This window comes from Vibrio sp. 10N.261.52.A1, from assembly GCF_002876325.1.
In the GTDB taxonomy this organism is placed as follows: Bacteria; Pseudomonadota; Gammaproteobacteria; order Enterobacterales; family Vibrionaceae; genus Vibrio; species Vibrio chagasii.
Window position 1 is genome coordinate 1 of sequence record NZ_MCYD01000547.1, and the last position, 57,671, is coordinate 57,671.

The 57,671-nt window shown below is 43.2% G+C and carries 54 protein-coding genes (1 of these 54 running past the window's edge); 15 read left to right on the forward strand and 39 right to left on the reverse strand.

The annotated features are described in order from the left end of the window. The 6 genes from BCT81_RS08050 to BCT81_RS08075 form a co-directional block, all read right to left on the reverse strand. Nucleotides 1-711 (reverse strand): hypothetical protein (locus BCT81_RS08050; RefSeq protein ID WP_198596856.1); only part of this gene is annotated, 711 nt, incomplete at its 3' end. A gap of 65 nt (nucleotides 712-776) precedes the next feature. Continuing rightward, complete coding sequence (locus tag BCT81_RS08055; protein WP_081230317.1) at nucleotides 777-1,811, reverse strand: DUF3150 domain-containing protein; 1,035 nt, start codon at nucleotides 1,809-1,811, stop codon at nucleotides 777-779. A gap of 78 nt (nucleotides 1,812-1,889) precedes the next feature. After that, the gene (locus BCT81_RS08060) at nucleotides 1,890-2,183 is read right to left on the reverse strand and encodes a hypothetical protein (RefSeq protein WP_086714903.1); all 294 of its coding nucleotides are present in this window, start codon (nucleotides 2,181-2,183) and stop codon (nucleotides 1,890-1,892) included. 32 nt (nucleotides 2,184-2,215) lie between these two features. Beyond that, a complete protein-coding gene (locus BCT81_RS08065; protein WP_081230315.1) occupies nucleotides 2,216-3,301 on the reverse strand; it encodes an AAA family ATPase in 1,086 nt (361 codons plus the stop codon). A gap of 235 nt (nucleotides 3,302-3,536) precedes the next feature. After that, complete coding sequence (locus tag BCT81_RS08070) at nucleotides 3,537-4,484, reverse strand: single-stranded DNA-binding protein (RefSeq protein ID WP_102423779.1); 948 nt, start codon at nucleotides 4,482-4,484, stop codon at nucleotides 3,537-3,539. Nucleotides 4,485-4,767: 283 nt separating this feature from the next. Further along, nucleotides 4,768-6,615, reverse strand: a complete 1,848-nt coding sequence (locus BCT81_RS08075) for an ATP-dependent helicase (RefSeq protein WP_102423780.1) — start codon at nucleotides 6,613-6,615, stop codon at nucleotides 4,768-4,770. A gap of 266 nt (nucleotides 6,616-6,881) precedes the next feature. Between BCT81_RS08075 and BCT81_RS08080 the strand changes: the two genes are divergently transcribed. Both BCT81_RS08080 and BCT81_RS29165 read left to right on the forward strand, forming a co-directional pair. Further along, a complete protein-coding gene (locus tag BCT81_RS08080; RefSeq protein WP_102423781.1) occupies nucleotides 6,882-7,886 on the forward strand; it encodes a hypothetical protein in 1,005 nt (334 codons plus the stop codon). A gap of 11 nt (nucleotides 7,887-7,897) precedes the next feature. Further along, the gene (locus BCT81_RS29165) at nucleotides 7,898-8,065 is read left to right on the forward strand and encodes a hypothetical protein (RefSeq protein ID WP_154723762.1); all 168 of its coding nucleotides are present in this window, start codon (nucleotides 7,898-7,900) and stop codon (nucleotides 8,063-8,065) included. Nucleotides 8,066-8,125: 60 nt separating this feature from the next. Here BCT81_RS29165 and BCT81_RS08085 read toward each other — a convergent pair whose 3' ends face one another. The 6 genes from BCT81_RS08085 to BCT81_RS08110 all read right to left on the reverse strand — a co-directional run bounded on the left by BCT81_RS08085 (nucleotide 8,126) and on the right by BCT81_RS08110 (nucleotide 14,933). Then, complete coding sequence (locus BCT81_RS08085; RefSeq protein WP_102423782.1) at nucleotides 8,126-8,395, reverse strand: hypothetical protein; 270 nt, start codon at nucleotides 8,393-8,395, stop codon at nucleotides 8,126-8,128. A gap of 24 nt (nucleotides 8,396-8,419) precedes the next feature. Beyond that, a complete protein-coding gene (gene traN / locus BCT81_RS08090; protein ID WP_102423783.1) occupies nucleotides 8,420-11,401 on the reverse strand; it encodes a conjugal transfer protein TraN in 2,982 nt (993 codons plus the stop codon). A 131-nt stretch (nucleotides 11,402-11,532) separates the two neighbouring features. Beyond that, nucleotides 11,533-12,600, reverse strand: a complete 1,068-nt coding sequence (locus tag BCT81_RS08095; protein ID WP_086714933.1) for a TraU family protein — start codon at nucleotides 12,598-12,600, stop codon at nucleotides 11,533-11,535. Nucleotides 12,601-12,612: 12 nt separating this feature from the next. Further along, nucleotides 12,613-12,840: a hypothetical protein gene (locus tag BCT81_RS08100; RefSeq protein WP_081230308.1), complete on the reverse strand. Its 228-nt coding sequence runs from the start codon at nucleotides 12,838-12,840 to the stop codon at nucleotides 12,613-12,615. A 16-nt stretch (nucleotides 12,841-12,856) separates the two neighbouring features. Further along, nucleotides 12,857-14,437, reverse strand: coding sequence for a TrbC family F-type conjugative pilus assembly protein (locus BCT81_RS08105; RefSeq protein ID WP_102367684.1), 1,581 nt, complete (start codon nucleotides 14,435-14,437; stop codon nucleotides 12,857-12,859). Beyond that, on the reverse strand, nucleotides 14,424-14,933 hold the full coding sequence (locus BCT81_RS08110) for a S26 family signal peptidase (protein ID WP_086714935.1): 510 nt from the start codon (nucleotides 14,931-14,933) through the stop codon (nucleotides 14,424-14,426). The genes BCT81_RS08105 and BCT81_RS08110 overlap by 14 nt, the downstream gene beginning before the upstream one ends. A 198-nt stretch (nucleotides 14,934-15,131) precedes the next feature. Here BCT81_RS08110 and BCT81_RS08115 point away from each other — a divergent pair, with 198 nt between their 5' ends. Beyond that, on the forward strand, nucleotides 15,132-15,482 hold the full coding sequence (locus BCT81_RS08115; protein WP_133152231.1) for a hypothetical protein: 351 nt from the start codon (nucleotides 15,132-15,134) through the stop codon (nucleotides 15,480-15,482). A gap of 50 nt (nucleotides 15,483-15,532) precedes the next feature. Beyond that, nucleotides 15,533-16,321 carry a hypothetical protein gene (locus BCT81_RS08120; RefSeq protein WP_102423784.1) on the forward strand — a complete coding sequence of 263 codons (789 nt, stop codon included), beginning with the start codon at nucleotides 15,533-15,535 and terminating at the stop codon, nucleotides 16,319-16,321. Nucleotides 16,322-16,398: 77 nt separating this feature from the next. On the opposite strand, the gene BCT81_RS08125 is transcribed toward BCT81_RS08120, so the two are convergent. Next, nucleotides 16,399-17,205 carry a hypothetical protein gene (locus tag BCT81_RS08125; RefSeq protein ID WP_102423785.1) on the reverse strand — a complete coding sequence of 269 codons (807 nt, stop codon included), beginning with the start codon at nucleotides 17,203-17,205 and terminating at the stop codon, nucleotides 16,399-16,401. 422 nt (nucleotides 17,206-17,627) lie between these two features. Here BCT81_RS08125 and BCT81_RS08130 point away from each other — a divergent pair, with 422 nt between their 5' ends. Next, entirely contained in the window at nucleotides 17,628-20,114 is a 2,487-nt protein-coding gene (locus tag BCT81_RS08130) for an Ig-like domain-containing protein (protein WP_102423786.1), read from the forward strand. A gap of 64 nt (nucleotides 20,115-20,178) precedes the next feature. Here BCT81_RS08130 and BCT81_RS08135 read toward each other — a convergent pair whose 3' ends face one another. From BCT81_RS08135 to BCT81_RS08160, 6 genes are all read right to left on the reverse strand, one after another. Then, entirely contained in the window at nucleotides 20,179-20,919 is a 741-nt protein-coding gene (locus tag BCT81_RS08135; protein ID WP_102423787.1) for a protein phosphatase 2C domain-containing protein, read from the reverse strand. Continuing rightward, nucleotides 20,919-21,707 carry a serine/threonine-protein kinase gene (locus BCT81_RS08140; protein ID WP_102423788.1) on the reverse strand — a complete coding sequence of 263 codons (789 nt, stop codon included), beginning with the start codon at nucleotides 21,705-21,707 and terminating at the stop codon, nucleotides 20,919-20,921. The genes BCT81_RS08135 and BCT81_RS08140 overlap by 1 nt, the downstream gene beginning before the upstream one ends. A gap of 311 nt (nucleotides 21,708-22,018) precedes the next feature. Then, on the reverse strand, nucleotides 22,019-24,427 hold the full coding sequence (locus BCT81_RS08145) for an Ig-like domain-containing protein (protein WP_102423789.1): 2,409 nt from the start codon (nucleotides 24,425-24,427) through the stop codon (nucleotides 22,019-22,021). 279 nt (nucleotides 24,428-24,706) lie between these two features. Continuing rightward, nucleotides 24,707-24,964, reverse strand: coding sequence for a hypothetical protein (locus tag BCT81_RS08150; protein ID WP_102423790.1), 258 nt, complete (start codon nucleotides 24,962-24,964; stop codon nucleotides 24,707-24,709). 9 nt (nucleotides 24,965-24,973) lie between these two features. Then, nucleotides 24,974-25,270 (reverse strand): hypothetical protein, encoded by a 297-nt coding sequence (locus tag BCT81_RS08155; RefSeq protein ID WP_102423791.1) that lies wholly within the window; start codon nucleotides 25,268-25,270, stop codon nucleotides 24,974-24,976. 18 nt (nucleotides 25,271-25,288) lie between these two features. After that, nucleotides 25,289-28,114, reverse strand: coding sequence for a S8 family serine peptidase (locus BCT81_RS08160; RefSeq protein WP_133152587.1), 2,826 nt, complete (start codon nucleotides 28,112-28,114; stop codon nucleotides 25,289-25,291). Between the two features lie 340 nt (nucleotides 28,115-28,454). Between BCT81_RS08160 and BCT81_RS08165 the strand changes: the two genes are divergently transcribed. The 5 genes from BCT81_RS08165 (at nucleotide 28,455) to BCT81_RS08190 (ending at nucleotide 30,620) form a co-directional block, all read left to right on the forward strand. Then, a complete protein-coding gene (locus BCT81_RS08165) occupies nucleotides 28,455-28,811 on the forward strand; it encodes a hypothetical protein (protein WP_102423793.1) in 357 nt (118 codons plus the stop codon). Nucleotides 28,812-28,822: 11 nt separating this feature from the next. After that, a complete protein-coding gene (locus BCT81_RS08170) occupies nucleotides 28,823-29,122 on the forward strand; it encodes a hypothetical protein (protein ID WP_102423794.1) in 300 nt (99 codons plus the stop codon). 144 nt (nucleotides 29,123-29,266) lie between these two features. Further along, nucleotides 29,267-29,590 (forward strand): hypothetical protein, encoded by a 324-nt coding sequence (locus tag BCT81_RS08175; protein WP_102423795.1) that lies wholly within the window; start codon nucleotides 29,267-29,269, stop codon nucleotides 29,588-29,590. Continuing rightward, nucleotides 29,587-29,877 carry a hypothetical protein gene (locus tag BCT81_RS08180; protein WP_102423796.1) on the forward strand — a complete coding sequence of 97 codons (291 nt, stop codon included), beginning with the start codon at nucleotides 29,587-29,589 and terminating at the stop codon, nucleotides 29,875-29,877. The genes BCT81_RS08175 and BCT81_RS08180 overlap by 4 nt, the downstream gene beginning before the upstream one ends. A gap of 395 nt (nucleotides 29,878-30,272) precedes the next feature. After that, nucleotides 30,273-30,620: a hypothetical protein gene (locus BCT81_RS08190; RefSeq protein WP_102423798.1), complete on the forward strand. Its 348-nt coding sequence runs from the start codon at nucleotides 30,273-30,275 to the stop codon at nucleotides 30,618-30,620. Nucleotides 30,621-30,715: 95 nt separating this feature from the next. Here the strand turns inward: BCT81_RS08190 and BCT81_RS08195 are convergent, their stop codons facing one another. The 4 genes from BCT81_RS08195 to BCT81_RS08210 form a co-directional block, all read right to left on the reverse strand. Further along, the gene (locus tag BCT81_RS08195) at nucleotides 30,716-31,165 is read right to left on the reverse strand and encodes a type II toxin-antitoxin system YafO family toxin (RefSeq protein WP_102423799.1); all 450 of its coding nucleotides are present in this window, start codon (nucleotides 31,163-31,165) and stop codon (nucleotides 30,716-30,718) included. A gap of 8 nt (nucleotides 31,166-31,173) precedes the next feature. Further along, a complete protein-coding gene (locus BCT81_RS08200) occupies nucleotides 31,174-31,722 on the reverse strand; it encodes a hypothetical protein (protein WP_102423800.1) in 549 nt (182 codons plus the stop codon). 500 nt (nucleotides 31,723-32,222) lie between these two features. After that, entirely contained in the window at nucleotides 32,223-32,702 is a 480-nt protein-coding gene (locus tag BCT81_RS08205; protein WP_102423801.1) for a hypothetical protein, read from the reverse strand. Beyond that, a complete protein-coding gene (locus tag BCT81_RS08210; protein ID WP_102423802.1) occupies nucleotides 32,695-36,354 on the reverse strand; it encodes a hypothetical protein in 3,660 nt (1,219 codons plus the stop codon). Before BCT81_RS08210 ends, BCT81_RS08205 begins: the two co-directional genes overlap by 8 nt. Nucleotides 36,355-36,511: 157 nt before the next feature. Between BCT81_RS08210 and BCT81_RS08215 the strand changes: the two genes are divergently transcribed. Together BCT81_RS08215 and BCT81_RS08220 are read left to right on the forward strand one after the other, a co-directional pair. Further along, the gene (locus BCT81_RS08215; protein WP_102423803.1) at nucleotides 36,512-37,681 is read left to right on the forward strand and encodes a DNA sulfur modification protein DndB; all 1,170 of its coding nucleotides are present in this window, start codon (nucleotides 36,512-36,514) and stop codon (nucleotides 37,679-37,681) included. A gap of 30 nt (nucleotides 37,682-37,711) precedes the next feature. After that, nucleotides 37,712-38,044 (forward strand): hypothetical protein, encoded by a 333-nt coding sequence (locus BCT81_RS08220; RefSeq protein ID WP_086714963.1) that lies wholly within the window; start codon nucleotides 37,712-37,714, stop codon nucleotides 38,042-38,044. 76 nt (nucleotides 38,045-38,120) lie between these two features. Here the strand turns inward: BCT81_RS08220 and BCT81_RS08225 are convergent, their stop codons facing one another. The 15 genes from BCT81_RS08225 to BCT81_RS08300 all read right to left on the reverse strand — a co-directional run bounded on the left by BCT81_RS08225 (nucleotide 38,121) and on the right by BCT81_RS08300 (nucleotide 54,081). Further along, complete coding sequence (locus BCT81_RS08225; RefSeq protein WP_102423804.1) at nucleotides 38,121-42,314, reverse strand: hypothetical protein; 4,194 nt, start codon at nucleotides 42,312-42,314, stop codon at nucleotides 38,121-38,123. Between the two features lie 180 nt (nucleotides 42,315-42,494). Beyond that, nucleotides 42,495-42,809 (reverse strand): hypothetical protein, encoded by a 315-nt coding sequence (locus BCT81_RS08230; protein ID WP_133152588.1) that lies wholly within the window; start codon nucleotides 42,807-42,809, stop codon nucleotides 42,495-42,497. Nucleotides 42,810-42,886: 77 nt separating this feature from the next. Then, nucleotides 42,887-43,381 (reverse strand): hypothetical protein, encoded by a 495-nt coding sequence (locus tag BCT81_RS08235; RefSeq protein WP_086714966.1) that lies wholly within the window; start codon nucleotides 43,379-43,381, stop codon nucleotides 42,887-42,889. A 17-nt stretch (nucleotides 43,382-43,398) separates the two neighbouring features. After that, complete coding sequence (locus BCT81_RS08240) at nucleotides 43,399-43,734, reverse strand: hypothetical protein (RefSeq protein WP_133152589.1); 336 nt, start codon at nucleotides 43,732-43,734, stop codon at nucleotides 43,399-43,401. A gap of 222 nt (nucleotides 43,735-43,956) precedes the next feature. After that, on the reverse strand, nucleotides 43,957-46,614 hold the full coding sequence (locus tag BCT81_RS08245) for a TraC family protein (protein WP_081230272.1): 2,658 nt from the start codon (nucleotides 46,612-46,614) through the stop codon (nucleotides 43,957-43,959). 13 nt (nucleotides 46,615-46,627) lie between these two features. Next, entirely contained in the window at nucleotides 46,628-47,329 is a 702-nt protein-coding gene (locus tag BCT81_RS08250; protein WP_086714968.1) for a TraV family lipoprotein, read from the reverse strand. Beyond that, on the reverse strand, nucleotides 47,326-48,093 hold the full coding sequence (locus BCT81_RS08255) for a hypothetical protein (protein WP_102423806.1): 768 nt from the start codon (nucleotides 48,091-48,093) through the stop codon (nucleotides 47,326-47,328). The genes BCT81_RS08250 and BCT81_RS08255 overlap by 4 nt, the downstream gene beginning before the upstream one ends. 242 nt (nucleotides 48,094-48,335) lie before the next feature. Continuing rightward, on the reverse strand, nucleotides 48,336-49,037 hold the full coding sequence (locus tag BCT81_RS08260; RefSeq protein WP_102423807.1) for a hypothetical protein: 702 nt from the start codon (nucleotides 49,035-49,037) through the stop codon (nucleotides 48,336-48,338). Nucleotides 49,038-49,106: 69 nt separating this feature from the next. Then, entirely contained in the window at nucleotides 49,107-51,059 is a 1,953-nt protein-coding gene (locus tag BCT81_RS08265; protein WP_102423808.1) for a helicase-related protein, read from the reverse strand. A gap of 114 nt (nucleotides 51,060-51,173) precedes the next feature. After that, complete coding sequence (locus BCT81_RS08270; RefSeq protein WP_102423809.1) at nucleotides 51,174-51,533, reverse strand: hypothetical protein; 360 nt, start codon at nucleotides 51,531-51,533, stop codon at nucleotides 51,174-51,176. Nucleotides 51,534-51,646: 113 nt separating this feature from the next. Further along, a complete protein-coding gene (locus BCT81_RS08275) occupies nucleotides 51,647-52,126 on the reverse strand; it encodes a lytic transglycosylase domain-containing protein (RefSeq protein WP_102423810.1) in 480 nt (159 codons plus the stop codon). A 376-nt stretch (nucleotides 52,127-52,502) separates the two neighbouring features. Continuing rightward, a complete protein-coding gene (locus BCT81_RS08280; protein ID WP_102423811.1) occupies nucleotides 52,503-52,784 on the reverse strand; it encodes a hypothetical protein in 282 nt (93 codons plus the stop codon). 281 nt (nucleotides 52,785-53,065) lie between these two features. Next, nucleotides 53,066-53,362, reverse strand: coding sequence for a hypothetical protein (locus BCT81_RS08290; protein WP_133152590.1), 297 nt, complete (start codon nucleotides 53,360-53,362; stop codon nucleotides 53,066-53,068). A gap of 49 nt (nucleotides 53,363-53,411) precedes the next feature. Next, nucleotides 53,412-53,591: a hypothetical protein gene (locus BCT81_RS08295; protein ID WP_102423814.1), complete on the reverse strand. Its 180-nt coding sequence runs from the start codon at nucleotides 53,589-53,591 to the stop codon at nucleotides 53,412-53,414. A gap of 37 nt (nucleotides 53,592-53,628) precedes the next feature. Further along, nucleotides 53,629-54,081, reverse strand: coding sequence for a hypothetical protein (locus tag BCT81_RS08300; protein WP_133152591.1), 453 nt, complete (start codon nucleotides 54,079-54,081; stop codon nucleotides 53,629-53,631). Between the two features lie 331 nt (nucleotides 54,082-54,412). Between BCT81_RS08300 and BCT81_RS08305 the strand changes: the two genes are divergently transcribed. Further along, entirely contained in the window at nucleotides 54,413-54,784 is a 372-nt protein-coding gene (locus BCT81_RS08305; protein WP_198596857.1) for a hypothetical protein, read from the forward strand. A 158-nt stretch (nucleotides 54,785-54,942) separates the two neighbouring features. Next, on the forward strand, nucleotides 54,943-56,373 hold the full coding sequence (locus tag BCT81_RS08310) for a DnaB-like helicase C-terminal domain-containing protein (protein ID WP_157938863.1): 1,431 nt from the start codon (nucleotides 54,943-54,945) through the stop codon (nucleotides 56,371-56,373). Here BCT81_RS08310 and BCT81_RS08315 read toward each other — a convergent pair. Continuing rightward, complete coding sequence (locus BCT81_RS08315; protein ID WP_102423818.1) at nucleotides 56,370-57,380, reverse strand: hypothetical protein; 1,011 nt, start codon at nucleotides 57,378-57,380, stop codon at nucleotides 56,370-56,372. The two genes, BCT81_RS08310 and BCT81_RS08315, sit on opposite strands and share 4 nt — an antisense overlap. 178 nt (nucleotides 57,381-57,558) lie before the next feature. On the opposite strand from BCT81_RS08315, the gene BCT81_RS08320 reads away from it, so the two are divergent. Beyond that, on the forward strand, nucleotides 57,559-57,671 hold the beginning of the coding sequence (locus BCT81_RS08320; protein ID WP_157938864.1) for a DsbA family protein. The gene runs 649 nt beyond the window's last position; the window shows 113 of its 762 coding nt (coding positions 1-113); its start codon is at nucleotides 57,559-57,561; its stop codon lies off the right edge, out of view.

Here is a 57,671-nt window from a genome sequence, read left to right on the forward strand (position 1 = left end):
TGAATCATCGTCTGAATCTGAATTCTGATTAGCCGATTGTTGTTGCTGTGGTGGTTGCGGTTGCTCTTTAGAAAGACGCTTTAATAAAAGCATAACCTCGATGGTTTCATCTATAGCAGCCACTGTTGAAGGTAATTTACCCCAATTAATCATCCGCTTTTCAATTTCATCAAAAATTGGAGAGTTTGGAGTACCTAATTTCATCAGTAGATGTCGAGCATCATCACCAAGTTTCTTTAGGTGAGATTGGCCCTCAATTGCAATACCACGACCAGAATACAATAACCAAGCAAATAACAACCCAGCGGGGCCGTCACTTATTATTGGTTCCTGAAAATAACCCTCTTCGAGCAAGTCATAAGTCATTTTCTGAAATACCCAGTAGGCACCAGAAAACTCCTTCATACAAGCAGTCTCTACGCGACAATCTTCAATGATATTGTTGATTGATAAGAACGTGCTTGATTTACCCTTGAGGTGTTTCTCGAAGACTGAGAAGTCACTGAATCGTAAATGACCACCAGCTTCATGAGTAATTTTTGCTTCAACGAGTCGTGACCAAACTTCATCAGAGGGGTCACCAGCATTGATGTAAATATCTCTGCCATTCGTGTAGCAAGTTCGACGGTCAAAATAGATATTTACGTCAAATCGTGCATGAATATCTGTAATAACTCGCATTGTGTTTTGAACTTCTTGAATTGAAGCCATAAGGTGTTCCTCCAAAAAATAGGATAGAGCTCCCAAAGGGAGCTCATTAGGTTAGGTAGGTGGGGTTAGCCGAACCAGAAGCCGGTTGTTGACGTTTCGCCAGTGACTTCTTCATAGGTAGGAGTACTATTGCCGCTGTCAGTATCAGTAGAAACTACTGAGTCCTTAATCGCGTCAATAATTCTCGGTTCAGATTCATCTGCGACTTCCATCACCGGCACAATGCCATTTAAGATGGAGCCACGTTCTGTAAGGTTATGTACCAATTTAACCGCGTAGGTCATATCTGAGCCTTCGATGTTCCCAGTTTTGGGTAAGGTATCGAACGCTTCATCAAGTTCATCAACCAATCGGTCAAACACAGTGTGTTGGAATGACATTGAGTAAACGTAATCACGAATAGCTCTTATTGGCTTGAAAGTTCGCTGAATCATTGAACTTTTACCAATAATTTTTTCATAAACAACAACAGCTTGCTCCGCGACATTATCCAAAATCCCTTCCACGATGTAATCAACAGCTTCCTGTTGGTCATCATTGAAATAAGGTTTGAAGGCCATCGGCGGCAACACGTTGAATTGAAAACGTCTAAAGAAATCATCTTTAGGGGTCTTCAAAGACTCAATAATTTCAGCCATATCAGGGTTAGCTTTCTTGTGTTCTTCAACTATGGTGTCATAGCGATTATCACGGTCAGCGACTTCTGAATAAAACTCAGCTTGAATTGCCTTGAGTTCAACGAGTAGAGAGTCAAGTTCATCAACTGGAATCGCGGTAACGCGTCCATATCGGACACCTCGGGCTGCAATAGCGCGGCGTGCCTTAGTCTCCAATGTGTTCTTAAACTGCAACTCAGAACGAGGAAACCACTCAATACGGGCTTTACGAGCAATCTTTGAATTCACTTCCTTTTCGTCTAAGAGAGTTTTAGCATTCGCTAACGTTTTCTCTCCATCACGGCCAGAAGTAGTTACATCGATAATCACAAGCCCATTTTCGAGTCGATTAGCAAATTCGCCATCTTGTTGAGCCACTTGGTCAAGTTGATTTTGAGCTACTGTATCGATATCGAGAGTTTGGGTATCGTTGATGTCTTTCATAATTCCTCCAAGGAATAAAAATTGGAGGGACTGATCCCGGTCAGGGAATCTAGTCCCTGAAGGGGTTAGGTAGGCTTGTTAAGGAGTAGCGAACCTAAGTTCGTTTTTGCTGAAACAATTAATCTGTGTAAACTGATATTGCTTCTTCATTTTCTCTTTAACTTTTTTGTCGATGTAGTTACGCGCTAGTAACTCAGACTGATGGGTTTTACGATAGAAGTTAAGCTTTTGGCCTTTGGCTCCGTAAACAACCAGTGTGTCGGCACCAAGGCACGTATATCCCCAAAGCTTATTACTTCCATTGTCATTGCAATGATACATTTTGAACTTGATTGTACTGATATCTAGACCGTCTAAATCCGATCTTGGCAAATCAGCCTCATCACACTCTGAATCATTGCTTGTTACTTTTTTGATTGCTCTTTCAACCAGGTATACGGTTGATCGAGAATATGACCATTCTTATCTTTGAACACTTGATCAATAATCTTTTCGATATCAGCTTTGTCACGAGTGTCGCAGCCATTCCAAAATACATTATTAAACGAAGCACGCAGTGGAGCTCTATCACCATTAATTTGAATGTAGTAGCACCAAGATAAAACCACACGAGTTGAAAAAGCCGTTCCAATACCAGATTTGGTTGTTCGATCTCGATTAGGACCTAACATTGCATCACGCATAGCATTAGCAAACTGGATTAACTTCTTAAGTAACTTCTTGTGGTCGCGTAAGAACGGAAATTTACCAATTACCACTTTCTCTTCTACTTCCGTGCGTAAATACGGAAAAGGCACAACGAATGAACGATTTCGAAAAGCCGTATCCCAACGTCGAGACGATGGATACAAACCAGAAATGTCCCCTTCTCCAGAAGTATTACCTAACGTTACAAAACGATAGTTCTGGTGTGGATAGATGATTTCTCCTGTGTCTTCAATAGACCAAGGTTTCGTCATCTCAGAAGGAAGGTGAAGTTTGGCAATAAAATCTAAAGACCCTTTATCACATTCATCAAGCAAAACACATTTTCCGTGTTTCATAGCGTCAGCGATAGGTCCATAAACATATTCCGTTTGACCGTTTGACAACACCCAGCGGCCTTGCATCTTCTCAGGGCGTAATGTCGGGTTAACAGACACCAGCACAGTTGGCCAATTAAGGCGAGCACAAAGCCAAAGCATGAAATCAGTTTTACCAGAGCCCGTAGGACCAACCATATGCATGAAGTTAGGTCGTTGAGGTGAGCAAAACCAAGATATAACTTGGGAAAGTTGTTTTTCATCTGGAATATAACCTGCGATTTCGCGAGGTACATCTGGATGACGGTGTTTAGGGATCTGAATAACTGCCGTTACTGCTGCTGGGACAAACGGTTTGAACACGTCGGCCATACGAACAGTAATCATCTCTGAGTAATCAATTTCTTCAACAGTAGAAGTTGGTTGGTTATTCGTGTCTACAGTAGTCACAGGGTTAGCATTAGACATAGTTAATTCCTCCAGGAATGAAGTGTGGGGTTAAATTAATATGGGTAGTTAATTAAGGGGTTAAGCTGTCTTGAGAAAGAAAGCTTTATTAGCATCTTCAAGTAGCATTTCTGCTTTATGAAGAAGTTTGGGGTTATTCAGTATCTGAGCCTTTCGAAGAAGGCGCAGAGCGCGCCTTTTTCGTGCTGCAGATACATTTTTCTGGTGAGAAAAATTCATATCCGCGTACCTCGAATTATTGCTGATTATAAGCACGCTGACGGAAATTTCCGTTGCCTGCTTGTGGGCGGAATTGACGCTGTGTAGAGTCAGGTTGTTGTGCATTATTGGCATTCTGCTGTGGAGCATTCTGCTGTGGTGCATTATACGCTGGACCATTCTGTGGAGCGTTATTGTACGCAGGAGCATTTTGCTGTGGAGCATTTTGCTGCGGTGCGTTGTTATACGCAGGAGCATTTTGCTGTGGTGCGTTGTTGTACGCAGATCCATTGTTTTGTGGGGCTTGATTCGCAGCTTTTAAGCTTTGAAGTTCGAACTTCTTAACCATACCAAGAACACGACTAACGCGGAATTCATGTCCAGTGACATTATTGCCGTTTTTGTCGGTGTAATCGTTAGTAGAGAGTTCAGTTTCGACCATTAAAGAATCACCTTTGTCTAAACCTTGTTTGAAGTTCTGATCAAAAGTTTTTTGTGAAATTGACAGGCGAGCCCAGTGGGTTTCATCTTGCCAATTTTGTTGCTCATCTTTAAATGAACGAGTCAATGCAATTGAAACATTGTACCAAGTACTGCCATTTGCATTTTTCTGTTCAATCGAACCAACATTGCCGCCAAGCGTAAAGTTACACAATGAAGGTAGTCCAAATTGATTAACAGAATTGCCATCAATTTCGCCTAACACATTATGAAGTTCATAATAAGTATGCGTAAGTTCGCTGTTATTGTTACCAGTGAATTTGCACGTCTTAAGAGATACTTTACACACATAACCAACACCGACTGGAAACTCTAATTGCCCATGGGCAAAAAGTTGAATCTGGTTAGTACGTGACTGCATTTGGTTTTGACCGTCTACCCAAGAGGTAACTTGATCGGCCCAGATGGTCGTGTTGCCATTCTCAATTTGAGAACCAGTAACTACGAATGCGATAAGGCCATTGTTTGAACGGAAAGGTTTCATAATTAATTCCTCATTAATAAAATAACGTGGAACTATAGATAGAGTAATCCCCTAGTGGGATATCTATAGCCCACTTTAGGGTCAGGTTTATGACTTAAAAAAGTCACTGGGGACATAGAATAAATCTATGGGAGAATTGCTATTAGCTCTCCAACTAAGGGAGAAAAGTATCACTTTAAAAAAGTGAAAAAATTTCTCGGGTAAATCACCTATAGTAAACCCCAAGAACGGGAGACTTTTGTAAATTAAGCGCAGCTTTTTTAGTGTTTAACTTTTCCTTGAGTTAAGAAGCGTTCAAAAACTCATTTTTTAGCTGTTGTAGTTTTTCTGCCTGAGCTGCCGAATCTGGCTCTTCATTTCGCTGTTGTACGGCCAACTCAATTCGATCTGGAACCGCCTCTCTCAAAAATGACAACTGCTCTTTGAAGAAACACAGTCGCAAGTACTTCTCAGCTCTTGTTATCCCCACATACAACAAGCGACGCTCTTCCTCCCAATGCTTTTCGCCTAAACCATCTTTATCTGGTTGCGGAATTCTTTCATCTTGACAGCTCAATATCGCAACTTTCGGAAACTCTAGTCCTTTAGAGCCATGCAACGTAGCGATCACTACCTCATCTGTGCCAATCTTTTCAGCCTTTTTAGCGTTTATTTTGGTTATCCGGTCATGAAACTGATCTGCGGCCTTAGCCAAACTGCCAAGTGACGCAGCTGTTTTGGTTAGGATGTCAGCCATTGCTCCAAGAGCCGCAGGAGAGTTCATATTTCGTTGCGCCATCACCATTGAAATGATCTTTCGTTGATACTCGGCGTTGACCGTTTTGCTTGGCTCTTTTGGGACACCTTCATGCATGAACATTTCAAAAATTGATTGGGTGTGGATTAGCAATGATTGGCTTTGGGTTAAGGTGGTTACCGTCCCAATAAAGTCGATTCCATTTGATTTAGCACTTTTCGCCATATCAATCATCACCTCATCTTCATGCATGTAAGCCAAGAAATCTTGTAGATACCGACTGTTACGGTGTGTCAGCATCCACATCAACTTGATATAACAAATCACATCGGCTGACTCAAAGAAGCTCTTACCGCCGAGGCGCTTAACTTTCACTTTATGTTTGGACAACTCCAGCTCAACTGTATCGATTTCTTTATTGGTTCTTGCCAGTACCGCCCACCCGCCTTGATCGGCAAGGATACCTTCAACAACACTTTCAACTTGATGGTCTTCATCCTTAAAGCCATGACAATCGACAACACCGCCCTCCTCTACGTGTGACCTTAATTCTTTTGGAATTCGTTCTACATTGTGTTGAATCAGGTTGTTGGCCACATTCAGTATTGCTGGTGGACATCGATAACAAATTTTTAAGCTGTAGGCTTTCGCGTTTAGATCAGCTTGCATGTTACGGAAGTTATCGACCCCTCTTGCATTTCGAAAGGCATAGATTGATTGGTCATCGTCTCCAACAACCATGATGCAACAACCTCGTTTAGCGTGCTCGTAAAGAAACATATATTGGAGATCGTCGGAATCCTGAAACTCATCAGCACATATGTGAGTAACGCCTAAAGTTTCTGACAGTGGTCGAATTGTTCCATCTCGCAGACCATGGATAACGTCGCGAGATATCTGATTTAGGTCGACTTTGCCCTCTTTTCGCATGATGCTTTCATAAGCTGCAAAAAGTTTCAGTTTGATAGATGAGAATTCTGAGCGAGGTATAGTTAAATACTGTCCGATCGTACTTATCGTTTTCTCTGCTTCCTCATAACTCATCGCCACATGACAAGCACGCATCGCTCGCTCAATATAGATGTTTAAGTGTCCACCCATAACAATCGTTTTATATGAGTTCGTCTGACGCCAAAGCTGCACAGCCATAGAATGAAAAGTGCTTGGAAATACACGAAGAGTCTGACTTCTTGGCATTGTCGACTTAAGCCTACGTTTTAAGTTGGTTGCCGCTGCATCTGTGAACGTCAGCATGGCAATTGCGTGTAGCTCGGAATCGGTAAGCACCCGTTCAGCATAACGCACTGACACCTCAGTTTTACCTGAACCGGGCAATGCAACAACCATAATATGGCCTTCCGCATTAACGCAAAGATGTTGATCTGGATTTAACATATACGTGACTCGTACTGCTTCATGGATTTGAATATGTACATCAGAGTAGGAGATTATTTAGCTACAAAGTTCAATTAACGAAGGAAATTCACTTTGTTACATCGTTTCGACATCCGTCACTAATTTTGAAAATAATCCGAAGCTTCCCCCCATTTCCCCCCCGTTTTCATTGGCTGGTTTTGTGTATTTTTCTGCTCATGATGTATAAATGTAAGTAGATTTAATAAATACTCATACAGTTTCACTTGGCTAAGGAAGACAGAATTATGGACCTATTCAAAACAGCATCAGTCATTACCGCCGCTTTACTCTTGAATGCATGTGCGTCCAATAGTGCAAAATACGAAGTACCGGAGTTAGGCACATCAAGTATCGCGCTCCAAGTTACCCGTTCAGCAGGAAGTGGAACGATCATCGAAGACCAAACCTTACCTAAAGGTGCAATTTCGGATGTGGGGATCGGTGGCTATGTGGGGTCTACGTTATTAGGGTTACCATTGGGCTCTATGGCAACGGGTTTCGGATTGGCCATCCTAGCGGATCAAAAGTACGGTTGGGATCGAAGAAACCTAGTTATGTACTTGGATGCTGATACTTATAGTGGCTTAGACGAGTATGAAATGTGTAAGGTTGTCATGTCTAAAATGGATGCGGTAATGGTTCCCTCATTCGACACACTTCAATCCTTTAGCAAAAAACCATTGTCGCCAGATTCGAAGTTTTACGATGAAAGATACAATGGTGGTGAAAGCCTTTGTGTTGAAGGGTATCCACTTGATTCAAACGTGGACTCCCACGCAGCGATATATTTCAGAGGAGTGGACACTGCCTTCTTAGGGACGAGAGTCGGTGTACGGTCTATTTCGGAACCTTTCAGTACAGACGTGTTCGATGCTGACCTTAAAAAGCAGATCCCAGATACAAATGTCATCGCGGTCAGATTTACTTATTACAGTAGCCTGATAGCACACATGCAATACAGCGACGCTGAAACAACAGGCTTTGTAAATGCCAATGGCTTATCCACCAGCCCTTCTATTAAGCTCCCGACCGCTACTTTTATGAGTTTACCGATGAAGGAATATATCGCTGATTCTCAGTACATTCCTAACATCAATGCAGTGCGTAACAATGACACGGTGTACTATTTCGTTAAGCCGGTTGATGGACAGCAATTCAGTCAAAGTTTGGCAGAATATCACTCGACGGTCACTGAGATTCTTGAGCGAGCTAAAGACAAAAACTCGCATACGAAAGTTTCTACGCAGTAAGGAGGCCGAATATGGAACAGTTCATGACAGTGGTTTTCAAGTTTCAAGAGGGGGCGTCCCTACCCAAAAAGTTGACACAAGCGTTCTGCGCGGATTCGAAGTATGAAGATGTCGAAATAACCGCTATCTCGTGCGACGACGAGATCAGTCGTGTTGAGCAATTAGAGTCAGACGGCTAAATACTCTATCGGAATTAAAAGGGCTTACATTGTAAGCCCTTTTTGATGTACTGAAGTAAGTTACGTGTCTGAGATATAAACCATATATTTCTCCAAGCGGCACTCATAGAATTTAAGGTCATCGACCCACAGAGAAATTAGCTGTTCTTTGCCTTTAAATGGTGCGACTGACCGCAGCTTATCCAGTAAACCTGATTGCTCATTCTTTGGCGCACGTAAGGTAACGTTGATTCCAACTCCCCTTGTGTTTGCCTCAACAATAACTTTTCCCCTCGTACAATGAGCTTGTAATATTGCTAAACCAGCTTGTAATTCAGTCAGTTCATTCATTCCATTTATCCTTGTTAAATAACTCTAATCGTCCAAAATCGATAATGGTGAGTCACACACTGGTGGTCTAGGGTATACCGAGCAATCCAAGTTACCAGGTGTTGCTGCATCATGTGTTTCTTTCAAGTTCGCGTCGGCGTCAGTTGACTCGAAACGTGCTTGGTTAAGGTCGACAGGGTTCATTGCATCATCATTGTTTGGCATCCAAGCTTGGCTCGACAGGGTATCGATATTTAAATCGTCATGTTCAACGGCTAAACCAGAGGCCATGATCAAGTTTTCCCATTCGGTTAAATCAATAGTGTCCCAATCCAACTCGCTGACTTGTTCAAGTGTCATGCCTGAACATTGTCCATTTCTCGGATCGAGGCTGATATTCAGTTGAGGTGCCGCTTGTTCCATGATGATACGCCCCAATGGACTCGGGTAGCAGCAATAGTGCTTACGCTTTATGAGACAGCCAAATGGAGTGTCTTTATAACAACTTGTTGAGGCATATATGCATTGTTGTTGGTCGAGCTTCATACCCATGCCCATTTCAAGGTCGTCACATTCCGAAATCATCATTGCACCCAACTTAATTAGTTGATAGGCAGCATAAACGGCCATAATAGTTGCAAATGCGCCAGAGACAGCTGGGTTGAGTGACACTGTAGTAGTAGCTGTCGAACCGGTTCCCTCCGTCACAGTATCAAAGATCGCATCTCGGATTGCATCAGGCAGCAGGTCTGCGACCTTTTTCATCAATTCACCTTTAATTTCATCGAGCAAACTCTCTGTTGCGGCCTCAGCTGCGGCCTCCCCGACTTCACCCGTGATGTTACGTACAGCAAAATCCCAACCAGCGCTCACAGCATCGGTCACATAAGTTACGGTATTGGTAACAGGAGTTGGGTAACTAGATGCCCAGGAACCGAATCCGGCACCAGAGCTTGCCAATCCAGCCAGTGATTGTTCCATCGCATAGTGATGATAGACGCCTTTGATGTAATCGAAGATATTGGTTTGTCCTGCGGATAGTGTGCAGCAGTTAAAACCAAGCCCTGTCTGCTCGATACCGCAATATGACACTTCACCATTGAAGACTTTACAGGTGGAGACATCATCTGGATTTTCACATTCCATATTCGATTTAATGTCTTCCAGCATCTTGAACGTCGCCATTGCTTCCGCAAAGTCATCATTCATTTCAAGCTCTGAATAACGGCAATCTCCACCCACACACTGCATTTCACCCGTGCAAATGTCTTCCTCCATCGTGTACGAATAGTTTCCGTTTGTATAAGTGTTACATTCGTAGACTGACTCTTGGACGTAAGCTCGCCCCGTTATAGGGTCAACAAAGGCTGGGTTTTGTTCAATTAACGCACAGTCGGCATTATTTCTGTAAGGCTCACAGCGATCCGGAATATTGGCGTTAAATTCAGTGAAAGAAGTGCAAACCCTCTCATTGCTTTCTGGCCAGTATGGTTGACCACAAATCTGTTGGTCCGGTAAAGGATTACATTCGTAGTTGACAGCATTGGCCTTTAAACACGCTTTACCATCGCTCGTTTGACCCGGACGAGGCACGTTAATAGGCAAACCAATTAGGAACTGATCATAATCATCGATATGCGCGGCTTCGGATTCCACACATTCCCACCCTCCGTAGCTACACATCATGCCTTGTTGTCCACCACTCTGATTCAGTGGATTACTACAGTCTGGGTTGATGTATATATGATCGCCTTCGCTACCAAACACATCACACGTCGAAGGGTCTTGAATCCAACCGAGTTCCGCAGCACAACCAACTGGAGATTGCTCAATGAATTCTTTAGGGTCAATTGGGTCCACAGTACGGACGAGAATGGTGGCTTTACCTTCCCCTCCACCGCCGACACCCAAACGCATTTTGAATTTAACGATTCCGCGATTAGAAGCACGAGCAGCTTCAAATTGGCTTGTTATGTTGGTATTTGTAGTAAACACTCGGCTGGAGCTGAATTCACAGTTAGTGTGTTGGTATGGAAAGCCAGTTTCGTCTACATATGGATGCACCCAATTGCCGTTTTCATCGTAATCAGGGTATGAAGTACAATCGCCATCACGACAACTGCCATTGTTAAACCAATACGATTTAGTGGGTACATATTGATAAACGATTTCATTATTTAGTGTAAATTGAATGACATCATCCACCCACACTCGCTCGAAAGTTACCGAACTGATACGGACATCTTCTTCAAGCTCAAATTCAACAAAGTTGATTTTGTGGTAACAGCCCATTCCATGGTCATTAGTACTGTTGTCGGTTGGGTCACCTACGGTCAGTCTAAAAGTATGTGAATCGACGATTTCTACATCGCCACTACCAGAGCGCTTTTTCAAAGGGTAGGTTGTGTGTCTTTTTAATTCACACTTCATTAGATTGGAACGGTCGGGTTCCATGCATTCATTTTTGACTTTCCCGACATACTCTCTGTTTACTGAGTACGTATTTGTTTCTGTCGTGCAAGCGCTATAAAAATCTGAATTGGCATCATCTAGGTTATTGGCCAACTCTTTAAAAATGTTGTCGGCATCGACCATGATAGAGTCATCGGACTCTAGTTTTTGGTAATTGTCGTTATAATTCAGCTTTAATGTGTTGTAAGCCTTAGCGTCATAGTCCGACTCACTACCAACGGTGTTATTCGAAAACCTATCTGAAACACCTTGTCCTGACTCTCTCAGTTTATTTTCATTTTGATAAGCTTGGTATGCGTCAAATTGCCCTTCTGATCCAACACGCTCAACATCCAACCCAAACAATTCTGAGTTGCCTAGTGAGTTACCACCTACAGTAGCATTACCACCGCTGTAAGTAGGTGTTTGAAAGTTTCCGTATATCTCATCAAGTGACATATTCTGTGCGTAGGTGACCGTTGAGGTAGATGCATACAGCACACCGATAAAAGAAACATGAAAGATCTGAACCAGAAACGCGAACAAGCTAAAGTGAGTCAGTATTCGATTAAACATAACGCCCTGCCTTTTTCTCAAAACAAGATCAGGTTAATCCCGTAACACTTAAAAAATTTCAAATAGCGAGGGCATTTTGAGTTTTTGTTAAACGAATACAAAAAACCACCCGTTAGGGTGGCTCTCTAAAGTTACCTTAAGCAGCAATCATTCCAAGAATACATAAGATAAACGAACGCTTCCCGACCAGGGACCAATCGCCCGTTACCCCACTTAAGAACACTGTCACCGAGCTTATGACAACAACCTGTTGATAGTGGAATTGAAGATCCTCCCCCACCTTTAGGTTGCGAGCTCGCCTCTCTTACTGGGTAAAGCATGGATGAACGATATTGTGTTTTTGGCAACATTGGCGCGTAGTTCGGTTCACAACTGTCTTGAATCATATGATTACCCATTGTCAGCTGTGCTTGCCCACGTCGGTGTAGAGTGGCCATCAAACGCGTGGTTAACAACGAAGTGCCACGTACCGGATCGTCACTGTACTGATTATTACCAGTCATTGGGTAAAGGTTCCCTGAACACCCAGCACAAAAATAGTTTTCAACTACCTCTCCACCAGCCAGTATTTGAGCGCAATCGGCTGTACAGATAGAGGTCGCTATTGGGTTCGAAAAGATAACGGTTTCCGGAAACATCACGAACGCCAACAAATCATCTTGATACAACGGGTCGGCTTCGGAAAAGTACGCCAAATCCAATGTTGTCGCCCCATCATAGGTACAATCCGCATTGGCAAACATTTCAATCATTTGCATTACTGGGTAAACCCAATATTTATAGTGAAAAAAAGAAGTTTCTGTATCGTCAATCGCTGTTTCTGTTCGGCCTTGTCCAGCACGGGTATTATCGTCTGCCAAACGAACACCGAATGAAGGCATGCAGTATGGCGTTGGTGAAAAAGATACGATCCTTGATGGTTGGAAGAATCCGAGCGGTATACCCCATTCAGGGACACCTAGCTCATCAGCACACATGCAAAAAGGCTTGCTCGAAGCGGCACCTTTAGGCGCGTCCCCACCAATACCGGCTAGTCGAATTGGAAGTAAACAGCTCCAACACATACCGTCGATGACTGTACTCAAGATGTTGGCATCGGGACATAAGTCGCCTGCCTTGTCGTTATCCGCAGCCACAGAATATAAGCTCGCCATGCTTATCATTGTGGACATCAAACCAATCAAAAAGAACCTAATCATATGTTCCTCCCTTTAGTTCTTGTTCACTTGCTCTATCACAACACCAGCAGCGTCAATACCTTGTTCTTTAATGTTGTTCACGGAATTCGAGAAGTTTGGGTTATCTTTCATTAGCTGATCTGCAGCATCAATGCTTGATTCAGTAATGTCTCTCACTGAGTTGGCTAGATTAGGTTGTGTATCAGCCAACCACACACCGAGAGCGACGCCGAAACCAATAAGTACGAGATTCTTAATCATGTTGTGTTTTCCTTAACTAGTTTGTTTTGGATTGATTGAGCGGTGTAGGTTGGCCACCGTCAGCCACTTGTAGGTTGACCTGAGTGACTGTTTGCGCCGAATACTCATTTATCTGGAACATACCCTCATCGGTACTAATTAACCGAGTCGGGGTCACTTCCAAATCAAATCGGTCGATGACTTCTTTAGTCAGGATGGTCACGTCATAGGTGAACTTCTTATTTAACTCAGATATATGGTCAAACCCCCTATCCTTATCGATACGTGTAGATATGAGTTTCACTTTCCCGCGAGATTCATTGAGAGACATGTACTTTACAAACTCCACTTCCTGTTCGTCGGTCGCATCAAAGACAAACATGGTTAAATGTGCAGGTACTATGTCGTGGTTTTTAAGCGGCTTGAGGGGATTTATTAACTCTCCTTTCTTGGCCAGAATAAGACCATTGACCGCTTTCACATCACCAGTGGCTATCACTGTTGGGTCAAAGTCGAACTCACGGTCTTTCACGGCTGGTGGAAGAGTATGAAAACTGCGGTTATGCCAATGGCGTGCTATTGCTTGTTTTTGTTCCGTTTCCCAATCCACGGCCCTCATTCTATTTTTTGACTCTTCAATGAAGCTTTTTTCTGCGATAGGAAATATGGACCCCATTTCACCAAGGAATACCTCGGAGCCGTCATAATCAGGGTTTGCTGCCGCGCTTTCCGTCTCGTTCTGTAAGTAGCTTGCGCTGATTAGACCTTTCACTTTCCCGACGAGTTTTGTGTTATCGGATAATTTGCGCTCATAAACCATCGTTGGAACTTGTTCAATGTTGAAACGCTCAAATGCCATTGGATCCATGTAAACAGCGGCTTTATTGATTCGTTTAAGTTTGTCTGGGTTCTCGGCATGCGTGCGTATGTCATCTTGAGCATTAGCCAGTTTGACCTTTAATTGCCACAAACCTTTAATCATATCTGGTACGCCCACGTCGCCAGGTCGTAAGCCGTTAAACACAACACGGCCTCCCCACTCTGCAGCGAGCTCTAGCACCTCTTTCATTTGGTGATCAGGCATTGAACTCGACACGAATATCCAAAAAACCGTGTTCGCTTCTTCATCGTCGTATTTGTTGTCTACTTTTTGACTTGGAGACGAAGGGTTAGGCTGCTCAATGCTTATCGAATCGAGATTATCAATTGTCAATGTGGAGGGATCGAATGCTAAGGGTTTTGGTTGTCCTTCATTGACAATGGAATTGGCTTGATACTGAGTTTGGTTATCATCGATAACATCTTGAAGGGCTCTGAAATTGATATCTGGCGTATCGTCCTTCCGATATTCGATAAGAGAGCCCGATTGGTCAGAAATGGTACTGTTCAACAACTTGGCGTGATCGGCCATTTCTTTCAATTCTTTCATCATTTTAGGGTTCAGGTTACTTGCATCTAAAACTGCTTGAGTACCTTGAACTTCATGGGCGTTGGATATGATATCGTTACTGCGTTGTACATTATCCAGATCTTCTTGAGTGAGTTGTCCGTTAGCCAACGCGTAAGTCGCAATGAATGAAGTTAGTAACAAGACGTTGTGTGCCTTAGAGAAATGCATAGCCAACTCCGATAATTTGAGAGTGTTCAACTAAACCCCAGTATCTTGAATCAAAAGAGGTAGGTAGCGTGCCAAGAGCGAAATATTGCCCTTCAGGGACAACGAAAGTTTTATTGAGGGTATCGAAGTCGATTTGGGCATAATTAATCATTCGACGAGCATCAGCCGCATAACGAATGACTTCCCCATCTTTGGTGGTCACGGTGACTCCATCCAAGTCAAAGGTCACGGTATCGCCAGCAACACCAGCTGCTATTTTCAAGAAATTGGTGCCATGTGCGAAATAAGGTTGAGCGTTAAGCGACAGGAAGGACATGAGTTGCCCACGCTTGGGGAAATGATTCTTAGAGTCGATGACTGCGGCCTTGATAGGTAAACAACCCAATGCTGTTGGGACCAATGAAATCTGATACCGACCACTAAGTAGCAATACGGCCAACACTAATCCAACGAGCGTGCCGAATATTTTGATATATGTGTACTGTGTAATGTTCATACGCTTCCGTTACCGAGACATTGATAAACTGGATATACGTAATCTTCACACTTTATTTAGTCATAAAATCCAAATAGGCAGCCAAATATCGATGACTAATTGATCTATTTGCTGTGCGTTTAAAATTTATGGGAATGATAACTACAACACATATAGAAATGCTAATATATGAAATTGGATCCACCAAGACACGATGGTATGAAAAACACAGACCCTTTAACGTTGATTGACTCAGCCTCAACCCATCTGGCTCTGGTCAACTTAAAAGACGCATTAAACAAAGCACTGTTTCAATCTGAGTTAGCTTTACAGTCATCTTTAGAAGCTAATCAAACGCTGATCGATCCTTACCCTGTCATCCCGCTTCGCATTCTGACTGAAGGCATACGAGCTGCTAACTATCATCATACCGGATACACAGCAGATATGTTTTTAAGCCCTTATGCTGATGAGTCTCCCACCGTTTACTACCGCTTATGCGTCCATACAAAACAATTGCTATCGGATATCGAAAAATACATAGAACAAAGTTCACCAATGGCTAAATAGTCAGCTGTAAGTTGTATAACCCTGTTAAATATCGCACGGGGACTACTTTTATGAACACTCCAACATTTTCACCTAGCAATCGACCAATTCAGAAACCGCAAAACAACAATGCGCCATCAAGTGCGAATCTACATTCGGTCCCTGTAAATCAACAAAGATCGGCGCACCCCGAGCAACCTCAAAACAACCAAGCGTTTTCACCAGCTACACCACCAGCGAATAACCCGCAAAATGCAGGACTAAAGCCGAACCCATTTAAAGCAAATAACCAAGAACCTGATCCGAATTCAATGCGCCAAATACGAGCTCATAGTTATAAGGTTCATGGCGGTAAAGCTGCTTTGGAAGTGAAGCCTGACGAAAAATTGAAGTCTAGCCAACAGGGTATTGTTGATGAGAATGGCGAACAAAATATTTTCTATACCATCCGTTTAGAAGCGGCCATTAGTAATAATTCAGGTGACCGGTCTTTCAATTGGAAAGATAAGGTCGCGATTCAACTCACAGACATCGAACTGCCATTGTTCATCGGGGTATGTTTCGGCTTTTACGAAAAGATTTATTTCGGTAATCATGGTGTGGGAGGTGAGAAATCATCGAAATTCTTTGGCGTAGAGCACCAAGGTTCAAAAGTCTTTTTTCAAGTAGGTCAGAAAGACAAACCGATCAGAGCCGTACCAGTCAATCTGCCACAAAGCATGCATATTGGATTAATGGCCCTAGAGATTTACTGCAAAAATTTTCCGGGAATAGATTCCAATACTGTTCTGAACTCAATTTCCAATATGTGTGGAATGTACATTTCACAAAACAGAAAGGAGATAAGAGATAAAGCATAATATCGACTGTCTAAACGCACAAAAGCTCCGATTCAGGAGCTTCTGCGGAAGTAGTAATAACAATCGGTCACTTACCTTCACGAGTCTGAATGGGTGATCTTAAACGTTTTATCAAACACGCTGACCATCACCACGTTATCATGTTGATACACGTACATCGCGTTCCCAGGTAGTTCTTTCTTCCCCTTATATTCAAGCAACCTTGTGTACTTGTATGACCCTTTAGTTGTCAAATCAAATAGCACAACGCCTATTCGTTCACCTGAACTTGTCTTTGTTTTAGCAAAACCGAGAACGTAGGGTTTGTTATCAATGGAAATGGCCGTGTCGATATACAGTTCATCAAATTGATTTGTCACCCCATGTGGAAACGTTTGAGTTTTCCATTCGCGCCGTCCTTCATACCCTCCTTTGTAAATGGGGGCTTCGATGTAGTGAAATGAGTTTGGTTGTCCAGATGACGCAATGACTGTCACCTTTTCTCCACTCGTTACTACGGTTGCGTTGTCTTTATGCTCGGCTAAGAAGGCATAGTCGTACCCACTTAACCTTGAGTAGTCCATCGCGGCGTGCCTGATGACATACAAGGACTCCTTCCCATGATTGAGGCTCATCAATACGTATCGACTGGATATACGCTTAGGGTCGGTCAAATGAACTTCACCATCGATGATAGGCGCTTCGTATGACTTGCGATTGAATTCATTCAATGACAGTGGTGTTGCTGCCTTGAAATATTCACTCTCATTTTCATGTCCATGCACGGCGCCATAATTAGTTTTCATTGGTGGACAATACGCAGCATTTTCCGGCTCGCTCGAACAACCTGCAATGATGAAGACACTCGCAATTAGACCATAGAGGGGGTAACGGGATTTATTCATTGTATCGTCCTTTTTGATAACACTCAGAGCATTGTATTTAGACGGTCTTCGTCTTTTCTCAAATAGAGAGGCGATTTTTACTTATTAATTAAGTTTCTTTTGCTAAACAACCAATCTTTCTGGTGTATACTGTTTTTGAACGAAATGAATGACATTAGTTTATTCTTAGTTCCTCCATACAAATCCGACTGGAAGGGGTTCCAGAAGGTCAATCTTCGGATTGAAGTCTCGCAGGAGAGGTCTTGCGAGCACAAGTCTCTTGGAAGGGGTTTCAAGAGCGAGAATGGGCTCACTATGAGCCCTTTTCTTTTTCCAAAGCACCAACGTCAATCAAACACCCCGATTTCTTCCTTTATTTGAATTTCTCTTAAGCCACTCTTGATAGCATCAATCTAATTCACTTTGATTTAAATAGGTCAATTATGAAATTTCGATTATGTTTTCTATCATTATGTCTCACCACATCTGGGTTCGCACATTCAGCAATTGAGGGGTTTGAGTTCACAGATACACTCGGTATATCGAAGCTTGTAAAAACGAATACTGCCGAATCCACGTTAATTAATAACGTCGGCCAATTAGGGATTCATGTAAGCGCAGGGTTAGATCGCCGCATCCGAGTGAGTATTCTTCAGAATGGCGTAGCTGTTACCACCACCACTGGCAACGTGATCACCGTTAATGATGCTTACTATCCATTTAGCAGTGAATATTTCGGCTCATTACTTAGCGTGTCTATTCCGTCGGAAGGTAGCTATACGGTTCAGGCTGAAACATTGTCACTGGATGGAGTGGTAGTTAATTCAGAATCGACGAACATCATTAGGGATGTCACGCCACCAGCCTCCGATAATATGTCAGTAAAATACATGTATGGGGGTCACGTAAACTCTATGCTCCCTGCCGGTAGTTGGTATCTATCCGCTCAAATGGGGTCCTACACCTCAACCATTGTTGAAGTCAAAAACGTCAATGATGTTTCGGGTATTGATAGTATAGAGATGGAAACCTTCACCTTTGACGCCGAAGACAATCGTATCCCATATAAATCGAAAAGCCTTGCCTACACTGAGTCAAAGTTATCTGCTGAAATAAACCTTTCAGTGAACTCTAGTCTGTTCCCACTTGGTAATGCGATTGATCGATTCCAAACCCGAACAAAGATTTCGGACAAGGCCGGTAATGTCGCCTATACCGCCTATCAAGATGTATATTGGGACTCTTTACGGACGGACACACTAGAAGCTGTTGGTGTATTGGTTCCTGGCAGTAGCAATGTGATCGGTGGATTAGCCGCATTCGAGCCCTATGTACGCGACATGGAGGTAGATACTAACCCCGTAACGGTCTTATACCGTGTTGCAGATTGGAACTTTCGCGATAATTCTGGGAACTTCAACAATGCGGGGGGAATCTGGGCCTCTGGAGCTAACGCCGTATACACCGACCGAGGTGACGGGTTTATATATTTTGTCGATACCTCACCAGCTGGGGCTATCGGTATCTCATGGCGAAACCAAGCGCATTACCGAAATGTTGTCGGGCCAAGCCTATATAGAGTGACACTCTCTGACAGCGCACCAAAAATCCCTGCCCCTAGATATGGCCAATATTATTATTCAGATACACAAGACTGGGGTTCTTGGAGTCGCCGTGTCTACAATCATGAATTGCCGGTTCAAATAGAACGAATTCGATTGTTTGTGAATGCCCGAACTTACCCTCAGACTGCGTATCATGCTGGCCATTCGTGTACGGTGCCAACGGGCCAAGATGTTTGTGAAATTACATTGAGTTCACCATGGAAAATGACAGCTGGTGGTTCAGCTTATTACCACAGTAGCTTCACCGTTCGCAGTACAGACCAGACTTTATCAAGTAACCCTACATACCCTGTTGGGTCGTACAATGATAAATATTACCCATCGATAGAGAAGACTGCCTTTAACGAAGACACGAAGATATTGTCTGTGCAAGTCGAGTTACCATGCCATACGTGTTATCAAAACCGAATCTACATGGACAGATATGAACTGCAAGATGCCAATGGCAACAAACTCAATGTCGGGCGATTTAACTCAACGGTCAATAGCACAACGTTTGAAGGTCAATACGATTTAACGGAGTTACCAGAAGGTACTCATGAGGTGTATGTGTATGCCCGAGAGCGGCACGGTCCAGATGCGCGTAAACATGCCGTTACCTACGTGAGTGACAAGACCGCTCCCTCAATCATCATGGGTTATGATGGAGGTGCCTTACCAGATCAAGTGACCGACTTGAGAAAGGTGACGTTCAACGTTTCTGACGTCTCAAACATCAATGACATTAGAGTCTCTTTACAAGGGTCACGTTATGACATTGATTATCAACTGGGTTACTCCCTTCTTGACGAGTCAGCTAACAGCCAAACCTATCAACTTGAGTTGCCTAAGCTGTTCCCTACGCTTGATGAAAATGAAATCTACTCGTTGTCCGTCAGTGCTTCCGACGAATTTAATAATTCAAACTCTAAAATCACGAGTTTCAGTTACAAACCTGAGAACCTAATAGTCATGAACACCATAGATTATTTGGCTTCGCAGTCGAACACACCCTTGTACTTATCAGATGGCACACCAATGGCGATCATCTTGACTGAACGAGCACTCACGCTCGAAAACAGTATGTTGGCCACGGGTGACCAGCAGGGCGAAATCACTAACAATGCCTCCTCGGACTTCCCTATTCGAATTCAAACTAAAAATGGTTGGGTTGAAGTCGCTCCGGGAGAAACGAAGGAAATCGTTATCGACTTAGGTAATGGTAACCCCCTGTATGTTGAAGTCTATCCGGTTTCAGATAACAACAATGGACAAGCCGATTTTCTGTTTAACTTGCCGCAACTCAGTTCAGCGTATATCGATTGAGGTACTGGTGTGTCCAGAGAGGTACATTCGTAATAAAAAAGGAGCTTTACGCTCCTTTGATTATTTAACTAATAGCAAATGTACATGAAACGAGCGAATAATCGTCTTTTGCGCCTTTTCGTTCAATACGTCGTAGTAAACTGTTAGATAATTTAGTGACATTTTTCATGGTGTTCGGGGAAAATCTAGGGTTTAGCTCCCAATACGCATGTGCGCCATCACTCATCAGATAAATAGTTAAATCCTGTAGGTCATCAACATAATCAGAAACTTTAAAGCTGAAAAACTCGGGCTTCATTGGTACAACTTGAGATATAGCTGTTGTGATTAGGTTTTTCCCTGACGCGTTTTTCAATTGGGCCTTTGTATATACCTTTTGATCAATCAGCATTTGATGCTGAGTATGATCTTTAGTTAGTTGGACCAACTTATTTCCTTGCTTTACGTAAGCTCGACAATCGCCAATATGACCAATTATGATTTCATTTGAATTAACGTATGCATAGGTGAGTGTGGTTGAAGCCACTTCATATTCAGGGTCATAGTTAGACAGCTCTTTAACTTTACTTAAGACACCTTCAAATAAATCCGGTGAAAGTAAACGAGCCTTGGACAGATGTGATTTTTCTAAATACTCGACAGCAGCCATTGAAGCTAAATCAGAGCCTTTATAAGAACCAACACCATCAGCCACTGCAAAAAGAAACCCATCATCACATCTAGTAGGGGTAAGGATCGAATCTTGGTTTACTCTTTTATCAGATTTAGCATGAGTGAAACTACTACATTCCTTTAGCTTTAGCATTATTCGACAGCCTCAACAACGTTGGTTATATCTTCCAAAACGTGCTCAATATTTGTATATCGCGTGTGAGCTTGAAAATCAGCACATTTTGCAATTATTTTCTGTAAATGTTTATCTTGAACGTTCAACTCTTCAAAAACTCGACCTAAAGCAAAAATATCCGTTTGATGCGTGTAGATGCCTGAGTACATCAGTTCTGGAGCACAGTATCTCGTAGTACCAAGAATTGTTCCAAAAGAAGTTAGTACCTCAGATGCTGGGTCAGGATCGGTTTTTCGGATTAAACCAAAGTCTGAAATCTTATAGAATACATCTGGTGTCACCTCACCGTTCAGTTGTATGTACTTATCATGTGAAAACTTCAGAATATTAAATGGCTTGATGTCTCTATGTAGGTAACCTTTTTTATGAATATGTTGTAAGCCTTTACACGTCATAATCATCACATCGAGTTTATCTTGCTCACTCAGTTCATTTGCATTGATCAGAGCCGCCAAATCACAATCTGCGAGTTCCATAATAAAGTAAGGGGAATCACAGTCTAGATCTGCGAGATAGATATCAACGACGTACTTGTGTTTACATTTATTCTGACTGACAACCTCGCGCTTAAATCGCTCTTTAAACATTTTAAGGTCGTTCTTTGGAGCCAAAACCTTACGCGCATATTGCTTAGGTTGTTCACCTTCTTTGTAGTTTTTGACAAGCTCGATTTTTTCTACAAAGCCAAAACCGCCTTCACCCAAAGGTTCAACTGATATAAATTTATAGTTCGCGATAGAGAACACGAATAGACCTCAAAACGTTGTCCATCAATTAATGATAGATTTATTATTATACAAATCATATAGTTGGAGCGAGAATACGACATTTTGAAGAAGAGGGCGATATTACATAGTCCACCTTACAGTAGAGACTTCAGTTTTCTTGATTTTGGACAAGTTCTACTTGGTATGAGACTGAGTACTCTTCCACACTTCAGCCTACTTCAATGACATTAATCATCGTAACTTATAACGAAGAAACCCCTGTTCTCAGGAGCAAGAACAGGGGCGGTAAAGTCGCGTGAGAATATCTAATCGCTTCGCACAGTTAATCGTCAGTAAATAGAACTTAGGGACGGTATAGAGAACATAAACTGTGCCTCACCTTCCATCCGCTCAGACGGGAACACTTCGACTTCCAAGAGGTCACCTGCAGGTCCCAGATCTACCATCACCGCTTTCGTTTCCCCCGGCAGCACATTCACAACCCCCGAATCCGACACGATAGAGATAGCGAAGTCCGAATCCTTACGATTACTTATTTCGGCTGTTTGTGGACCCGTTGCACGTTGCCCACCTTCCATTGTGAGTGGATCTTCAGTGTAAATTCGTGCTAACGCATTTGATGAAACGTCGTACAGAGCTTGGTTTGCGGGTACGTAAGGCTGTGCCTCCACAACTATCAAGTTATCTGGTTCATATCCGAAGGTGATTTCTTTGCTTTGTACGTTCTTCTGCTCATCTTCAGCGGTAATAATTAGCCTATACCTTTCACCTGCCTCGTAATTCAACGTGGGGAATATTTTGGGTTTCGCTACACTAAATAACCCATCGCCATGTGATAGCACCGCCAGATAGACATTCTCTTCTGCATCAGAGCCCAGTAGTTGGACACTAGTCGGCACGGCCTCTGTGAAATCTTCCAAATGGATTTCAAGGTCACGAATATCACTCAACACTGAAGGTAATGCTTCACCTGAATACTTAACCTGTATTTTAGGCTTCACAGTATCAATCGTGAACGTTTCAACGCGGTTGGTTTCATTGCCAAACGAATCAATCACCTTAAATGCAAATGGCACATTCATTTCTACATCAAGATCAGAGACATCGAAGCTGAAATCGTATGTCTGCAGGTCGATCTGATTTGTATGAGAGACAGGGATGTCTTGTGGACCGGCTCCAATGTTGGCCGTTGCCGAAATCGAACTATATCGCCACATGTAAGAACGCCAATCAAAAACAGTATCAGCATCATACGTTTGCATCTTAATGGTTTGTGCGGATCGGTCATAATGAATAGAGCGAATGGCGATTGGATTGAAATCCCAATATGTATATAAGTAGCCGCCGTGAATGCTCATCGAGCCGTCTTCTTTAGCGGTAAAGATAGAATATGGGATATACCCGCGCCCTGTGGCGTAAACATAGTTCGTACTGATGTCGCATGATGTCGCGCCGGGGTTCACGTAGCATGAGCCGCCACTTGTAATTGTGAGCTTTTGTCGATAACTACGCGGCTCAACGAAGACTCTCACGGCATTGATCGTATAGGGGATATTTGTTCTAGGGCTTTCGTTTGTGATCCATTGATTGGACAATGAATTTTTGTGCCAAACGCCTGTATATTTCGGTGCCTTATGCACACCAGGTGCGAGGCTAAAATTTAAATCACGATAATAGTAAGTAGAGCAAACATGGCCTGACTCAGAAAAGAAATGGAAGTAACTGTACATTTGCGGGTAGTTAATAGTCGGTTGGAAATACGCATACGTAGAGTCTGTGTTGCTGACCATATGGTTGAGCTTCTTCCAACCATACGGAGAGGCATTAGTAGCAAATTGAGAGAGTAAGCGGCCATATCGAATCGAGACAGGATTGCTGTAGATCGTCATACCTGAGTAGTACGGTTCCCAAACGCCAGATTGTGCGTTACGAACTTCAATCTTATTGGAGCTGGTGGCTGGGCAAGTAAAGTCCATATGTGACGACCGAGCAAGGGTACTTACATTACCTGATGTATCATAAACATCGATTCCAAATTGGTAGTATCCGGGAGCTGGGACAAGTCCCGCACCAGTGGTGGCCGCAATATTACCCGCCACAATTACGGTTTTTCTTTCTAGGTTATATTCAACGTCTTTGTATTTCTTCGAACCATCTGGTTGTTTAACCCAATATCTGACTCGCGAGATGCCGTTATTGTCGCTCACACCACTGACTTCAAGTTGTTTTGTTGTGCCTGTGTGACCAAAATTATCAATGTTTCCATGCCAAGCATTGAGAATATGAACGAACTGTCCACTGATCACCGGCTTAATCGTATCTTGTACGAATGTATAAGATTCCGTTGAGACAACAGCGTTGGTTAAATCTAGGTATTCCACAACGACGGTGTACTCTCCTTCGTTTTGAGGCACCTTGCTGAGAATTACTTCCTTACCATAAAAATCCTTGCCGTCTATGTTCAGTCGATCATGGATATTAATGACATTGGTCAACTGACTTTCAACTAGACCTGTACCATGTTGCAATCGAACACGAATTTTTCTGTCCAAACCAGACGAAATCTTAAGGGTCAGCGTGTCTCTTATGTTGACCATGTTCAATTCACGGCCATCGACGTTTTTGGGGTTGCCACTCGTATCAGTAAATGAAACTTGCTCAAGCGCAGCCGAAGCGATTGGAGCATTCGTTAGCCCTAAAATCATTGTCATCAAGGAGAGCTTTAGTTTGGTCTTCATTTTCTCTGTACCTTTCAAAGTCAGCCATACAGTCTATGGTCGAAACAAGGACATCGGCCATCTCACCGATTTTATCTTCTGCGGTGTATAGAGATTCCAATTAATGGAATGATTTTCAGTGATTGTTTTACGTAACTGAAGGTAAAGGGAGAAGATTGGCTACCGCGCTAGGCTTGGTTAAATGAATGACAAGAAAGACCAACGCCGTCAGTCTCGCCATTCATTTTCGAGGTAAAAAAGGTGTATTGTACGTGTTACTTAATCTGATGTGCTTTGAGATCATTCAGTGTCAGTAGTCGCACTGGTATCGGACTTTGATCCGGTAGTTTGTGGGTCTACAGACTTGAGCTTTCTCACAAACATAAGGACATTAATTCCGATGATGCTAGAAAGTACTAGAGGAATATATTCCATGTCCAACGTTGTCAGTACGGAAGATTGACCCAGTATTTTGCTCAATATGAAGTAGGACAATGCTGCGGCAAATCCCGCAATAATCAGGCAGTGCATGAAAGCGAATTTATTTGCGTGTTTCATAAGTTCTTCCTAGTTGGTTGATTCTGTCGATGACAGAGTTTGAGCGGCACTACAAACGTGTTCGATGGCCTTTGATTGGTCAACAACCGTTTCATTCAACGCCCCTTCGCCATTGATAAACACATACCAAGAGTTATCGGGCTCTAAACTAACGTAACCAAGTTTCTCTCCATCAGGAGCCATAACCGAGATATCCATATTACTTTCATCAACGATCTGACATGCCCCATGTTCACTCACTTGAGCATTAGCTGTATAAGCGAAAACGAAACTAAGAGCACAAATACCTATTTGGTTCAATTTCATGATAATAATTCCTACTAATTAATTAATACTGATGGTAACTGGGACTTCTTGGATTGTGGCCACTCCATCCACATTCACGAGCAATCGAAAAGTGATGACGTGTGAACGAGAGCCGTTAAAGTTACCTTTCGTAAAGGTCACATCAAATGAAACCGTGTCGCCAGGGTTGACGGACGTAACCGCCGTTCCATCCGGTGCGGTTGGGTTATTTGTTGGAACGATGCTTTTTACGACGCCTGCGAAGTCACCCATCGGCTCAAGTTCGATATTCATGTTCTGCGTTGTCAGATCTAGGGCAGCGGCGACGGCACTTACAACCTCTGCACTATCTCTTGAAAGAGTGAATGCCTCTCCGCCCGTTTCATCGGTGATCTGGTGTACGTCAGCAATACTCCCACCGGACATCAAGCCAAAAACGATGATGCCTTTATCGGTAAGTGCTTGTAAGGTGTCATTCCAGCCATGTCCCGGATAGGACACGTCATTATCGGCGTCATTAAACCCAGCGTCGGTTGCTAAGAATACAATGGGTAATGAATTAGTACGCCAGCCAACCTCTCTTGATGAAGCTAACTGATACAGTGCTTCCAGCTGACTTTCAGGTCCATTGCCACCAGCTTTGATCTGCAGATTATCAAGGGTAGACTGAATCGAGTCTTGTCCACTGGTTAACGCTAAATCAAGTTGGTAGGCATAATCACCGGATGCCGACGAACCGTATGGGTGTATCGGGTAGTCGCTAAATGAAGCTATCCCGACAGCGACGTCATTTGCCACAGTACTGAACTCATTCACAAGTTCATTGGCTTGTGAACGAAACGTCTGGATGTCATCGCTATAACTCCCCGAAATATCGACGAGGAAGGTTATGTCTGCTTTGTCGTAGATTGATGATGTTTCAGTTGGTATTTCTATCGTGATGGTTTGGGTTACCTCACCAACACCACTTGGGACTGATACCGTGACTGGCTCAGTTCGAGCTAACGTTGCTTCACCCAGACTCGTGACTGCAGCCTTCAATGCAAATTCAGCATTCAGTCTTGCCCCCTTACCTGAATGGCTTGAAGATTCAGAAGCGGATAAGGGACGGGTAAAGCTCGTGAGCCCAGTCGATGTTGTAACTTCATTTTCTATCGGTGACGCTGAAGAACGGAGTAAATGTGTAATTTCGCTCGGGGTTAATTGGGGGTTAATGGATTGCATCATCGCGACGGTCGCAGCTACGGCTGGCGTCGCGTAACTTGTACCCATCACAAGGGCTTGCGTCTCATTTTGAAAGCCAACAATGGTCCCAGAGGCCGATATATCCACTCGATCACCATAATTTGAATAGTACGCTCTTTTAACGGCCTCATTCGATTCCGATGAACCTGCGTAACAGTATTCAGAGGCCAGTAAGTCCTCGCTTTTCCCATTGGGAAAGCTTGCCCCTGTCGTATGAGCACCAACAACCAACAATTGATCGCTGTTAATCGAAGTCGGTAAGCGATATGAAGCGTCGCCAGCGCTTGTCATTCCATTTCCGGCAGAAGAAACGATAACGACATTGGGGTAGTTGATGGCGATATACTCAAAGAAAGCGCTTAGTTCGCTAGAGATAGCATTGAATTGAACTGTTGATACTTTGTTGGCCAACACAAAATCCCCATTGCACGTTAGCGCAGCATTTGTGACTTCACTCTGTTGAACATCAGAATCATCACTATTGTGTTCAACCCTATGTATGCCCCAACTCCAGTTGACTACGGTTGCGCCATTTCGAATCATCTTCAACGTCTGTCCGATAAAGCCAAGCCTGTTGTCGACCGTGATGTTTGCACCGTTATGGCTTTCGGCTAAAGCACTGATAAGACCTGCGTTACCACCGTTCCCTAAACTCGCTGCTATGACGCCTGTGACATTACTGCCGTGATTGCCAATCGCGTTTGCTTGAGTGTCAGTGGATGCTGACCTGCCATACAAGGTGACACTGTTACGAGTCGTTTTCTCATTGGCGGAATATGTCGAAAAATCAGCCAATTGGAAGTCAAGACCATGCTCGAATACACCCATTGCCACAAAGAAGGGTAAGATCGGATTCGTCCCAAACACAATGCTTTCGTAATAGTCAGCGGCTTGTTCCAGTGTATTGCGGTCCCGTTGTTCAGATAAATCTGGATCCGCAGTCCATGAAATTGACTCAGTTTGAATCATGGGTTCAATCATCACGTTGTCGACCATCGAATCTGATGTGAGAGTGTATTGAATTGACTCTAAACTTTCGTAGCTATCCGCATTGACTTCAATCTGCCACCAATGAAGTGCAGATTCACGACCAACAATGGCACCGGAGACGAGTGCGGCCACTCGCTGTGCATTATCAAGGGCGTCATGTTCTGGGTGGAATCGAACAATCAAATAGTCACTGTAGAACTCTGTACCGGAAGTTGAAGTCACTGTGCTCTTAAGCTCTTTCATTCCATCAGCAGACACAGTAAACCAATCTTGGTTCGAGTAGACCCCTTCAGCTTCCAACATTAGTGGACCAGAAACTGCTTCATTCGGAATTATCAAAGTAGCATTGGAACCATTGATCTTCAGGGGAGTGAGTATTTCTCCACTGAGATGTATAAGCGTATCGGCTGGCAAGTTTTTATTGGCAGTGATTGTCACCTGTCCCCCAGCCACGCCATTCAATGTCGAAAGTTCGGTTAATAGTAAGGACTGACTCGAACCGGATATGTCGCTGCCACTATTTGTCTCATTTGAAGTGCTTGTGTCCCCCCCACTGTCTTTACAACCGGCTAGTAGCGCAACAGCGACTAGGCAAGTAAGGGTGTTATGTTTGACTATGAATTTTCTCAAATTAACCTCTGCTCTCTGAACATTGTGTTGGTCTACACGATATACACAGCAAACTGATGTATTTAGAAGGCTGCTAAAGCTAAGAGGGTAAATCGCTAAATTTTTGAATTGGGCAATTAACGGAGGAAAAATGGCAAATAGTTTGTATAAGAGGCTGTTTGTATGGACTTTGTGAGCGAACTTGTATTGATAGAACCCTACGTTTGACGTGTGATAAATGATGGATAAGGTCAGATATAAAGAGTGACATTAATACCAGCGAACATTGTTGTATAACGTCTCTCGATGACACTGACAATACAGTTTAGCCCATGATTGGTTGACGGCTAGGAGGCCGAAAATGTTCTATGACTTCTTAAGAGGTTTCTATTATCGATACGTAGCACCGCATCTCGCCCAAGCGACGTTACTAGGATATGCACAAACCACACTCGCTTTCGTGGGGATCGGGCTTGGCATGAGTCTATATATTTTTGCGGCTCATGAAGTTTTCATGTTCACTTTCGACTTAATTGGCGCACCCTTGAGCTTCAAAACGTTAAACGATACCAATAGGTTCTTTGTAGCCTTTGTAGTGTCGCTATACGCTGTCGCTGCTTATACATTGGTACTGTGGGGGATATGGCATATCAAAACCGTATTTGGTGGCGTCAAAAAATGGGTGAAGGAAGTGGCGGGATACTCTAACCAACGCTAAGGAGAAAGGTCATGGAAGGTAAAGGCGCAATAGATACTCGCCATTCGAAGTATTCAAAATTTCGAATTTGGTTTACTGATGTGAGACTCATACTTGTAGCGATTACTGTAATAATTCTACTTATAGCTATGTATCGAGCTTACCAAGAACAATCGCTCAATGATGCTATCTCGAACGCAAGCAATGAATACGGCCCAATGATGAGTCAGTGCTTAGAACAAAGCAGTACAATTGAATGCTTAGGAAACTTAAAGATTGTTGCAGATGCCAATACTTATGAAGCAGCCAAAGCTATTGTGTTGGCTGATTAAGTGTCGGTTCTAGTAGAGCGTGGAGCAATATCAATACTGAGCTTTCCAACAAAAAGATTATCGAGTAAGGAGCAAAGTATGATTGCATTGTTTCTCGTTACCCGTCTCAAATCTCCATTACGACAAACTGAAGGAATCTGAATCATGGCTCTAGATACAGAAAAATTTCGCCAAGTTAGATTAAAAAGCGCAGAGAAAGCGAAGAAAAAACTGCCTATAGCTATCGTACTTACGTTGGCACTGTTGATGGCGTCAATATATGGAGTTTGGAATAACCAATCAGCGAGCTTTCCACCAGAGGTCTTTGGACTAGCTTTACTAACAGCACTAAGCCTGTTTTGGTCGGTTAATGTATATGTTTCCGCCAATCCCAATCTTGAAAAAGGTGACGAGTTTATTAGAAGCTTGAACCGTAAGTATGGAAATAAAAGGTCGGTGATAACTGCGATTAATAGGGAAAAGTCATGAATAATAAGTATCACAGAAAAAACAGGGATGATGAAGAGTCCCGAAAAGCCGAAATAGGTAGCAACGCCTGTTTATTTATCGTTTCATTTACATTCTTTATTGTGTTTATTACTTATCAACTCATCAAAGGGCAAATTTCTTTCTTAGAAGTCGCAGGCATCTGTGCGGCCTCACTTGTATTCCTCTCTTTTGTAACGCACACCTCCCCTATTTACTGGATCAAAGAATTCGGGGTGATGTACAAGATCGGATTCAGATATTTAATATCGTTGGCACACAAAAGGTAAATTTATGATCAGATTAGCAGACAAGAATGTGGTAGTTCCCCATTGGCACATACCGCTAATGACAGTTTTTTGCCTCGGCGTCGGAGTATTCACCGAGTTCATCTGGTTGACAGGTATTGGGATATTTTTCGCTGGATTGCAATGTTCAATAGTCCTTCCTATTTGGCAAGATCTGAAAACAGACAAAGACGCACGGTATCTCAGATTTATGCGAGCAACCAAAGTCTTCACGTTTTGGTATTGGTTCGTTCCAATTGCCGCGATTTTGCTTGCTGTCGGTGCTGTAATTCAAATCCAATAAATGAATCTAGCCGAACACTATTAGTACAATGCACCGCGTAAGCCTTTCTATTCATCCCCCATTAGGCAAATAAATAGTACACAAGGAGCTCAATATGAAAAAAACTATACTTCGATATCACTCGACTTGGATTGCTGCGGCAGAAGTCGGAGAAATAACATGGGAAACAGCAAGCATGTTGATAGAGGCTTTTGATTTGGGGGTTTGCGAAACGGAAGAAATTCTACGTAACGGTGTGGTTCATTCACCTTCTATTGCAGAACAGGCGATTGAGATAAAAAATGACACATTTCAGTATCTTGAGAACATAGGAAAGCCCATCAAATTTCCACCAGCAAGACTTCAAGACAATGAACGTTGTGATGAGGTCGTTATTGAAATCTCTGAAACGGTTAATTTCAAAGCTAGGAACCGCAACAAACAATTGAAAATCGAAGTATAACTAACAAGGGGGCGCTCTTTGTTGTTCAATGAACACGAAGGATTGTGGTATACCAAATAGAATGAATGCCAGCTGATGTTGAGCTGGCAGGGGGATTATAGGTCGTTAAACTTTAACCCTTCCTTGATGAAGTAATCCATGAAGTTGTTGTCGTAAAGCTTAGAAGATTTACCCTTAGCTTTATCAGAGTGGCAAGGGGTTGCAACACCGAGTAAAAGGATATCGTCTTCGTTTTCCCAGTGACTAGAATACACAATGCAAGTGTCACTCGTTTTATCGAATTGACGTCGTGCTTTATTCCATTTGGCTTGTTTGCCGCTGTCAAACCATGGACTGCTCGGGTCCCACAAGTGTATATGCGCCAAACCTGCATCTTCAGCGTCAGTCGGATAGGCTAGACTTGCAACACGGCCAAGATATTGAACCGATAGGTCATCGTCGTAAGTTAAGTGAAGGGCGATATCTTTGCACAAAGCTTCAACGTCATTGAAGCCTTGTGCTTTGATTTCTTGTTCAAAACGAGGGGATGGGGTGACGTTTTTCATGCGTTCCCCTAGTGATAGTTAGAGACAGTCGCTTGTGTCGCCGCTTTGAGTTTTGCAACTTTATCAGAAGTCATCTCAAAGCTAGTCTCATATTTACCAATCGAAGCCACTTGGAGTTGGCGTTCAATCGACATTAAATCACCAACGACACGGCGTAGCTTCGCTGTAGCCTTACGAATTTGTTTTGCTGTTTCAACCGCTGGTTGCTCATACGCCGTTGCACGACGACTTAGGCTTTCGTGTTGCGCTTTAAGAATCATCTCAAAACCACGGATATAACCGTCTGCGACCACCAGCTCATCGATAGTTACTTTATCAAAATAGCTCTCAGGTACTTCTGATTGCTCAATCTCACTGTAAACTTCTCTAAGCTGTTTAGTTTGAGTGTTGAGTTTTGCAATGATAGACATAGCCATTTCTAAGCTTTCAGCCGAAACATGGCGTTGGTTATCTTTACACTCAATTGTCTCTAGACGAAGATCCATAGCTTTAGCAACAGTATCGCCCATCGACGCACTGGCATTGCCACCGAGCGCAGCAAGAATACTTGCACTCATAATTAGCCTCTTCTTCATTGTGACCTCAAAAACATTATAGGAGTAATTATAGAGAGGTGATAAACCTAGCTCATTTCACGGAACCGGAATTATCCATGTCCAAGACCAGATTACAACCATTCAATATTGCTAACAATCAGCCCATAATGATTAAAATCTAACCACATATACCCATATGCTGCGCATATGACGCTTAGTGCAACAGTTGCAATAATGACATCGCAGATTTAACCCAAACCATCATTACGCTTTAGGAAGCGATTCAGAGCGGTTCTAGGGATAGTTTAGGGAAAATCAAAGGGATATCGTCTTAAAGCAAGTCTAACAATATACAATAAGTGTGATTAGGATCACATATTACCGTTAACCTTCTTCAATGTCTCTGAATTTCTGTGAGTGTTTTGTAAATTCGTTTGAGTGGCTGGTGGCACATAAAAGTTTCCAAAATAGCGATGGAACCTCGCCATTAAATGGGCGCTAAATCTATTTAAACGATGGCGTTAGAGTTTCAATCCCTTAATCAGCTTACCAACCGCGTCAGCATTGGCCACGAAGAGACTGCACTGCTCTGAAAAAGTTAAACCAATTTTTTTGTACAGTTTTTGGGAGACAGTGGCATCGCAATGCTGGTGAATGATCAATTGCTGTATGCCGATAACTGCGGCTATATAGGTATGAGGATTGTCCGTCATCCAGCGTCTTAGCGTATTCACAGGCACAGCAAACCCACTTAGACGCTCAACCTTATTGGGAATACCTAACAGACGGTGAATTTCGTGGTGATTAGAGATTGATAAACTGATCGCTTGTTGTTGGACGGCTTCATACGTTTCCGGTTGGAATGAGATTGCGGAACAAGCGGTATCAAACAACATCGCTTTTTCTGGGGCAGTCTTACACCAATTTTTGAGGCGTGAAATCGAAATATGACCGACGTTCGCTACCAAGGCGATATCATTTTCCATTTGATAGCTAGACATGTCCCAGGACCTCTTGTTTCGATTGGTAAGCAAGCATGCTTTCTAGAGCGTTCGATTTCTTTGCAGCCGGCTTGGCTGTTGGCTTTGTCTCCAACACTCTCTCCAACGCCAGATTATCATTCACAATGACTGGCACTTCGAGTGACGGTGCTACAGGCTTGTTTGTAGGAGCGGTTGATAAGTTTGCACAATAGGTAAGACGGGTTGAGAGATCGACTTTAGACACAGCTTTGCTCTTCAAGGTCGCGCTCTCAACTGAAATGCAATGTGCTAAGTCAGTATACCACTCGGTTGCATTGTGCATTTTCTCAAGCTGCTTTTCTAGCATCAACTTGAGATTCGTTAGATTAGGTCGTAGGTGAGACGCTGACGGTTCAAATAACGCACCAGCTGACTGTGGATGATATTGAGTGATCGCTAGTTTATACATCTCAAGGTGATGATCGCGGTTTTGTGTTTCGTCTACACCTGACTTCTCTGCGATTTCAATTTTATCGCGTATTGACTGAACCGCTTGAACCATCGGCTGCCACTTTTGAACAACTCCTATGGCAGTTTTACTCAGTTCGCTCATGGCTTTTTCTGTAACCGTAGCAAGGCGAGTTAGAAAAGACGCATCCAGAGAAAGATGGTCCCTTTGCGATGGGGTCAGCGCCATGCGTTGCAATTCATTAAATGAAGACAGCGCATCTTGATTGAGCAGTAACCATGCTTTGTATGCCGCTGCCCTTTGAGTGTGACTAATCTCGTGAGTATTAAACTGGACGTTAAATATCGATGTAGATAACGTATCAAACCCTTCTTCCACATATTGTTGAGCAAGGTTAAACACCTGTTGAACCTGTAGCAGTGACTCTTGATGTGGCGTTCCCGCATGCAAAGCCGCCTTTACTTGCTTCCTTTGCCTATTTCTTAGTTCACGCACAACACGAAGTACACCCACTTTATCCATCCTGTGTTGCTTCATGGCAATAGCCCAAGGCTGTTTTTGGATTTCCTCAACAGACATTGATTGATAGTCCAAAGCGCCGAGTTCTGCGAACAATTGAGTACGCTTGAGAAGTTCACGGTACTTAGCGATATATGAAGGTGACACGACCACTCCCCCCATCGTATTCAACATTTCAGCTGGACACGTTGATATAAACTTTCTTACAGGGCCACGATGACGGAGCGCACGAGCTAAGTGTGAATCATGTACATCCAATGCACGTTCAAAGCCACCCAGTCTCTTAAACATCTCTATGGACTGTTCGGTGACGGCGATTTTTGCACCATCCACCAGCTCTCCATGGCAGTTAATGAGCTCAGTTTGCACGCTAACTTCTTTTTCATATTCATACCCAAAGTCAACATTAAGGCCATTTAACTTATTGGCATGGGCAAGATGTAAGCGCGAATCTACTGACAATGGATAGAATTTAACGCGGGTATTCGATTTCGTAAGCTTACCATTTTGAGTTCGTACTACTCGCTTTGTGAAATGGGCTTTTGCTGACACCTTTCTCGGTTTCTCGTTATACGCCACACCTAGCACCGCACTTTTTAAATACGGGATAGACTGAGTAAGTACAGTCGGTTTCTTTGAAGGAAACTCAGTAGCGAGGGCTTTGTTCACGAATTGCTGGGCAGATTGTAAGCTTACGAACTCACGTTGAACTAATTTATCGGAGATCGCTTCCATTACATTGTTGATGCGATTAGTGGCCAACTCAGTGAACGTGGTAGATAGATACTCTGACTCAAAAGACTTCGATACCAATTTTCCGTCAATGCGTACCTTCCCCATTTCGGGCGTACCAAAGGTAACAGACCCGATATCGACCAGATGCACTTCACCTTTGATGTTTGCACTCAGCTGATACTGGCCATCGTCAACTTGCGTGTCATTGAATGAATGTGAAACCGACATTTCCACTTTGACTGGCGTATTGTGTTGGGGATTACGCTCAAGCGTGCAATTGTTGAAGCCTGCTTCGTTAGTGATATCCGAGGTATCAATCGGGCGTCGCCAATACGACAGCAGCGCACGGTGGTTGGCCACATAATGGTTCGGTTCCTCTTTTTTGAACACAGGCATCATTACTGCTTCAGGGAGAGGATATTGCGGGTCAACTAACTTGATGGTCTTCCCCGTTTCCGCTTCCCACTCTGCATTGGTTTTCGGAAACGGAATCCATGACTCAGGTCTTAAGTGAAGATCACGCCAGATAGCAAGTGGTCTAAATGGAAGGCTTGCTATACCGTCAATGCCCCAGCGATAGCTTAGGTACACTGCGTGACGTTCAGAGAATAGTTTGATTTGTGGATTCACCGCTTGAGCTTTATACATAGCCAAATAACCACGTCTCGCTTTCGCATTCAACGTCACATCATTTTGGATCTCTACAATGCCGGGATGTGTATCCTCTTTGCCTTCGGCAATAAGTTGACGGAACTCTGCAGCCCTGTTTTCTGAAAGAATCGATAACTGAGCAAAAAGTCTGACTAACTTCTCCAAGTAGCGAGGTTTCAAGACATTAGGTTGAAGTGCAATTCTGCCAAAACCAACACTGTCGTACCCTTTGGCATGCAAAGCACGAGCTCTCATGTTCGCAGACAGGCGGAACATGTAATCACGTAAACGCAAAGCTTCCTCTTGACCGAGGATATTCCATCGGTCTTGTTTAGCTAAACTTGTTTGAGTTTTATCAATGGTGCCAACTTGAGTACAGATCAAGCACCCATATCGAGCTTTACCTGAACACCCAGCACCATGTTTTTGTCCGACTGAAATCTCACATGCTTCTTGCGCGGCATTTCCATAGATGGCCAACAACAAAGCAAAGTCGGGCATGAATGCTGGAATAGCATTTTGAATACCAGGGAGGTTCTTCGTCAAAGGCTTCTTTCCGGCTAACTCTAAGGCCGTGAAGACTTCATCCGTTAACCAATCGCGGATAGGTGCGTACTGGTACAGTTGGAATTTACTGACATCAGTTTGGTCCACCAGCTCCGCCTTGAGTGCATCGATGGTCTTGTTTGCAGTACCCTGCTTCTTCATATTACGAGTACGACGTGTGCTTTCATCTTTTACGCGTGAGCCCGAAAAAGAGATAACCGGTGATGACGCGTACTGCTCCATACCTTCCATACCTTCAAATCGATTCAACATGGTTTTAATGTACTTCTCGGAAGGGATCAGTTTCAAAATTACAGTGCAGTCGCCGGACATAGACGCATTCTGAATCACTTTTTGTGCCGACAAGTAACGATTGGCGTACTCTTCATGAAAGTCAGGAGCGACACCATCATAGAAAAGGTTAATGCCACAGTCCTTCGCATAGGCTTTCAAGAACGGAGCTGCATACTCGCTGTACATCTGCATTGGCAATGCTTCTGCACCAGGATTAACGGTGCTTATCATCAGTGGACGTGAGGGTTCGATTTTTCCTTCCGCAATGCTCTGTTTGTAAGCTTCAATCAAGCACAGTGCGACCAATGTGCTGTCTTTCCCCATACTTAAGCCTTCATGACAAATATACTTCTCATCAGCTTCGATCAGGCTACGCGTCTCTCTCACCGTGTCATTGAAGCGATCAATAATCCCCATATGCAGGGCATACAATTGACTGCTTAATGCGTCTTGTGCTGTCGATACTAATAAAGTCATGTCCGATTCCCTAAGTCATCTTGAATACCTTAACTATAACGTGCATAGATAATAATGAAAGTTTATCCCCCCGTTTTATGGGAGATTTTTCTTTCATTTTATAGACAGGGTTAGTTGTTCTACATAGACTGAAGATAAATCCAGTGAGGACAAAAATATGAACGCGAAGACAGATTTGACAGTACCATACACACCCAATCATGCTCTCAATGGCAAAGACCTAGAGGTGGTGTTCTTTATCGGGGAAGAAGGAATCAACAAGTACGGCTTTCGTACCCTCGAAGGCATTCTGTTGACCAAGGAGTTAGCCGAGCATTTCAAAAATGAAGAAGGTTCAGACAAGATACCTTCTCACTTAAAACGTCAACGTGATCTTGAAAAATCACGCAGCGAGCCGCTCAAAGATTACTTTCGAACCCGCAAAAATACCATATTGCCCGGACTGGCGATTTGTTTAAGCCATCTAAAGGATGAAGAAGAGATCATTCTAGGTAACCGTAGGATGCTTAAAGCCGTGATCCCTGCCGACTGTGACCGTCATATTGCCGACGGTCAAAACCGTAATGAGCTATTTCAATCTTTATTAACTGAAATGCCTGAGCTTGCGACGCAAACCCTGAGCGTGAAATTCCTTGTCTCTGATACCGACACGCTAGAGCCTGTGACTGAGCAAATAAAACAACTATTCAGTGATTTTCACTTCAATCAGAGAAAACCAACGACGAGTCTGAACCTGTACTTCGACAGCAGCAAACCTTACAGCCGGTTATTACGTCGATTTCTGGATTTAGAAGTGAACCAATTGTCCCTATGGGATCTGATCTCGGTAAGTGGAAAGCTCACCAATGGGCATCTTTTCATCTTAAAACAGCTTCAAGATTTCTTGAGCATTGCCAGCGCTTCCACAGCCGCGAAAACAAATGCATTACTCACCAAGAACCCTGAAATGGCAGATCAGTTGTTCAACATGCTCAAGCCTGCGCTTACGGGCGTACTCAGTGCTATGCCAATAGGTGAAAAAGATACTGAGAATGACCCTATGTATAGCAAAGCCATTTATTTCTACGGATGCGCGTGGGTTTGTCGCTCCATCATCGAAGAAGGTATGTCTAATGGTACGGCACCAGACTGGAGTGCTCTAGAGGGCTTAAAAGCACTTCCGTTACTCAACATGAAAGACAGCTGGTGGACTAAAGCAGGCGTTGTTCAAAAGCTCCAGTTAGATAATTCAAAAGAACCGAAATATATGATGCAAAAAGGTTCAGAGAAACTGATGGGCCGACGTTTGTGCAAAGTCTGTGGTATCTACCCGTGTGATGAAATTTAGCCTTTGGAATAAACGCTAAGGAGAGAGATTATGGAACTGAATTTACAAGCTTATCGCTGCCCGTCTGCAATGACTCAAGCTCGACTTGCTATAACTATGGCTCATTCAAGCAATGAATCCCTATGGCTTCACTCCATTGAACCGATGCTAGAGCATCATATTAAGGCTTACCTTGCTTCGGAATACCCTAACGCCACTCTTGCTGTGTTTATGGCCAAAGAGATAACAGAGGCGATGCAAGACGAATGGTTGTCTGATGACAGTTTGTTTGATGAAGATGACTTGGATGGGGCAACAGTTCAGTGCTTGTATTGCATTTCATTCAATGAAAACGTGGACAACCTAGCTACACCCATCCAATAAAAAAGGTGCATTTAAACGGAAGAGTCTAAATGCACCAATAACGACACAAGGACGTTCTTATATCTCGGTCATAGTCTTACCAACGCACGACCATTTGTGCTGTGGCGGTATCTCCAGAATCATCATAGCCAACAACCGTCACTAACTCTGATTCGCCCGGTTGTCTTAACTCTGAAATCCGTTTACCGATATTGCGACGCACGTTATCACCAACTGTCCAATCGTATTTGACCATTTTACCATCCAAGTCTTTACATTTTGCTTCGATACGGGCGGTCTTCGAGTACATACGATAATCGATAGAGCACGTCGGTGGTTGGTTTGGCACCACTTCAATTGGGATGATGGCTTCCGCTTCCTGACCGTAGTTGGTGAGAATTTTCAATTTCAATTCATGATCACCCGTTAATAGGTTCTCAATATTCGCTGATGACTTCTCTAGCTCAGGTTGTAACTCACCATCGACATACCATTGATAGTCTGCCACTCGGTCTGATGGGTGACCACCTCGAATTGTCGGACGGACATTAACATCAAGTGGCGAACGTTGGTAACTGTTACTATACCGTGCGGTTAAATCCACAGTGATCGGCTCAGGTTCCAATACCTCCACATATTCAGTAAAGGTGTCGTAGTTACCGCGATCATCTTCTACCGTCACCGAGATCGGGTATATGCCCGGTTGTTTTGCGGTAAATCGCGCTCGATGTCCGTAATCTTTCGTCAGCTCCAGTCGGCCTTGTCCGTTCCACTCATACAAATAGTACTCGCGTAAATTCGCGCCAATTGGACGTCGTAACCAGATTTCAATCACTGAAGGTGCAACGAGCACACGCTGTTTATACGCCACGTCGAATTGTGGGAACTGATACTCCCATACACGAACCTTATGGTCGAATTCCGCATACGTTAACGCCTTAGCATCTTTAACCCACGCACGCAGTGTGAATGTATGAAAGTCAGCTCGATCCAAATCATCATTCGTTGGGGTAAAGTCCACAACATTCGAATCGACAATGGTTCCGTCTGGTCTTACCCATTCAATTTCAAGTTCGGAGTCCATATTGGAATACGGTGTATCGACATCTCCAACCAAAGTTAACGTATCGGTGGTTTCAACATCGGTATCCCCTTTCACTCTGACTCGAACAGGTTTGGCTCGCTGAGAACGTACTGAGCGATATTCTGTTGCCCAGCTCTGTTCATCGGTTTCATAACCAAGATACGCCGCTTTTGCGATAATCTTGTTACTGCCTTCACCTGTTGCAGTGTATTCGAGTGTACTGCCACCTTCAGTGAACGTGACTCCACCATCAGTAGACCATTTGATGAGCATATTACCGGCATCCGCCTCTTCACCTTGATCAAGAAGAGTGTACGTTCTTGTCATACCGGTGATCAGGTTTGCTGCCCCAACTAGTTCAGTTTGTGGCACTCGGTACGCCATGATTTGTACGACGTCCGTTTCTGCTATCTCCCCTGTGAAGCGATTTGGAACATGACCTTTCACCAACCAAATACCTTCTACTGCAGTACTGAAAGAAAAGCGCTTACCAGGTTCTCCATATAGATTCCACGTACTGCCATTGTCTTCCGATATGTACCATGACACTTCACCAGAGGCGTCTTTGTCATCACGGGTAAGATGTTGATATTGAATAGCAGCATTCATCGGTACAGAACCCGTTATACGCAGTGTACGCAGTTCACCTTCGATTGCCGTTCCTTTCATGATTTTCAATGTCCCGCGTTGAGAGCGAACCATTGAAACATAATTTTCATTTGGCGATTTTAGTTTCGCTTGTGCATAGAATCGAAGGTCACCGATGTCATCTGATGAGAAGTTTACATCAAAGTCATTCATACCTGATTCGTTCATATCTTGCCAATCCGTCAGGCCGTGTAGGTTCTTCTCTTTGTCCATGACAGCAATTCGAACAGACCAATCACCAAGCTCTTCAGATTTGTATACGACATCTCGGTAAAAGCTACTATACAGCCCAAATTTCGATTTAACCTTGAATGTGTCAACGGTGGACGTTTCACGAGAAGTTTGCTCAACCTTGAGCCTTGCTCGTGTAGAAGGAACCGCATAAGTCTTCACCGCACTCTCAATCACTTGCTCTGGTAAACGGGCGTAATGAACTTGAACGGCATAATCATCCATCTGCCACAAATCTCGGTGGTTTGCACTGTTTCTGTCTGTGATTACCTTAGTGATAGTGTGCTCGGTGTATCGGTTGGACTGTTTGATGTATTGGCTTTCTAAGGTTTCACCATTTTTAAGGAGCGTAATGTAAATAGGCGACGCCGCTGATTTAACTCGATATCTCCCGATTCTAGATTGCCCCATCTCAACCGCATATATGCCATCTTCAAACATACCGTCGTCGTCGAAGATGATCTCTGGAGTATCTGGGGTATGAACGATTAGGCTTGTATCGTCGACTTTGATTAAGTTTTTTCGGCCTTCAGAGTCATGGATATAAATCTCAGCTTCCACTGTCGCAGGACCCGTATTTTCAAATACACCAATCAGCTCAGGGCTCGCAGTATCCCATGCTTCTTCCAAACCTTGAGGGATGACTGTCCAGTTCACGGAACAAGTCATTTGAGTCGGGTTTTTGATCCCTTGTACCGCCTCATGCTCTGACTTGAACATTCTACAAGCTCGACCTTTCGTTTGTGCGAATGTGATGTCTTGGTTCTGCACAAGTGCCACTTTGCGATCACTGATATTGTCGTACTCGAAGTCTAAAGGTAAGAATGAAATGGAATACTCTCTTTGAACTACGTTGTTGTTCCCGTCCTTACCACGCACAATGACTTTATGAACTGTATTGGACTCCCATGGGGTTTCCATTTTGATCGCACGAGCCATCTTGAATTCACCAATATGCTCAACGGGTACGCCATCAAGCAAAATATCAGTGATTTCATTCTCAATACTGGTTTCATCTTGCACGGTGAAAATCATATGCTCCATGAAGTTGATTTCATCACCAGTACTAAACAGCGTGTCATTGTTGTACAGACGAATCTCAGGAGGTAAACGGTCTAACTGCATTGCAGTCACTTCCTTGTCACCTCTGTTTGCAAATCTATCTAAGGCTTTTATGTTGCCTTGATAAAATCCATCTACCACTGAACTGAGCGGAATTCGATAGACAAACTTGTTGCCAATCTGTTGAGGGATACCAAAGCTGTCTACTGTCTTCTCGGTATAGGTAACGTGTTCATTTCTGAATAAATCGCCTATATCCCTACCCTCTAACGTAACGAAATCGGATACACCGACATGATCTGTATGCTCTTCAAAGCTCAAACTAACCTTGGATGGTAACCACCACTTATTTGCTGTATCGGTACTGTGCGGCGAACTGAGAACGACGACAGCTTCATTGTTTTGGACAACCACCGTTTCTCCACCAACATCAATCGAAATATCATTGCTAGTGGTATCTCCGACAGCTTTGACAGCATACTGCTCAATAACGGGTGGTCTGTAATCCCACGCGTATTGGATCTGACTGTTCGGGGCTGATACGACATCATACTTATCCGAGACTTTTAATGCTGTGGTAAGTTGCCCTGTCAGTGAATCATCACCAGATAGATGAAAGGCAGAAATGGCGACCACGCATGAGTCTTGGCCTTCAGGCACCTCACACGATTCACCAAACTGAGTTAAGGCCACCACCTGATCAAATGGACGAGGCTCGACCTCAACGGTAATTTTGCGAAGTTTTTCATTCTTATCGTGCGTAATGAAGCTCAAGCCTTGATATTGAGCCGAAGTAGTGTCCGTGGTGACATTTACAATCACAGGCGGAACGGGTTCAAGGATAGTGTAGGCCACGCTGTCTTCAATCAATGTGATGCGTTCTTTCTCAATACCATTGAAGTAAGAAATGCGATATGAACGGTAATGCTCTCCTGCAGCTGCGGTAGGTCGACCATCGAGCGCTAATCCATTCGCATTCCAGCTCGGGTCGGTATCACCTGTCCATTCGAAGAAACACTTTAGATTGCTACTGTCAGACGTATACGCTTCTTCTCGCACTGTTTCTAATCTACAACCAGATGCTGCGGCTTCTTTAGCTAAGGCTGAATACTCTTTCACGCCACGATAGATTTCATCAGGGTAAGTAAACTCTACTTTTGGCGGCACACTCGTTATGGAACCGATGATGTACACTGATTTAGCAACAGCAGCAGTCCCTATAACTGTTAGTGAACAACTAATAAGAATTTTGATTAACTTGTTCATAGTGCTCTTCAACTCCAAACGCAATTTCATTGGGATAGGTTAAATAAGGTCGAGAGCAATTTTTGAAATTAACAAGCCTATTTTTGAAGATTAAAGTTTTTCTCGCGGCATTCATTGTAAAGGAGGGATTTGGATTGTTACCCCTTCACGACTATGAAGGGGCTGAATGAGAATGAAGACTTATGGTAAAAATATATGGATTAATAAACCTGGCGCGACCGCGATACCGAACGTGAATAAGGACAAGTAGAAGTCCGTGGCTACATATGCGCCGATGTCTTTCTTTTTATCAGAAGAAGATTGTGCATTTTTAGACAGGTGTTTAGATACTTCCGTTCCAAACTTTTCAGACAATGGATGACGTCGATTTGACTGATAAATCTCAATGACAAATTTATCAAAATGCTTGAGTTCTTGTAGACGACATTTGATAAACGGGGAGACAAGACAGTAGCATACCGCCACCAGTAGAAAGCAAATTATTGTGAGTGACATGCTATTCAATGGGTTTGTCAAAAAAACAATTATCCCAAATTGAAGAGAGATGTATCCAACAAGAAAATGTAGCGTTTTCATTCCAATACCTCCACCACAGGGCTATTCACAAAGGGATCTGGCATGGAAAGCAACAACCGCCCCCCAGTTGCATTGAGCAATTCAATATTCAGCGGTTCACTTTCATCATTTGTCGCCCTGACTCCATATGTCATGGTATGGCTTTGGTCTTTAAAGGAAGTTTGATACGCAAAAAAGCAGGTGGCATTTGACGCCTCAGACTTACAAACTTTTGTTACCAAATTCACTGACTGCACCCCACCATGAGCGACAGCAAAATCAGGCCACTGAATCGCCTTTGAATCTATTGTTGAGTTATCCATTGCATACAGGTTTAAAATATACTCGCGTGATGATTTTTCCATCATCGTGTAATCACTGAATCGATTCGCTCTCGTTGTCCACATCATCACGGTAACAATAGTGATTAAGGCCACAAGTCCACACACCAGAAGCCATGTCACCTTCACGTTGTTGCCTGATTTTTCATTACATTGGTTAGTACTCAACATCCATAACCTCACTCATTCTAATTACTACTTGAGACATTGGAGCCTTGGAGTCCGTTGTTTGCCTCTAGCACGAACGAGTAGTCTTCGATGGACTTAGACCACTTATGTAAGTCCGAACAATCAAGACTCTTCAAAGCATAATTTTGCAATGAGTGAGCAAGTGGGTGTTGGACTGCAATAGAGATCGCCACAAATTGAAGCCCAGTAAGCTCCACAGACGTTTCTACGACTGAATCATAAGGAATGTTACATTGGGCGGAAGCATAGCGTGACAAATAGGCGATGGTGTCCCCACACTCCGTTCCACACGCTTCTTTGTAACGACTGATTATGTCGTCACTGGTGTTAGCCATAGCTGAACTCATGAAGACCAAAGTGCTTAAAACCATAGTTAGAATTTTCATTGCATAGTGACCATTGTTGGGGTGTGATTTTCATTGTAAGGAGCGGTAGAAATAAGTTTTTCAAACAAGGAAGGTAATTTGGACTTTAAATTGACAAGCAGGTTTTGGAGCCTGCTTGCCTATTTGGGAGATCATTTGCATAACTTATTTTCTTTCAAAGAAAGGACATTGTTATGCGGCGTTTTCGACTTGTTCTTCGTCTTCATTTTCCAAGTCATCCATGTCAGTCGCAAATGACTCGACCCGACGCGTCTCTAAAATTTTATCGATGGCTTGGTCTTGGGTGTACCCCCGTTCCATCAGAGCCGCTAATTCCATTTTGTCTTTCGGGTCCGTGGAGTACATCAGCAGCATTGCAGGAGGCGCGTAAAAACGCACAACCTCTTTGATGTCATCACCAATTTGGAAGAAGATTTCTGAGTACCTATTTTTACGGGTCCTAATCGATTTGAGAATTTCGAATTCTTGGTCTGACAATGCCACCAGCTTGTCATTTTTAACTTGATTAATCGTGTCTGATTTCTGATACAGGAAGCAACGATATACACAGTTGGCGGCTATGGCTTTACCTACAGATGAACCATACAAGTCACTCAACAATTGGGTGATAATCCAAGCACTAGCATCCACCTTCCTAAAACGCCTAAAGGCACTCTCAAGGAACGATGATACTGGGTTAGCACCTGTGGACCCTTGCTTTTCTTGAAGGAACTCCCAACACTCATCCACAATGAAGGCTTTCGAACGACGCTGAGAACCGGCTTGAGCATCACCCAAGAAGAAATGTTGGTAACACAGGTTGATGATCTGCATTAAGGCAATTACCTGCAATTCCGGTTGCGACTTCAGCTCTTCTAATTCACAGACAATGAATGGGTTGTCCAGCGTTGGGGGCGGCTTATTGACCGTAAACATATCGCCAAACATTTCGCCTTCACGGAATGGTTTTAACTGTTCACCAATGTCATTCAGCTCTTTACGAGAGCTCGCAGAACACATATCAGCGAAGATAGTGACACTTGAGTCGCGACCATGCTTATCCCACATCAGTTTCAAAATGGTCGTCATACCACGCTTCTGCAACGTCGTGAGCGTACCATTGGGCTCTGCCATCACCGACAGCATTTCCAAAATCATACCAGCCTGCCCTTCCTTACCACTGAACTCAACAATGGACGGGAAAGGGTTGAGTGAGAACTTCATATCTTGACCGAAACTGATAAATTGACCATTCAACGCTTCACACAAACGGTAGTAGCTTCGACCCACATCGATAATCATTGCCATACCACCATCGCGCTTGGCTTCAGCAATATGTTGAGCGGTCTTCATCAGCTTATCGATTTCTGACTTGGGTAAATTCATCATGTTCCATAGATGCTGGCTTGGCATCTTGCCTGACCCCAATATGCACGTCACAATGTATTGGACGAGAACCGACTTGCCCGAGCCCGACTCCGCGACAACGATACCGTTCATTGAGCCATCGGTTTCAAAAGGATTGAACCCAAACATCGACATGTCTCTGGTTACAAAGGGGATCACAGGTTTACTTGGTGAGTTGCCAGATGAACTGGAAATTATCGGGCTCATGAACGCGCAGACATCAGACGGTACTAAGTTATAGCGGTCTAATCTTTTGCGAGTCACAGGGTCTGGTGCGAAAGGTAATGAATGCAGGAACATAGGTGGAGTCATGTACTTGTCTTCTTCCAATTCGAATCCTGCAGGAGTTGAAGCTACTTTCTTGAAGCGTGCAATCTCCGTCTCTAAATGCTCCTCATCATCACCAAAAATCATAAACTGAAGATACGCATTCACCATCTTCGACTTCTTTTGCTCAATTTTGGTAAAAGCTTCATCAAAGTCAGCTCGCTGCCAACGAACAGTATCATTCCAATTTACTAATTTGTTGTTTGCCTGCATTGTCATGTATTTACGGCGACGCTTAATCTTACCCTCTTCTTTTTTAGAGTTAGGGTAATGGACATTCAATACAATCATGAAGTTCGACCATGCTGTAGAATGCCCATATCGCCAATCACTAAAGACATTCAGCATGTCACCAAAACCCAGTGTTTTTGGGTATTCTTTGGGAGTAAGCATCGATATAGGCCGCTCATCAATGATGACCTTCGAATCGGTAAACTCGATTTTACCGCCCTGCTCCTGAACTTGATCTCGGGGCATGTAGGCTTCGTTTTTATTAACGTCTCCTTTGCGCCAAGTTGACGAGTCCTTTCTGTTCATGAGCCTTTGCATGAAGTGTAGCCAGCCCCACTGATCCATCGGGGTACAGAACAAGCCGACCTTGTTCAATGACTCTTCTGTATCAGTACGTAGATTATTGAAGTGTTTAAGTTCCTTTTTGGTAGGCACGCCAAAGTTGCCTTTGATTGGAACCTTCACTACGAAGTAACAATCAAACATGCGAGCTCGACAGTCGCTATCACCAAACCCTGATTGTGATGATTGCTGGAAGTGGTTAATCAGCCCCTTTGAAATCGAATTCAGTCTGTCGTTTGCCTCACCTGTTTGTCGACCTCCGTGGTACATAGAAAAGCTATTGGTGAAAGGGCTTAAATTATCATTCGCCCAAAACAAGACCTGAATAAACGTGTCTTCCGGCCAATCGGCCTTATAGATTTGTTCTAATAGCTCCTGTAACTCATCGTTAACGGCTGGCACCGTTTCAATCTTGTACATTAAGCCAATGTAACTGTCTTCGAGCTCGAAATATTTGTGCTTTCGGTTGTAGTCCAAGACAGGGAGAAGATCGCCAAATTTGGAGTTTTCGAATTGCTTAAAAAATCGTGAAATCGCACCCATGATATATGCCCCCTTATTGACGCAGTTGATCGATTAGCGAGTTCGCATTACTTCGCGCATTCTCTCTTAACTCAGAGTCGCTAATAGCCGGTCTTGCATTGCGTGACTCGACGCCAATCTGACCATCATCATTCACATCGTAGTTTTGCTCTTGGCTTTCCTTTCTGACATGGAAATTGACGTATTGAGAGTCATTGGTCTTAGCGCTTCTATCGACGACCCAAGTTCGCTGAGTTGCTTCGATGAATCCATAACCAGGGATCTGTAAGGTTTCTTTGTCTGTATATGGACGCACCAGTGTACGGACAATATCGGCAGGCTTTCGCATGGCTAGGGGTTCTGGAGCCGGAAGAAGTAAATGCTGATATGCCGCTTCGGGTGAAGCTAACGCTGGAGCTTGAGAAAAGTTTGCGTGTTGTTGGGTTTCATTCACTGATGCTGAGTCAGCCTCAATGTCCGTTCCGTATTTTTCTTTGTATTCTTTCCCTGTGATGGTTTCGCCATCTTCGTCTGTGACCATGACACGTTCGTCACCTGTCGCCTTCGCATAGTCTTCAGCATTGTTATAGACATTGGTTAGCTCATAAACTTCTCGGACGGACGCACACGCTACACCACTTTTCGCGCCTGGACACACGCCCTCTTCTTCGCCTACGACAGAACAACCGGCTAAAGTAAGCAGCGCAAATGAGATAAATATGGATTGTTTAATCATAGGTCGATTCCTTCTACGATAATGGACGTGAGTTGAGCCTTACTCGTTGGTAGCCCAATGATGGAAGATGTTTTATTGTTAAAAAATGCAGGAAGCCCAACACGCCCCGGACTCATTATTTGGAGAGACGCGTAAGTTGAATTCACTTTGGTAATGGCTTCTTTACATTGGCTATTCGGTGGGCGGGGGTATTTCGCTTCAGACCAAGTACCTTCATATAAGGCGCGTAGAGCTTTGTCCGGATCATCGGAACATTGTGCTAACAACGTGTTTTCATACTCCTTATCATCAAAGACTGGCACGATGGCTATACGGAACCTTTTATCTGGGTGTTGTTTCTCAAGGATTTCAACGAAGTCACCGCAATGTTTACATCCCGTTGGTGCAATAAAGAGTGTCCCTCCGAATACCTTGGCTAACGGGTTTAAGTTAAACCCCGCAAAATCTTCTTCTGGGTTGATTTTCATTTTCTTCAAGTCGACATGTGACGCCGCGTAAAGTTCTTGAGGGGAGTTAACGAATTTGGTGTGGACAGTTGAGAACAATGAACCGCCCTTAATAAGAAATTTTCCATCACCGGTGGCCAATAACATTTCACCTGTGTCCAGCTCCATCATAATCAGCTTGTCGGTTTCAACTTCATAACTGGAAACCACGTTGATGTCGGCATTGAGGAAATCTTGCGTCGGGGGTTCAGCAGTTGCTTGAGTGCTGGCAAGCAACCCTAAACCCAATATTCTGTGAATTTTGTTTGACCATTTCATAGCAACACTCCTAGTTAGTCCCACGAGTTTGCCAAACTTAGATATGCAGAATTTAAATTAGTGAGCCTTATTTCACGGCTTAATTGACTTTCTGATTGGAGAAAGAGGTGATGTGTTGCAGTTAAGAATGGATTTCAATTTGCAGTAATGAGGAGATGAGGTTCGCTTTCTCAGTATATATCGCACGGTATTGTGTTGATGAACTCCTCCTTTAGAGCTTGTATTAAAGCAAGAACAAATCGCTAATATTCATCGCACAAAATAACGTTAGATGGTATTTCAATGTCACAACCATCTTTATCTTCAATACTTATGCCGCCGAGGTGGAAATTGATGCCAAGGTAAAACCGCTCTAAACATGCTCGACCTCCTGCGTTTGTTCCTTGACCAGCAACTTCGACGTCCACATATCGATATTCGTTGTTAAATTCATCAAACACTTTTTGACTAGATATCAAGCGACCAGTCTCATAGGCCATTATCTGACCTCGAATTCCATTTCTAAACTTGGGCTTCACGTAGATCATTTCCAAAACGATTCTAATCGAATAGTACCCATCATCGTTATGTTCAAACTTACTTAAGCTGCAAAACCCGATCAATTCTTTTGGGTTTCTAGGGTCGACAAAGAAAATTAGCTCATAGAGATTCTGATCAAGAAAACAACGGACATTAATCCCTTTCTCATTTTCCGGTACTGACTCTCTAACACTATCAAGTGTGAATAGTTGGTTTTGAATTGGTATTGAAACCATCCAGTTATGTTCTACAATCTCAGTTTGATTAATTTGTGTATTGAAAATATCCCCGAAACAGTAAGTAGATCCGCACATTGGCTCAAATTGAATTTTCAATTGATGGAATAATTCAGAGCACTTCAATTTATCCATATGTTCTAAAGTAGAATCATCCAGATCAGAATAATTTTTGTATTTAATTAGCATAATGATGCTCTCCGTAGTCTGACTGTCATTTATTGCGCGTGATGTCAGTTTAAGATATTTATTTTGGCTTTAGGTTTCTGATACCTTTCTTGATAGTCTTTCTAAGGTATCGGTTAGCAGACCAAGTGATAATTTTTGGTCGACCAAAATGCATTTCGACGTTCCTGACTGATTGTTACCATTCTTTAAGTCCCCCATACCCCGTAATTGCAAGTCAGCCTCTGCCAAACTGAACCCATCAGAGTGATTGACCAACAAATCCAGTCGGTCTATGGATGGCGTTTTGAGTTGGGTAGTAGGCAGTAGGTCGCAATGCCCGATCCCTCCTTCTCGTGCTACGCGGCCTCGGATTTGGTGAAGAGTCACCACCCCTAAATTTTCTGGGTTAAGCACAACGACATAGTTTAGTTTTGGTATTGTTATCCCGACCTCAATCAATGTGGTCGCAATCAATATTTTTCCCTCACCGGACTTCATCGCATTAATCGCAAGTTCGTTGTCTTGTTTGGACAATCCACCATGGGACAATTTTACGATGTCGCCATACATCGCTTTCCAGTCATCAAAGAGTTGTTCAGCACTGGCTCTGTGTGAAACAGCTTGAGCTTTGGATTCACCTTTCATGGTGCTAATAATTAACACCTTGTCACCTCGATTAATGCGTTCTTCTACTCGACAGATAACCTCATCGATTTGGGTATGCTCGTAACGGGTAGTGATCACTTCTCTAGGTGTGTGGTACTTGGTTAATTTGAAGTACGGTAGCATGCCAAAACTCATCATCGCTTGCGTTCTAGGAATGCACGTAGCACTAGACAACAACAGATGTGTCCGGCCATGAGTTATTAATGTGGCTTCTTTTTGTTCAAGCCCCATTTTTTGCTCTTCGTCGATCCAAAGAAGATCGATAGGCATATTGTTGTGATGATGGAGCAAAGCCGTCGTACCAATCACGACACGGGTGTTTTTTGTCATCTCGTTGATGCATCGATAGCCTTTACCTACGAAGTTGTCATGCTCACTCTCAGACAATAAAAACTCGATGCCAATATCTGGCCAACAGTTGTCGATCTCTTTATAGATTTGGGCTCCTAATATTAGGTTGGGAACCATAATGACGACACAACCACCAGCATCAACAACATGACGTGTCAGTATCGCGCCAATGACGGTTTTCCCCGTTCCCACATCTCCGAATAAGACACTTCGTGGTGCTCTATTGTTAATCGCGGCTTTGATACCGCTCACGGCATCCAATTGTTCATCCGTCAATTGGAATGGGACCGCATCGTTGAAATATGTATCGGCTTTTTCGAGCTGCAATGGGTGAGTTAAATTTGGTTCGCCTTCCACTTCTGAGAACAACAAAGTAGCGGCTATTCTTTGTAGGATAGCGTTGCATTGTTCACTTTCTTCCAATGAATTTGGGAAATGCACAAATCTCAAAACATCTTCTAAACACAACGAGTGCGCTTCTAATAACCGTCTAATTTTCCCGTTGCTTAGGTTTAGTTTCGCTAACTCTTCTCGTATCTTTCTAGCCGTCAAAGGTATCAATTCGTCAATATGCTGCTCTAGAACCTCGGCATACTTCAGACCTTTGAGTTGCTTATTTTTTACTTTATAAACCGGAGTGATTTTACCAATGAATTTTTCATTCAATGGCTGCGGGTGGTTGATAAACAGCGCGTTTCCTACTTGCTTCACTTTGCACAAGTAATACCCACGCTCATTAATTCGACTTGCCAATTCTTGTCCGTAGTCACTGTCTAATTTGGCAAAATGAGAAAAACGTTGAGCGACGTTTCGGGAGTCAACAATGCTTCCATTAATGACGGTCGTTCGATTGTATGATTCAGAAATAGAGGTCACAGTCCCTTGGACAACCAGACAGTCACTATCCGTAAGATAGGAAAAGTCGGATACCACTTGTCGCGTGTCTAGGTACGATTGAGGTAATCGCAACAACACTTGCCAAACAGGAACTTTAAATGTGTCTTTGATGTACTTTAGATCCAGCATTCTCGCGCTTCATTCTGATTCAATAATGCAGTAGTTATACACACCTGAGCACTATCATTTAGTTTGGATGACTCTCAGTAATATGAAGCCAATTTAAAACGTCTTTACGAGCGCTTACTGCTTTAGAGTCAACTCATAAACCTTCTCGACCGGTTCTTCGATGTACCTACGCGTAACAGTCAACTCAACACCGCTGGTGGTTTTCGTGATTCTAAAGTTTTGGTTTGGAGACTGAGCCAACACAGAGCCATCATCATTAACGATCACGTCAACGGGTAATCGCTTCCCAAACGCCTCAATGTAGTCAGCTCCGACGTTAAATTCTGCAGAGCCATCCGACGATACAGAGCTCCATTGACCAACGTAGGCATGAGTGTCATCGAAAAAAGAAGAAGAGAACTTTAAGACAAGAGCACCAGATAGCACGAGTACACCACATAGGGTCAGTGTCTTTCGATTTATACGTATGGACATAGTGAATTCCTATAAACATGAGTAATCCATATTAGTCATGTTTTTGTGAGGTTTTGCTAAATAGCGAAGGAAATTGGGGCTACTATTTGCGAGGTTTGAAAACTAAGGTATGTCTAATCTTGATACCAATATTTAGAACAGTTCAAGGCGGGTCGTTTCTGAATGTAGTCCCAGGTTTGCATTGTTCTGATCAAGTAGTTTGTTTTGATGTTGACGGTCTTTGAGTTATAGCAACCGACAGCTTCCCAGACATGCCCCTTAGCGTAGGTGAGGCATCCTTTGAATATATCGGCACTGATGCGGATATTGAGATCAGGGTCAGTGGCAACATCTACCCAAGACTTATTAGGATAGTTTCGTAAGATGTATTCTGAATGGATTGTATTCACCTGAGCGGGACCCAAGTCATAGGAATCGTTAGTATTTTTTACTTTGCTGCCGACTTTGCCCCCCTCACCAACCACAAGTAAGTTAAGGAAGTCTCTTGGGACATACTTCTCTCCAGCGACTTCAGCAACAATGCTGCATCTACTCGCGTTGGATAGAGCAACAGTATCTAATTTGGTGTCATGGATATCTGGCAAGAAAAACACAGTGATTCTCCTTTTCGTGGCCAATGATTGAAAGTCAGTTCATAAGTGCTGACTAAGTATGTTCCTGTGGTGATACACCTTTTCTCTTCATCTTTAACCTTCACTCGTTAAGCGGAGGTTTTTGATGAGGGAAGTACCCGAGAAAGGGCCATTCTACAGCTAGAAAAATCAGTGGTAAAAGGCCAATCCAGAACGGTGTGTCTACACCGTTCCCACATTGAGAGAATCGTTCTGTAGGAATACCAAAATCAAAATAGTGACACCAATATGAAGCTAACACTGCATTTACCATAAACGCAGAGACAAAGCATAATATCGATCTTGTAAGTGAAAAATCCGATAATTTGGTGTGCAAAATCATAATCATTTTCGCTTGTTACGCAGCTACAGGTTTAAGTTCTACGATTTCGTAGTTAGGAGACTCCTCACATCTCGCAACTCCAAGCACTTCAACTTCAAATGAACCTTCTTCATCCAAATCAATTCCAACGCATTCAAGAACCGCTGTTGCACCTTCGTCGATGAGGTCATTTTCAAACACGTCACAACCTTCAAGAGAGTTTAGCCAACGTTCATCAACTTTAGTGACAGCTGCACTTTTCTTGATACCAACAGTGAAATGAATTGTTGCTGCGAAGTTTGGTTTTGCTACATGCATTGTTTTCCCTCGTTATCGACTTATGCAGCGCCATAGCTGCTTGAAAGTGGCATTTGTATGATGCTTACGATCAGTGAACCATTCTCTATATAAAACGCCTTCAGCCACACCTATGTTTCCTTGATTTCCCGCCAACCATGCTCGGTGCATTTCAGTTTTAGCAATAACTCGCCTGAACTTGCGTGATAGAAAAAGCTGTTCATATCCAATGAAATAGAATTGTTCGCAGATCAACTTGTATGTATAAGGCACACTTCATTTCTCCTTTGTACGAACGCTCTTTATTCACATTTATCTAAAATGCAAAGTTCTTCACGGTTATTCTGGTATAGGTTTAGTGTCAGTTCGTCGCCATGCTCTAAATTGAACGAGAAAGCGCGACTCGTGTTGTAAAAACCGTCGTCACTTAGAAGTAGTACTGTTCTATTGAATAAAGAAAACTTGGTAACAACGGTTAGGGATTTGCTTTGCACCAATTCATTTGGGCTTGTTGCTATGCCGTACACAACCATACTGAGCATCAAAATAGGCACCGTCAGAATACCAACCGCTAGTGTTATGCCCGTTTTCTTATCCATTGAATTCTGCTCTGAACTGACCATTTTCCCCTCAATATCCATGTTGTATTTACTGCTTCAGCATTAACGATTCAATTTCTTTTATTTCCTCATTTGATACTGAATGCTCCATGGCAATACCGAGCGAACGACATGCCGCTTTTACATCCAAAATGACTACACGATTCGGTAAGATTTCTCGTTCATTGCACCAGTCAGCTATCATTTGTAACTCTCTATTTTTAAACATTTCATCGGCCTTCTATGAATCGATGTTTTGTTTTCACTTAATCACGCAAGCTATCAATATACTCAATAAGAATTTGGCATCCGTTCTTCTTTGGGCATTCTTTAGAGACTATCGATTGCTGTTGAGTTAAGTACTCATTTTTATCGTCACCTAATCCAAAATACCCACCAATGCCCAATGCACGAACACCGATGTAATTCGACATCCTTTTTATGTAGTCCATCTCCACCGTCGTATATTCAAGAATGATCTTGTCATCTCGGTCAACAAAATAGTGTATCGACGTGACGATGCTAGGTTCTCCGGCAATATTTGAAACCAATTGTTCATGAGTAATTGGAGCCCGCTGGAAATCACACATTCCTGCAACTGTTCCATAGCAAGCAACTGAATTTGCAGGGAGCTTTAGCGTCGTTTCACTATTTGAATTATCAGCGAGTGCAACCGAAGCGACCGTCATCAAACTCAACAACACAACCATCTTTTTCATTAACTACCTCGGCAACTCTAAGAAGATTTAGACTCTGACTGTCAGTTATACACGTCTAATCACTTGGGTTTACGAATTAGCGAAGCCATTTAAGCTTCTTATTTGACAATGGCACTCGAACCCAATCACATGATGAGGGATCGTCTTCAAATGAGGTAAACAGATAAAATAGTCCCACTAATTACATTTCTACGTCAGTGTCTATGCCATATTTCTCGTACTGGTTGTCTTGATGAATGGAACTGGAAACGTTATGGAAATGAATACAAAGTGTGTCCCTGTCAGAACCGCTGCGTGCTTAATTGTCGCCTTCGCGTGTTTGGCCGTGTATATGCTCACACCCAGCCGCACCGATTACTTAGATGCACGAGTAAACTTGTTATTTTCTCAATGCAGCTCAAGTCTTTTGGAAGATGAGTTCAAAATGGAACCATGTGAAGAGCTCTATCGAACCTACGCCAACATCTCGCGCAGTACCGCTTATCACTACATCTCGGATAACGTGATGTTTAAACTTCATGGCGAGATTTCGAAGCTGGGCTACTCGTTGGACATCAACCAGGTCACCGATGGATTTATGCAAAAACTTCCGTCAGGCAAATACCACACGACACGACGCAATAACATCATCGACGCATTGATTAGCTCTCCCACAGAGTCCGTCGAATTTGATTATGAGGGAGGCATCGACGCCTCGCTTTAGTAATTTGGGAAACCCAAAAATCCAATCGTTTGATTGTTGCGATTGAACCCACTCCGTTGTTAACTTTTTGGGTTTCCCTACCACCTCCCCCACTCAATTCTCTAAATTCACTCTCAAAAGTTGTATCAACTATGTCCTAGTATCCGATGGGCATTACCATGTTAAAGTTTAATTTATACCACCCAGTGATTAACCTCATCCTCTCCCACGATGGCGTTATTGACGAACTCGACCTAGAAACTAACGTTGTCAGTGATACAGCGACACGGGTTCTCATCGATACCTGCTTCAAATTGCACGAAGATAAACAATCAATCGATTTAAACACGATTAAAGCGCGTGTATACGCTGAGTATGGGCAAGAGGGAGTCGACGCGATTACTACAGTTGCCATGGAGTCACTAGCGCAACCAGCAAACATAAATGCTCTTTCTGACTATGTTTCGCAAATCAACGACACTAACAACAAACGAACACTTCAGGTGGAGCTTCAAAAGCTATTAACACAATGTTCGTCAAACAAGACGACCGATGAAATCATAGGTTCGATGCATTCTGTTGTTGAGTCTTATGACGAAGTGGAAAAGGACAATGAGCAAGGCCCAATTTCATTGAAAGATGCCTTTGCTGCAACGCTGGACAACATGGAGCGCAGAAGCAAAGGGGAATTTAATGCATTTAAGTCGGGCTTTGCATGCTTTGAAGCACTTGGTGGATTCCGACCTGCAGATTTCATCATCCTTGCAGGCCGTCCATCTCATGGCAAAACCACCTTACTCCTGAACGTTATCAAAAACTCAAGTTATCAAAACGATGCACCATTCTTATTTTTCTCCCTTGAAATGAGCTCAGAATCGATTGGAGAGAATTTGCTATCTAACTTGGCAAGCGTACCACTGAGTAATATTCGAAACGCCAGCATGAGTGATACTCAATGGGCTGATTGTTCATCTGCGCTAGGTAGATCCGGTGATTACAATATTGAGATGGATGACGGTTCAATGACCGTCGAGGAGTTGTGTCGTCGCGCACGTCGCTTTTATCGGCAGCATAATGGAAAGATTTCTGGTATTGGTGTGGACTACATTCAGTTGCTAACCAGTGAAAAATACAAAACTGATAATAGAAATTTAGAAGTCTCAGAAATATCACGACAGCTCAAAGCGTTGGGGAAAGAGTTACAAGTACCTGTTGTAGCACTATCCCAATTGTCTCGCGATATCGAGAAGCGTGCTGATAAACGCCCAGTGAATTCCGACTTACGAGAGTCAGGTTCGCTAGAGCAAGATGCGGATATCATCTGCTTTATTTATCGACCGGAAATGTATGATCCTCAAAATGAACCTGGTGTCGCTCATTTGATTATTAGCAAAGCTCGTAAATCAGCTATAGGCTCTGCAAAAACAACCTTTATTGGAAAATACGCTCAAATTAAAGATTCCTTCAATTACACGCAAAGCGCACCACCAGCTGCGTCACCGATTGCTGATCAATACCAAAGGACTGACAACAAAAAGCAGAATACCGAAACTAACGATACTCTGCCAAACAATAGTCCCAATGGGAGTGGAATTGAGTTCATCAACTAAGCAAGCGCACGTTCCCATGACTTAGAAAGTGACTTATGTGCGCCTAGCTTTTGTAAGGCACTTGTCTTAACTTGGGTATATCGAGACGAGGAGAAACCGAGAGATTCAACCAAGTCGTTTCGATTCAATGTACCGGCTACTAATCCCATCTCATTCATGATCACAATTTTCTCGTTCGCATTGAGGGTCTTTAACTGGGCAATCAAGTGCTGTCTCAACTTAAGATGCGTCAAATCCGACACCACATTGTCGCTACATCCACTAGTTACCCCATATCGATTGTCGTTCGAACCTTGCTCAAAGTCGTACAGTGGTTTGGGTAAGTACGATGATGCACTGGAATCTGGGGTCAGCTTGTTGTTGGTTTTCTCGGAATTAATTTCAATTGCTTTTGAATACGCGCCTGAGATGTCCCGGTCTGATACTTTCACCATCAGTGTATGGTGGAGCTCTTTTCTTGATACAACGGTCTTAACGCGAGCGCTCGCGTAAGTATCAAAGCTCGCTATACCCGTATGCTTATAGCAGCGTGCAGCACGAATCGTTTCCAAGGCAGCCTCTTGAACACGATCTGAAAGATAGTCGATATCATAGTTATGGCGGCGTAGTAACTTGCGGAAACTGTTTAATGACTTCAGCGTTACGTTCTGGATAGCAGTATTCAAATCTTTGAGCTGAGTCGGCTCAGGGCAACCTCGTTCCACCATTTCGTAAACCACGAACGCTGTCACTTGTAATTCGTTAAGAACAAAGTCGTCAGTTGCCTGTGACTGAAGTAGCTCTGCTGGAGTGTGTCTGTTAGAGACAACGTGGCCAACATAATTGGCGCAAGTTGCATCATTGGCAATTTCTGAAAGCATCTGCCTCCAATTCGGTGTTGTTTGAGTAATTTCTTTGAACACCTTCCTTGTTGTAGTGGCCAATGTTTCAAGCACTTCTGATTGCGATTCTTTTACAGAATTAAAGCTTTCTGTAATGAGGGAATTCATTCTACTGATCGGGTCCATAGTAACGCTCCATACATTTTTTCATAACTGGGGTGGGTAAACTCATTATGGTTTTCCCCGATCATCGCGTCAATTTTCTCCCCCCGTTTCAATCTATCTCGAAAAAAAGTTCTCTTAATTGAAAACATAACGTTGTTCATCGAGCACTATGTTACGACCACTCAAATCGAGGAATCTAATGATGGCACCTTTGTTCAAGAAGACAGCGACGACTTTATTCACAATTTTGGCAATTGGTTCTGCAGCTACCGCATCAGCTTCTGAAGTTGAAATGTCACAACAACAATTCAA

Excerpts from the sequence above, each read along its gene's own strand:
- BCT81_RS08200 (WP_102423800.1), bottom strand. The coding sequence starts at position 31,722 with ATGAGTGCAAGTATTCTTGCTGCGCTCGGTGGCAATGCCAGTGCGTCG.
- BCT81_RS08315 (WP_102423818.1), bottom strand. The coding sequence starts at position 57,380 with ATGGACCCGATCAGTAGAATGAATTCCCTCATTACAGAAAGCTTTAAT.
- BCT81_RS08130 (WP_102423786.1), top strand. The coding sequence starts at position 17,628 with ATGAAATTTCGATTATGTTTTCTATCATTATGTCTCACCACATCTGGG.
- BCT81_RS08310 (WP_157938863.1), top strand. The coding sequence starts at position 54,943 with ATGTTAAAGTTTAATTTATACCACCCAGTGATTAACCTCATCCTCTCC.
- BCT81_RS08180 (WP_102423796.1), top strand. The coding sequence starts at position 29,587 with ATGAATAATAAGTATCACAGAAAAAACAGGGATGATGAAGAGTCCCGA.
- BCT81_RS08165 (WP_102423793.1), top strand. The coding sequence starts at position 28,455 with ATGTTCTATGACTTCTTAAGAGGTTTCTATTATCGATACGTAGCACCG.
- BCT81_RS08080 (WP_102423781.1), top strand. The coding sequence starts at position 6,882 with ATGGACCTATTCAAAACAGCATCAGTCATTACCGCCGCTTTACTCTTG.
- BCT81_RS08175 (WP_102423795.1), top strand. The coding sequence starts at position 29,267 with ATGGCTCTAGATACAGAAAAATTTCGCCAAGTTAGATTAAAAAGCGCA.
- BCT81_RS08235 (WP_086714966.1), bottom strand. The coding sequence starts at position 43,381 with ATGTTGAGTACTAACCAATGTAATGAAAAATCAGGCAACAACGTGAAG.
- BCT81_RS08055 (WP_081230317.1), bottom strand. The coding sequence starts at position 1,811 with ATGAAAGACATCAACGATACCCAAACTCTCGATATCGATACAGTAGCT.
- BCT81_RS08205 (WP_102423801.1), bottom strand. The coding sequence starts at position 32,702 with ATGTCTAGCTATCAAATGGAAAATGATATCGCCTTGGTAGCGAACGTC.
- BCT81_RS08290 (WP_133152590.1), bottom strand. The coding sequence starts at position 53,362 with ATGGATAAGAAAACGGGCATAACACTAGCGGTTGGTATTCTGACGGTG.
- BCT81_RS08085 (WP_102423782.1), bottom strand. The coding sequence starts at position 8,395 with ATGAATGAACTGACTGAATTACAAGCTGGTTTAGCAATATTACAAGCT.
- BCT81_RS29165 (WP_154723762.1), top strand. The coding sequence starts at position 7,898 with ATGGAACAGTTCATGACAGTGGTTTTCAAGTTTCAAGAGGGGGCGTCC.
- BCT81_RS08300 (WP_133152591.1), bottom strand. The coding sequence starts at position 54,081 with ATGAAAAAGATGGTTGTGTTGTTGAGTTTGATGACGGTCGCTTCGGTT.
- BCT81_RS08245 (WP_081230272.1), bottom strand. The coding sequence starts at position 46,614 with ATGGGTGCGATTTCACGATTTTTTAAGCAATTCGAAAACTCCAAATTT.
- BCT81_RS08095 (WP_086714933.1), bottom strand. The coding sequence starts at position 12,600 with ATGATTAGGTTCTTTTTGATTGGTTTGATGTCCACAATGATAAGCATG.
- BCT81_RS08305 (WP_198596857.1), top strand. The coding sequence starts at position 54,413 with ATGCTCACACCCAGCCGCACCGATTACTTAGATGCACGAGTAAACTTG.
- BCT81_RS08115 (WP_133152231.1), top strand. The coding sequence starts at position 15,132 with ATGAAAAACACAGACCCTTTAACGTTGATTGACTCAGCCTCAACCCAT.
- BCT81_RS08065 (WP_081230315.1), bottom strand. The coding sequence starts at position 3,301 with ATGTCTAATGCTAACCCTGTGACTACTGTAGACACGAATAACCAACCA.
- BCT81_RS08210 (WP_102423802.1), bottom strand. The coding sequence starts at position 36,354 with ATGACTTTATTAGTATCGACAGCACAAGACGCATTAAGCAGTCAATTG.
- BCT81_RS08145 (WP_102423789.1), bottom strand. The coding sequence starts at position 24,427 with ATGAAGACCAAACTAAAGCTCTCCTTGATGACAATGATTTTAGGGCTA.
- BCT81_RS08170 (WP_102423794.1), top strand. The coding sequence starts at position 28,823 with ATGGAAGGTAAAGGCGCAATAGATACTCGCCATTCGAAGTATTCAAAA.
- BCT81_RS08295 (WP_102423814.1), bottom strand. The coding sequence starts at position 53,591 with ATGTTTAAAAATAGAGAGTTACAAATGATAGCTGACTGGTGCAATGAA.
- BCT81_RS08255 (WP_102423806.1), bottom strand. The coding sequence starts at position 48,093 with ATGAAATGGTCAAACAAAATTCACAGAATATTGGGTTTAGGGTTGCTT.
- BCT81_RS08230 (WP_133152588.1), bottom strand. The coding sequence starts at position 42,809 with ATGTCACTCACAATAATTTGCTTTCTACTGGTGGCGGTATGCTACTGT.
- BCT81_RS08220 (WP_086714963.1), top strand. The coding sequence starts at position 37,712 with ATGGAACTGAATTTACAAGCTTATCGCTGCCCGTCTGCAATGACTCAA.
- BCT81_RS08190 (WP_102423798.1), top strand. The coding sequence starts at position 30,273 with ATGAAAAAAACTATACTTCGATATCACTCGACTTGGATTGCTGCGGCA.
- BCT81_RS08270 (WP_102423809.1), bottom strand. The coding sequence starts at position 51,533 with ATGTCCATACGTATAAATCGAAAGACACTGACCCTATGTGGTGTACTC.
- BCT81_RS08265 (WP_102423808.1), bottom strand. The coding sequence starts at position 51,059 with ATGCTGGATCTAAAGTACATCAAAGACACATTTAAAGTTCCTGTTTGG.
- BCT81_RS08135 (WP_102423787.1), bottom strand. The coding sequence starts at position 20,919 with ATGCTAAAGCTAAAGGAATGTAGTAGTTTCACTCATGCTAAATCTGAT.
- BCT81_RS08120 (WP_102423784.1), top strand. The coding sequence starts at position 15,533 with ATGAACACTCCAACATTTTCACCTAGCAATCGACCAATTCAGAAACCG.
- BCT81_RS08100 (WP_081230308.1), bottom strand. The coding sequence starts at position 12,840 with ATGATTAAGAATCTCGTACTTATTGGTTTCGGCGTCGCTCTCGGTGTG.
- BCT81_RS08125 (WP_102423785.1), bottom strand. The coding sequence starts at position 17,205 with ATGAATAAATCCCGTTACCCCCTCTATGGTCTAATTGCGAGTGTCTTC.
- BCT81_RS08225 (WP_102423804.1), bottom strand. The coding sequence starts at position 42,314 with ATGAACAAGTTAATCAAAATTCTTATTAGTTGTTCACTAACAGTTATA.
- BCT81_RS08150 (WP_102423790.1), bottom strand. The coding sequence starts at position 24,964 with ATGAAACACGCAAATAAATTCGCTTTCATGCACTGCCTGATTATTGCG.
- BCT81_RS08280 (WP_102423811.1), bottom strand. The coding sequence starts at position 52,784 with ATGCATGTAGCAAAACCAAACTTCGCAGCAACAATTCATTTCACTGTT.
- BCT81_RS08195 (WP_102423799.1), bottom strand. The coding sequence starts at position 31,165 with ATGAAAAACGTCACCCCATCCCCTCGTTTTGAACAAGAAATCAAAGCA.
- BCT81_RS08240 (WP_133152589.1), bottom strand. The coding sequence starts at position 43,734 with ATGGCTAACACCAGTGACGACATAATCAGTCGTTACAAAGAAGCGTGT.
- BCT81_RS08260 (WP_102423807.1), bottom strand. The coding sequence starts at position 49,037 with ATGCTAATTAAATACAAAAATTATTCTGATCTGGATGATTCTACTTTA.
- BCT81_RS08250 (WP_086714968.1), bottom strand. The coding sequence starts at position 47,329 with ATGATTAAACAATCCATATTTATCTCATTTGCGCTGCTTACTTTAGCC.
- BCT81_RS08075 (WP_102423780.1), bottom strand. The coding sequence starts at position 6,615 with ATGTTAAATCCAGATCAACATCTTTGCGTTAATGCGGAAGGCCATATT.
- traN (WP_102423783.1), bottom strand. The coding sequence starts at position 11,401 with ATGTTTAATCGAATACTGACTCACTTTAGCTTGTTCGCGTTTCTGGTT.
- BCT81_RS08105 (WP_102367684.1), bottom strand. The coding sequence starts at position 14,437 with ATGCATTTCTCTAAGGCACACAACGTCTTGTTACTAACTTCATTCATT.
- BCT81_RS08215 (WP_102423803.1), top strand. The coding sequence starts at position 36,512 with ATGAACGCGAAGACAGATTTGACAGTACCATACACACCCAATCATGCT.
- BCT81_RS08110 (WP_086714935.1), bottom strand. The coding sequence starts at position 14,933 with ATGAACATTACACAGTACACATATATCAAAATATTCGGCACGCTCGTT.
- BCT81_RS08155 (WP_102423791.1), bottom strand. The coding sequence starts at position 25,270 with ATGAAATTGAACCAAATAGGTATTTGTGCTCTTAGTTTCGTTTTCGCT.
- BCT81_RS08070 (WP_102423779.1), bottom strand. The coding sequence starts at position 4,484 with ATGAAACCTTTCCGTTCAAACAATGGCCTTATCGCATTCGTAGTTACT.